Here is a 57671-nt window from a genome sequence, read left to right as displayed (position 1 = left end):
GGACTCGAAGCAGTCATTGACTATGCATTTACAGAATTACAGCTTCATCGCATCGAAGCGAATATTATGCCTCACAATGAGGCGTCCTTACAAGTCGTCAAGAAACTAGGCTTTTATGAGGAAGGCTTGGCAATCAAATATTTAAAAATTCATGGCGTTTGGGAGGACCATCTTCATATGGTGCTTCGAAATGTTGGGATGGAATGAGCAGCGTTGGATCGCTGCTCTTTTTTATTTTCTCTATGATGAGAAGAGTACATTTTCCAATTCGTGGCATAATAGAAGTAAATTTTTGCTAAAAAGGGGACGTAACATGAGAACATTGCTGTTCGTAATGGTCTTCGTTTGCAGCATCGCTCTTCAAATCGGTTTCAATATGATTTCATATAGAGAAACTTTAGGTCTCGCTATTCACGATTTTGTACCCGCGGCAAACAATAGGCCAGAACTTATATGCGTTATCCTCATTGGCTTCGCTGCAACATTGCGAGCTGATTGGAAATATAGGAAGCGATCGTAAATCAATTGAATCCTCCGGGCAAGGAGATGAACTTCGGAGTATGGAGAACATGACCTCAAGGCAGCTGTTTGCAGCTTTATTTATGTTCCTTCAAGGCAGCGCCATCTTGTTAAATCTAGCAACATCCTCAGGACGAGATGCTTGGATTTCCTTGCTGTTGTCTGGATGCTTGGGAGCTATCATCTTTACGATCTATCTATATATATTAAAACGATTTCCGAATGCAGGGTTGTTTGATTTGCTCATTCAAGGGTTTGGCAAGTGGATGGGGAGCATCTTTGTATTTTTGTATATTATTTACTTCGTTTACATTGCCTCACGCGATGTTAGGGACATTACGGAGTTGATTTCTAACGCAGTCATGCTCGAAACGCCGAAAGAGATCATAGCAGTTTTATTCATACTCCTAGTGCTGTATGTAGCTGTGACAGGAGTACTTAATATTTTTCGACTGAGTACGATTTATATTTGGGCATTTGCTTTTTTATATGTTTTGGTGATCACTTTAATCTTTGTTACCGGCCAGTACGAATGGGGGCACCTCAGACCCATCTTGGGAGAAGGCGTCAAGCCAGTGCTTCATACGGTGTTGTTTCAAACGATGGAGTTTCCCTTTGGGGAAACCATTGTGTTTATCGCAATAATCGGTACTTATCTCACGAGTATGAAATTCCCAAAAAAGGCTGGTATTTCTGCCACAATACTGAGTGGCGCCATCTTAGCGATCTCCTCCATCATCCAGCTTATTTCATTAGGTCTTGTAACCAAACAGCGCACGAATTTCCCAATGGTCAGTGCGGCCAGAAACGTTTCCATCAGTACGTTTCTCGAGCGTGTAGATATCTTAATCGTATTTATTATGCTGCTTGCCATTACAGTGAAAGTTAGTATTTTCTTATTTGCAGCGTTAAAAGGAGTTGAAACCATATTTAAATTTTCGATTCAACAAATGGTACTGCCATTCGCCGTCATCATCTACATGATGTCACTTCTGATGTCGAGAAATATAGCCGATCATTTGCAAATTGGCATCGTGGTCGTTCCTATCTTTATGCATATCCCGTTGCAGTTTGTGGTACCTGCAATTTTGTATGTGGCGCTGCTTGTAAGACAAAGGAGGTTGAAAACTTCATGATCGTTTCCCAGCCGAAGAACGTCGAGATTTCGTTGCCTCTTGAATGGCAGCAAACGGAGCAAATCATAAAAGCTTATATCGGGAAAACCGAAGATGCCGTAGTAAATACGATAAAACTCGGCTCCAAGCAAGGATTGATTGTCTATTTCAGCAGCCTTGCAGCAACAGATAAGATCACCTCCGAGTTGATTCAACCGATGATCGAAACGGATTTCGACTACGATCAAATTCAGATCTTGGAACCTTTTCGCTTAGTTGCTGTAGGCGGATTGCCCTATAAATACGTACAAAATGTAACGGAAATCGTGAATGAAGCTTTGCTTGGCCATGCCGTTATTTTGATAGAAGATGAACCGCAAGCGCTTGCCATTCAGATAGGCGGAATGGAAATCAGGCAAATCAGCGAACCGAAAACGCAGACGACCATATTTGGCCCAAAAGAGGGTTTTGTCGAGTCCTTAGACACGAATATCAGTCTCATCAGGAGAAGAATTAGAGATCCGCGCTTACAATTTCTTTCCGCTCGCTTGGACACAGAGATTCATCCAAGAGTTTCAATTGCTTATTTAGAAAGCGAGGCGAGCAAGGAAGCCTTAAATGAAATTTTGGACAGATTGCAACGAATGGCAATTGACTCCACATTCGATATTACTCAGCTCATGCTCCAGCTGCACCCCCAAAATAAACTGCAAATTTTTCCGTTGGCGTTGAATTCTGAACGTCCTGATACCGCTGCATCATTCTTATTAAGAGGCAGAATTGTTCTGTTAATGGACGGTTCACCTTATGCCGTAGTCGTTCCTGCGAAGCTGGTTGATTTTTTTCATTTTCCTGAAGACAGGTACATGATTTCGATCTATGCCAACTTCATTCTAGGGCTTCGTTATTTTGCTTTCCTATTATCTGTTTTTTTGCCGGGGGCATTTATCGGAGTAACCAGTTACAATGCAGAGATTATGCCGATTAGTCTCGCCTTGGCGTTATCGGGACAGCGAACGGATGCTCCGTTTCCCTCCGTGTTTGAACTCATTATGGTCGAAATTATTTTCGAACTTATTCGGGAGGCTGCTACTCGAATGCCTAGGGCTGTCGGCAGCGCGCTGACGATCGTTGGTGCCCTCGTGATTGGACAAGCGGCTGTCGAAGCTGGTGTGATTACGAACATTGTGATCATCGTCGTTGCGACTTCAGCTGTAACGAGCTACCTGGTTCCTTATGATGAAATGGTAGTTGTGGTTCGAGTACTAAGATACGGGTTCATCATACTTGCCTCTGCCTTTGGTATCTACGGACTCTTTATAGGAATCGCAGCTTTGGTTTGTTACGTGACCAGTCTGCGGTCGTTCCGTAGCCTATATGTGGGAAAAGGAGGGTGAGCATGATGGTACGGCTCGGCGGAAAATGCCTCTTGGTTATCCTAGCATGTGTTCTCCTATGCGGCTGTTGGGACTATATCGAGCTAGGGAATGAGTTAATCGTTACTGGTATGGGAATTTCTCCTGGAACCGGAGAGAATTACATCGTGGATATTGAAGCGGCGAATACCTCGGAGTTTGTTCAGAACAAGCGGATGAACATATCGAAATCTTTACTTTACGAGACGGATTTTAACACACTTGCAGATGTCAGCACGCGCATTAATCGGGGGCTGCCGAGACATGTGGACTTTAAGCATATGCAGCTTCTCGTCATTGACGAGGCATTGCTTCAAAAAGGTGATCTAGTGTTCTTAGATTTTTTGGAGCGGTATAAGGATATCCGGAATATTATTTACATTTACGCGGCGAAAACAGGCACGGTGAAGGACATCCTAACGACCGAGTTTTCAGATCTGACCATTCCCACCTATAAAATCAGGGACCAAATGAATCAATTTTCGGATGAGTGGGGAGGTATTCAACCGCTGCAAATGCAGGAATTAATCCGATTGCTCACGGAAACGGGCCATCAGCCTGTCATCCCTTTATTGGAGGTGAAAAATCCCTCCGAGGGAAGCAAGTCGATGGACTATGCTAAGAAACTTGATCTGAATACCTATATCCATCTCAAGGGAACTGCTGTGTTTAAGGGGCCCAAATTAGTTGGTCATTTGAGTGTAGAAGAAACTAGGGATTATTTATTAACGCAAAAGAAATTTCGCCGCAGCTCTTTTGATATCTCCTGTGGCAACAATCAATATTTTAATGTGTATGTGCAGCAACGCGTGAAAGAAATAAAGGTCAAATATATAAACAAACCGGAGATATCTGTTAATCTGGACTTGATTGGCAGACTGGACGAGAATCAATGTAAGGGTTTGTTTTCAGGCAATACAAGGGATTTTAATACAATTGAAAAGCTTACCGAACAAGAGATTGGGCGGAGAGTTCTCAAAACGATTAAGAAGGTGCAGCAACAATATAAAAGCGACATTTATGGGTTTGGTGAAATTCTGCGCCAAACGGATTACAAGAGCTTTAAACAAGTCAAAGATCAATGGGATGATGAGTTTGCGGAAGCGGATGTCAAGGTCAATGTAAATGTTGCACTCCAAGGCTCCGGCATCCGAATGGGCGGTTTTATTGATCAGATCAAAACGAAATAGCGTACTTACACAGCAGTGGCAGACGAAGACTTGTATTTTCAAGTCTTCTCTGCCGCTGTTTCATAGCTGAGTTCCGCTTTTTTCTGATGCCTCGTCGCAACCTGCGCCAAATATTTATGAATCCAAGCATCGACGGTTTCGGAATTCAAACCATGCTTGCGAAAATGACTCGGCGGCGTACCCATTTCCCGGGTAAACACCTGGGTAAAGTAGTGGATACTTTCAAATCCGGTATCCTCGGCGATTTGTTTGAGTGGGAGATCCGTGTAGCCTAGTAAATAGGCGGCTCTTTTGATTCGTTCCGTTTTAACGATGGAAGGGAAGGATTGCCCCAATTCGTCTGAAATCAGACGTGAAAGCTGCCGCTCCGATAAGTGGAGGCTTTGCGCCACGTCGCTTAGTGCCATTTTATGAGAAAGATGGTCCTGAATATAGGATTTGACCTTCTTAAGGGTACCTTGTAGTTCCAAATCCGTGGTAGATGAAGCGGTTACTCCTGAGCGGCAATGCTGCAGAAACAAGGCGATACAGCTCATGACCAGCGTGTAAGCTAGATGCTCAACCGTTTCCATATAGCGATCTCCCGACTCTGAAGCTTGGATGAGCAGCGCTTGCCAAATGAGCATGGGGGCTGTCCCCTCAGCATTTGGGATGAAGAGATGCGGATATACGCATAGCTGGCTAAAATCCTGCATGAAAGCATCGCTAGATTCGGCCGCGACCGGCTCAAGTGCAAAAAATAAGAGCAGCATGCCTTCATCGCTTTGAATGGAATGACGGCTCTCTGGCTTCGAGCAATACAGCGTCCCTGGCCGGAGTGGATACGTAACGCCATCGTGAAAGTAATGTCCTTCGCCTTCGACGACGTAGCAAATTTCAAAAAAGGAATGGGTATGTGGACGATTCCCCTTATGCTGCGGTTTTGCCCCCCAGTAATGAACAAAGATGGAAGCGGAGGCACCTTGCAGCTGAACCACATTTTGATTAAGGTACAGGTTACTGCGCGAATAAATAGATGGACTCAGCACGCATGGAGACTCCTCTCAAGTAGACTGAAAACTATTATAGCATGGATTTTTTGAAAAAAAGCGGCCTGTTTTTATAAAGACGGAAGCGCCTTCATTTTCTATAATTACTTTTATAGGCATGTAGAATCTGCAAAGGGGCTGTGAACAGTGGGGAAAGATTTGAATATTTCACTCGCAGGCATTATGGGCTTCCCGGTAACTCCGTATAATCAGCAAGAACAATTGGATGAGAAAGCTTTCCAAGCGAATGTCCGATTTTTATTAGAAAATGGGTTGGATTCAATCTTCGTTTGTGCGGGTTCAGGTGAATTTCAATCCTTGGATATGAACGAATATGGTCAATTAGTCACGATTGGTGTTGCAACTTCAGCTGGCCAAGTTCCTGTGTTTGCAGGTGCTGGCGGCAATATCAGGGAAGCTGTGCAACGGGCGGAGCTTGCTGAAAAGCTTGGCGCAGACGGCCTTCTGCTGCTCCCGCCGTATCTGATCATTCCCGAGCAGGAGGGATTGTTCAACTATTATCGAACGCTTGCGCAGAGCACAAGCTTACCTGTCATTATTTATCAGCGTGATAACGCGATTTTTAACTTAAACACCCTAGAAAAGCTGACGACCCTACCCAATGTCATTGGATTTAAGGATGGGGCAGGTAATTTCGAGCTGAACATTGAATTTGTTCAATCTCTTGGTTCAAGATTGCAATGGATGAATGGGATGCCACTTGCGGAATTAACGATGCCTGCCTACTCGGCACTTGGCTATTTATCGTACTCATCGGCGATATCTAACTATATTCCGCAGGTATCGAGAACGTTTTATACAAGCTTGCTTGCTGGAGATCAGGCGATGGTCAATAGCATTTATCAAGAAGTCATTTTACCGATTCACAGGATTCGTCAATTACGTAAAGGGTATGCGGTTTCACTGATAAAAGCGGGAATGAACATTGTAGGCTTGCCAGTAGGGCTTGAAGTGCGAACACCGCTAGTTCAAGTGGAACACGAGCACTATGTGAGGTTGGAGTCCATTATAAAACGAAGTTATGAGCTGGTCGCGGTTGCCAATAACGGTTAGGAGGAAAATGTCATGATGAAGGTATCCATACAAGTTCCTACGTGTGAACTATCCGATAGCGATTTGAGGCAAATGTGTCAGCTTGGGGTTGACTGTATCGATTTTACGCAGGGAGGCTCCTTTCCAGGTGTTCGTGAGCAAGGTTTTCCGGATCTGGATCAACTATTGAAGCTAAAACGCAGAGTTCGCTCCCATGGAATGGAAATTAATCGCGTGACACTACCAGATATGTCAGCTAGCTTCATGCTGGAAGAGGCGGGTTCTGAGATCCAGTTGGACAACGTCAGCAATGCAATCAAAACCTTCGGGGAAGCGGGAATCACGCTCGTTCGTCAGCGTTTTGCAGGCGATGTATTTCCCTATATGGCGGAGGAATATACGGCTATACACCGAGGAGGCGCGTTAGTTCGCGGCGAATCGTTGAAACGTAATTTGGACAAACAACCGCCAACGGTGGAGCAATTGAATGCATGGTGGAAGCGCTTCGATGTGGTATTTGGGAAGCTGGTTCCTCTAGCAGAAGAGTACGATATGAAATTAGCCGTTCATCCATCGGATACGCCGTATCATAACACCCCATTCGGCGGACTTGGTTTGAATCGGGTGCTAGACAGCTTTCCAAGCAGAAATGTTGGTCTCGTTTATTGTGTTGGCACACGTGGCGAAGCTGGCGGAACGCCGCTCGTGCTGGATGAGATCTATCACTATGGCCGGAAGGATAAGATTTTCCTAGTTCACTTCCGCAATGTGCGAGGCAGTCTGGCGACGGCGGGTGCATTTGAAGAAGCGATGCTAGACGACGGGCATATGAATATGGCTAAAATCCTGCTGGAGCTTCATAAAGTGGGTTATAACGGTTGTATTAATCCAGATCACATCACCTCGCTCGAAATGGATCGTGCACCGCATCGAAGTGCTGAAACCAAGATGAATTGGGTTGGCTGGGCCTATGCCATCGGTTATGTAAAGGCACTATTAGCTGCACTAACTGAGTTTAGAGGCGGGAGAGATTAATATGACGGAGATCAAAACGTATCTAAATTACATCAGTGGTGAGTGGCAAGCCGCATCTAGTGGTGAAGTAGAGGCGAGTATGAATCCTGCGAACCGGGATGAAATCGTTGGTTATGTACAGCGATCATCCATCAAGGATTTGAATGAGGCTGTTGCGGCGGCTAGTGCAGCAAAATTAGGCTGGCGGAAATTATCCGGTGCTGCACGCGGTGATCTCTTATACAAGGTAGCAGATAAGCTAGAGCGCCGCTTGGATGAAATTGCGGAGATGATGACGCGCGAAATGGGGAAAACAATCCCTGAGGCCAAAGGTGAAACAGCGCGGGGCATCGCTATTCTGCGCTACTATGCAGGCGAAGGCATGCGGAAGACGGGAGACGTCATCCCGTCAACGGACAGCGCAGCTTTAATGTTCACGACACGAGTACCGCTTGGTGTTGTTGGCGTGATTACACCGTGGAATTTTCCCGTTGCTATACCAATTTGGAAAATAGCGCCGGCTTTAATATTCGGAAATACCATTGTGTTTAAGCCTGCTCAGGAAACCGCAGTAACAGCTGCGCTGGTCATGGAATGCTTCCAAGAAGCAGGTATCCCCTCTGGTGTTGTTAACATGGTGACTGGGGATGGTGCTGTGATCGGTCAAGGAATCGCAGATCATCCAGATATTCATGGCATAACTTTTACAGGATCGGATCGTATTGGGAAGCTAGTTGGCCAAGCCGCTCTTGCGAAAGGAGCAAAGTATCAGCTGGAAATGGGAGGTAAAAATCCAATCATCGTGGTGAACGATGCGGACATTGACCTCGCTGTCGAAGCAACCGTAAGCGGCGGTTTACGCTCTACCGGGCAGAAATGTACAGCTACTAGCCGTGTTATCGTCCAGAGCGACGTGTACGAAGTGTTTAAATCGAAGCTGCTGGAGCGTGTTCAGCAGATCCGAGTAGGGGCAGGAATGGATCCATCCACTTGGATTGGGCCGTGCGCGAGCGAGAAGCAGTATGATACGGTGCTATCTTATATAGCCAAAGGCAAAGAAGAAGGTGGTACCTTACTTTGCGGCGGTGGTAAAGCGCAGGGGCCGGGCTTGGAGGCAGGCTTCTTCATAGAGCCAACGGTATTTGAACAGATAACGAGCTCGATGACGATTGCTCAGGAAGAGATTTTTGGACCTGTTCTTGCCTTAATCAAGGTGGATTCCTTCGAGGAAGCCATTCAAATCGCTAATGATGTGAAGTTCGGGCTTAGCGCATCGATATTTACGAAGGATTTTTCCCGAATGCTCACCTTCATACAGGATATCGACGCAGGCCTTGTGCGAATCAATGCTGAGAGCGCAGGAGTCGAGCTGCAAGCTCCATTCGGTGGCATGAAAATGTCCAGCTCTGGCTCGCGCGAGCAAGGGCAGGCAGCTATTGAGTTTTACACAGATATCAAAACAGTGTTTATTAAAGCTTAAAATAATGCCAGTTGCTGGAAACAGCTGGCTATTTCCTTTTGTGCTTCTTGACATGAAACCGCTTTGCAATACATAATGAAAGACACTATTAGGTGTCCCATTACAGTGTGATGAGTCGGGAGAGGTGAATATGAGCGAGAAGAATCCAATACGAGATGTGTACGATGCTGTAGCCGATCCTACTCGACGCAAGCTTCTTCATCTTTTATCCCAAGCGGAGGAATTACCTCTGTACGAGATCACACCGCATTTTGAGATGGGGCGAACGGCGGTTTCTAAGCATTTAACGATCTTGAGAGAGGCTGGACTTGTCGTTGATCGCAAGGTTGGTCGGGAAACGCGATATCGATTGCAGGCAGCACCGTTAAGAGAAATTCAAGACTGGGTGGCCTTCTACGGCAAATTCTGGACCGATTTTGAGGATGATGAGTGATATGGTGATTATCGGTTTACTAGTCATTCTGGTGTTCGGAGTGCTCTTTATCGTATATAGTACCCACTGGGTTCATTATTCCAATATTCAGGTAGGCGATCCAAGGAAGAAGCATTTCACCGTCGTTCAGATATCGGATCTGCATGGTCAAACGCATTTTATCAATGGCACGCTGAGTAAAATGGTGAATAACGCAAATCCCGATATGGTAATGATCACTGGTGATCTGGCTTCAACAAAGGAGCAATTGGATTATGTTTTAAAGGATATACGTAAAATCAAATGTTCTCAGTTATTTTTTGTTCCGGGTAACCATGAGCGTTATGCCTCAGATGATAAAGATTATGATGACATGATTCGGAGCATTGGCGAGTCTAACGTTACTGTCTTGTCCAACAGAGGAATCCCAATTGATCTAGATGACAAGAAGTGGTTGGTATACGGATTTGATAACTCGATTAATGGGAAGGAACGCCTTACCTTTCGCCCTGAAGAGTCCCACAATTATGATAGGGTCATCGTGCTTGCGCACTCCCCGAGTATTATACAATCTGAGCTACTGGACCAACTCCCGTATGACTTGCTGCTCGTCGGGCACACGCACGGGGGGCAAATTAGGCTGCTTGGACGCACGATTGGCGCTTATAAAGACTATCACATCGGACTAAAACGGTTGGATAAGCGTAGACACTTTTATATCCACCGAGGATTAGGCACTTCAAGGATACCGATCCGTGTGGCTTGTTCGCCAGAGATTGCGATTTTTAAAATTAGTGTGTAATTGATAAGGCTGTCGCATAGGTTGCGGGGGCCTTTTTTGTTGGGGCAACAACATCCCTCCTAACTGATGGTACTAGTCGTTTTATATGTAAATGGTGATTGAGAATTTGAATCTGAGAAAGCGTGGTGAACTTATGGAAGTTATACGTTTAGCTATGGTTGAGGATGTGGATACACTTGTTCAAATGCGCTGGGATTCCTCCGAAGAATATGGGGAGAGTGGGGCAAATGTTGAGGAATTTCAATTGATCTGCAAAGCGTTTTTAGTTTCAGCGATAGCAGGGAATGATTGGCACATTTGGATTGCAGAAGTGAATGGCGAAATCGTCTCCCATATGTATCTGCAATTGATTCATAAAGTGCCTAGACCTGGTAAATTACCGGATCCTACTTTTGGCTATGTGACCAATGTGTATACACGTCCTTCTTTTAGAAGCAAGGGGATAGGAACCCAAATTCAACATGCCATGGAACAATGGGCAAAAAACAATCAAGTAGAGTTTCTGATATTATGGCCAAGCAGCCAGAGTGGTGATTTTTATGCGAGAAATGGGTTTTCGCGTAGTGAGGAAGCGTTGGAAAAACATTGGTGAATTGCAGGAGGTGCACGAGTTGGTTAAACATGTTTACATCATTACGGGGGCCTCGAGCGGGTTAGGGGCAGAATTAGCACAGCAGCTGTTGGCGGAGGAGAACCTGGTATTTGGTCTATCGCGAACAGTGAACAAAGAAATTCAGCAACTCGCCTATGAATTAGGTTTCAGTTTCACATTTGTAGCAGCAGATCTTTCCCAGGTAGCGAGTATTGAGGTCATTTTACAAGACATTCTGGCAGCCTTAGATTCGGCAACGATTGCAACCATCACACTCATTAACAATGCGGCAACGGTAACTCCGATTAAAAATATTCAAGGCTGTACGCAAGACGAAATTGTCGCATCTATTCAGCTTAATTTGACAGCTCCGGTTATGCTTACTTCCTGTTTTATCAAAACTACGACGAGTTGGGCGGCTAAGCGAACGATTGTTAACATCTCATCTGGCTCAGGACTGTACCCTGCAAGTAGTATGAGCCTTTATTGCTCGACGAAAGCAGCGCTCAACATGTTCACGAAATGTGTGGAGCTTGAACAAGCTGTCGAAACGAATCCTGTTCGGATGCTTACCTTCGATCCCGGCATGATGAACACGGCTATGCAACAAACGGCACGAGAAACCGATTTCGAGTTATCGAACTATTTTACATTACAAAAAGATACGGGGAAGTTAGCCGAACCTGAAACTGTGGCGAGTGACATTATTATCAAAATCAGAGATCAAAAGTCTTGACGAAAGATTTACAGAAACAGCTTCCTATGCTACCATACTCCTAGTGATAATGATTCTCATTTAATGAGATTTGATACTAACAATTGGAGCTGATCGGCATGCAAGGAACGTTGGATACGCTGGCATACGAAAATCGCACAATCTATGTATATACACCGCCTTCCTATAAGCTGGATGACACTAAGCAATTTCCATCCCTCATCGTACAAGATGGGAGTTACTTATTTGTGGATTCCATGGCTGCGCTGGAAGCGGATTTTGAAAGTGGTGTGACGCAAGAGGTGATCTTCGTTGGGATCGAGCCTCTGGAACGCAATCGCGAATATACACCATGGAGAGCGGAAAATCTGCTCAATGACGGCGGATTTTTTGATGGTGAAGGTGACATGTATTTGAAAATGGTGACCGAAGAGATCTTGCCATTTGTAAGGGCGCGCTATCGGATCATAGAAGATCCATCGCAAACTGGGATAACTGGCGCTTCTTTCGGAGGATTGATTTCATTGTATGCGGCTTTTCAAAAGCCTGAATATTTTGGGCGATTTGCCCTGATCTCAGCCTCGCTATGGTATGCCAAAGTGATGGATTTCATTGAAAAGAATGAAATCTCACAATCCGATATGCGGATCTACATGTATGTGGGAGAGCAAGAAGGCGTAGGGCGGACTACGCTGCAGCAGTTCATGGTTGCGAATACGAGGCGAACCTATGAGTTGCTAACGGAGAAAATACTTGGCGGGAGGGACTGTGTTCATCTGGAGACAGATCCTGAAGGGTTGCATTTGCATAGTTATTTTAATGCTAATTTTCCTCATGCGATAAGATTTATATATCCCGGTACTAACATCTAAAAAATCGGCAACCAAAGACGGTTTAATCGTCTAAGGCTGCCGTTTTCCCCTTTTACAAAGGAATAGATTTCATAGCTTGCTTCATCACTCTTCCCACTGGCACATAGATTACATCCTCGATGGTCATCAACCGGGAAATTAGCTCATCGGATAAAACATTACGACCATCCAGTAGGATTGGCTGGCGCATCAACTGAACCATGAGAACCCAGTTCAATTCAGCGAATTGCGGCCATTCTGTCAGAATGATGATCGCGTCAGCGCCTGCCGATACCTCATAAGCCGAATCCGTAACCGTAACGCCATCTTCCTTCATTTGCTGAACGACAGGATCATAGGCATGAAGCTTAATCCCATAGAGGTGACAAAGCTGGACTAGTGTGAGAAATGGCGCATCGCGAACATCATTCGTGTTCGGTTTAAAGGAGATACCCAGCACGCCAAGCCGCTTACCACGAGGATTACCCCATAGGGAGATCAGCTTATCAACCACTTGAGGGATTCGCTCTTCATTAATTTGAGCGGTCGCTTCGAGCAAAGGAAGTGCACGTCCTATGGCTTTGCCGGAAGTTAGCAGAGCTTGTAAATCTTTCGAGAAGCAAGAACCACCGTACCCAATGCCAGCTTGCAAAAAGTGAGGACCAATGCGTCTATCCGCACCAACGCCATCCATTACCTGGCGAATATCCGCGCCATACCCTTCACATACATCGGCTATCATATTGGCGAATGAAATTTTCATCGCAAGGAATGCATTGGATGCATACTTCATAAGCTCCGCGCTGCGTCGATCACAGACTTGAATAGGGGCTGCGATCCCATGAAATAGTTGGCGAAGTAGAGTTTCTGCCTGATAGGACTTGCAACCAAAAACAATGCGATCAGGATGCATAAAGTCATGAATCGCACTGCCTTGGCGCAAAAATTCCGGGTTGAAAGCAACCTCCGTATGGAGTCCAGCTGCGAGTAGTTTGGCCTCTAGCTTATCGCAAGTGCCAACGGGAACCGTGCTTTTCATAATCACGAGTGGCGGACAGATGCCAGTTAGCTTCAATTGGTCAATCACATCGTGCACATGGCTGAGATCACTTTGGCCGTCTTCACGAGCCGGGGTGCCTACAGCAATCATAAGCGCATCAGCATCCGCTAATGCGCTTTCTAGATTTGTTTCGAAGAACAAATTCCCCTCACTTCTGGCGATAAGTAGCATGTCTAGCAAATTAGGTTCCCAAATGTTCAATTTATTCTCATTTAAGTTTTGGATCACATGTTCTCGGTCGACGGCTGTCACGATATGCCCCAGCTTTGCAAAGCAAACTGCTGCAACTAAACCCACGTACCCTGTACCAACTATTGTTAATCGCATGCCAAGTCCCCCTTAAGCTGAGTAGAAGCCGGATTTCTTACCGATACGGCGAAAATCGATAATTTGTTCATAATCATGGAGCAATTGATCAAAGATGGCGTCCCATGAACGACCTAGTGCGAACTGTCGGGCTGCTTCCCGGAAATCAGTCATGCGTGTAATGTCATCCACCAGTGAGCAGATTTCTTGGACAAAAGATTGCGGCTGACGCGGTTTACATAATACGCCAGTCTCTCCGGGGAGTACCACTTCTCGCACTCCGCCGCTATTGGCCGCAACAACAGGAAGTCCCGATGCCATGGCTTCTTGTACCACATTGCCGAACGTCTCCGTGCTGGAAGGGAAGACAAATAAGTCAGCAGAAGCATAGATTTGTGCAAGCTCTTCGCCGCTTTTATAGCCTGCGAAGGTCACGTTGGCGGGTGCTTGCTCACGCAGCTCTTGAAGCTGCGGCCCGTCTCCTACGATGAGCCAGTGAACGCGAGATTTCACAGAGTCTGGCAGTAGTCTCATGATGGCGGATAAGGTGTCAATATCTTTTTCAGGCGCAATGCGACCTACATAAAGGAAGAGGTAAGGGGCTGTAATGCCGTAACGTGCCCGAACGTCATGGCTATTCTTTTCAGGCGTATATAGCGTGCAATCAATCCCGCGGGACCATAGCAGCAAGCGATCAATCCCTTGTTCCTGGAGCGTGTCTATCGTATCGCGAGAGGGAGCGAAGGTCGCGTCGCAGGAGTGATGAAACCATTTGGTGTAGCTCCAATAGAGGGGGATTGCAGCTTTCATGCGGTAATAAGTCAAATACCGATCAAAGTGCGTATGGTAGGAGGCTACATGTGAAATGCGGTGCTTGCGCGCGTAGTGCAGGCCACATAAGCCGAGGTTAAAGGGAGTTGCGAGATGGAGTAAATCGGGACGGAATTGATCAAGCTCTGTACGAATCGCTGCAAGATTAGGTAGCGCGAGTCGGCATTCAGGATAAAGAAAAAAAGGGATACTCGTAATGGGGCGAATCGGATCAGCGTACACCGTATCTGCTGTGCTTTTTGGAGAAAAAACTAGATGATCGACCCCACGGCGATTCAAATAATCAGTTAGTCGCCCAAGCGTGAGTGCAACGCCGTTCATTTGAGGAACAAAAGTGTCGGTAAACAACGCGAGACGCATATGAATCCCTCCTGCAGTTCCAATTTAACTTTAGCGTAGCAAGAAAGTATTCGGGGAATATCATTGGAATATGAAGGGAATATAATATTTTCTAATTTGTACTTTCTAAACATAAATGTATACTAACTATAGTGGTAATATAGATAAGCCAGAGAGGATGTGGCAACGCATGATCACTCATTTCGCGGAACTGCAATTATCTACGGTATCCATACAAGGTGTGAAACAATTTTATCAAGAACAGTTAAAACTCCCTGTGATCTTGGAGACTGAGCATGAAATAAGCTTTCAGCTGGGGGCATTTTGCACATTAACATTTAAAGTGGCGGATGAAGCGCTGCGTCCAGCGCATATTGCGTTCGAAGTGCCCTATTCGGAATTTGAACATGTAGTTAGCGAACTTGGTGCCTCAGAAGTTACGCTGTTAAAATGGCCAGACGGCCGCAGCATTGATCATTTCGGGACCGGGAAAAATGTGTATTTCCGTGATGGCGATGGTAATTTACTAGAGATAATCGCACATCCTTATGTCATGGAAGGTGTTTTGCCAGCGCATGGAGATCTGAAAATTTTATATCTCCGAGAAGTTGGATTGCCTGTTGATGATGTTGCTGCGTTTAGGGAGTTGATGGTACAGCTCTTTGATTTTAAGTTGGATAAAGTGTATGACAATTTTAGCTTTGCAATAGGTGGAACCGCACATGCAGTAATTTCGTCGAAGAAGCGAAAATGGATTCCAATTGCGATGACGGCCTTGCCGCCGGCGATGGTTGTGACCTTTGGGGTGAGCAGCCTGGAGAAAATGCATGAAATACAAAAGAAACTCGATGCGCAAGGCATACTAAATGAATGGATGGCAGATGGGCAGCTCTATTTTCAATTAGACACGTATCATTTCAAGTTGAAGCTATCTAATTTACAAGAAGATGTGCCTGTTCGCTTGAATTTACCTTTTTCTATGGGGTAAGATTAGAGCTTCCAAGGAAAATAGATGATCTTGAGGAGCTCGTTATTTTGCTAAAAGGTGAAAAGAGGTTAAGCGCGTCCCAGAGCCCTTTCGTACTCATGCCCATTTTATTATTGATCTGGGGATCGGTTGCTGCGGTTAGTAAGTTGGTGCTGAATCAACTGGATAGTTATCAGGTTTTATTTTATATGTATGGGTTGGGTGTGGTCATATTCGCAGGTGTTATAGTCATCAAAGCGCGGGGGAAGAGCTTCCAGTCATGGCGTTTTTCGGAGTGGATGCTCGTGCTCGCCTGTGGTGTATTTACGTTTTTATATGATTTTCTCTATCTAAAATCACTAGAACTCATACCTGCCGTAGAAGCGTCAATGTTGAATTATTTATTTCCAATTTTTATCGTCATATTTGCCATTCCAATCCATAAAGAGAAGCTAAACCGGTACAAAATCCTCTCCATCCTTATGGGCTTTGCGGGAACAATCCTATTAATTACGAAGGGGGATTTCGCGAATTTTAGTTTTACTGACTTAGAGGGCGATCTGTTGGCGATTTTTGCGGCGGTGAGCTGGGGGCTGTTTACGAATCTAGTGAAGAAAAATAAGAAGGACATGCTGATCAGTACTTTTGTGATTACCGCTATAGCGTGGTTATTGGCCATCGTTGGCATGTTGGTCTACTCAGAAGGAAAGTTGCTTCAAATGGTGGACTTCTATGGCGTATTATGGCTATGTCTGAGCAATATCGTGTTCGGGTTTTTCCTCTATTTCAGAGCTTTGAAGTACTCGTCAGCATCACTCATCGCGAGCTTTACCTTCTTTGCACCGTTTGTGACACTAGTGTTTATCATGGTGTTGCTAGGGGAACGGCTGACTTGGATGGACGGTGTGGCGGCCGCGTTTATCTTGTTTAGTGTGCCGGTGCAGAAGTTGGGGGATGTGTGGAGTAAGGGAAGGAAGAGTGTTTCATGAAAATAGGAACGATTAATTGATGGACATAAGTTCGAATTCCACACGGGGACGCTTGCAGATAGACTAGCCTATTACAAAGAGGATAAGTCGCATATGGTGTTTTATGAATAGGATTAATGATGCCAGCTATAAACTAACCGGAGGTTCTAATGAAAAACTATTTCAATGCGTTGTCTATCGTTTTCTTAGGCGTTTGTATTTTAGTAGGATGTTGGTTGATTTCGAGTGCAAATCAAAATCAGACAAAGGAAACATCAATCGCTGCACCAATTTCTAAACCGCAAGACCAGCTTTTGACGCGATCTGAGCTAGCCCTATATTTAGGAATAAGCGAGGCAGAGGTAGAAAAATTGGGTCCACAACCAATGGTTAATGGATCTTCATCAAGTCAACTTCCATATGTGAAAGTTGGAAATAACGTCTATTATCCACTAAAGTCTATTGATAATTGGTTATTTAAAACTGAAGGCGTAAATGTTCAATAAATCATAAAATCCAATTGTTTTCCTGAAAATGATCAAAAAGAGGCATCCCACCAGCAGAACGATCTGCTAGTTTCTGGATAGCCTCTTTTGCCATATGCGTCAAGGCAGCAAAGCCATGAATGACTTCGAAGCCGCGGAGAGGGGAACACCTCGAAGTGTGGCTAGTCCTATTTTGCGTGAGGGGATAGGTAGGGTTAGCGGAATTTCGATTAAGTCGCCAGCAACGAGCTCGTCGGCTACATAAGTACCGATTACAAAAGCGAGCCCAAAGCCGCGTTTTGCAAACTGAACTAGCAGATCGATGCTGCCTAGCTCGAATTCGGGCACGAGTGTGACTCCGTTCGAGGTGGCGTAATCATCGAGATAGCGCCGCGTGCTTGCCCCTTTTTCCAACAATAGCAGGGGGTAATCTTGTAAATCAGATAGAGATAGAGGACTTTGTGCAAGGTGTGCAAAAGCTTTGCCGCCGACAAGACAGTCTTGAATGGATGAGCTCTCACGAAAATCGATCTGCTTATCCGAAGCGGGTAGGCTGACAATGCCGAAATCGATTTTGCCCTCCTTGAGCAATGCCAACGTTTCAGGTGTTGTACGGTTCGTTACGCGAATACGAACGCCAGGATGCTGCTCGTGAAAGGCCTCTAGATACGGCAAAAGATAATACTTGCACAACGTATCGCTAGCCCCAATGTTGATCTCCCCGCTATGTAAGCTGTGCATGTCAGCGATGGCTTTTTCTCCTATTTTCATAAAGCTAAAAGCCTGCTCCACATAACGAAATAACACTTCACCTTCAGCTGTTAATGTAACTCCTTTGGCCGTTCGAAAGAAGAGTTGCCCACCTAGCGCGGCTTCCAGCTGCTTAATTGTATGACTAACAGCGGGTTGCGTAATATGCAATTCCTCAGCTGCTTTTGATAAGCTGCCTGTTTTGGTAGTCCAGTAAAAGACACGATACCATTCCAAATTAATATCCAATAGTATTACCTCACTTTATATCTGATATTACTTATATCAATTTTTCTAATGTCGATAGAGCAATTATAATAAGCTTCGTAAGGCAAAACAAGTGTAGGAGGCGTAGTTTATGACAGTAACTGCGATTGTTGGTGCGAATTGGGGAGACGAGGGAAAGGGGAAGATGACGGATGTGCTAGCGGCACAATCATCTTTCGTTGTTCGATTCCAGGGTGGAAGTAATGCAGGACATACGATCATTAATGAGTACGGAAAATTCGCTTTGCGAATGCTGCATTCAGGCGTGTTTTATTCTCATATTACAAATGTCATTGGGCCAGGAACAGCTCTCGACATTGATATATTGCTGGGAGAGATGGATGAGTTAACAGCAAGAGGTGTACCGAATCCCAAGGTGTTCATTTCAGAGCGAGCGCAAGTGGTATTGTCGGTGCATCAGCTTTTCGATGAGCTCGAGGAGGAGCGGCTTGGTAACAATAGCTATGGCTCAACGAAGCGAGGGATCGCGCCATTTTATGCGGATAAGTATGCGAAGTTAGGCATTCAGGTGGCCGATTTATATAACCCATCGCGCTTACAAGAGCGACTTAAACGTTTGCTGACAGCGAAAAATGTACTGCTCACGCAACTATATGGACGACCAGCTATTCAGGCAGAAGAACTTATGGAGCAACTGCTGAGGCAGGCAAAACGAATAGCTCCCTACGTATGCGATACTACAACGCTGCTTCAGCAAGCAAATGCAAACGGCGATCCCATTTTGGTCGAGGGACAGCTTGGTGCATTGCGTGATCCGGATCATGGTATTTATCCGTTTTCAACGTCGTCATCGACGCTTGCAGGCTTTGCTCCAGTCGGAGCAGGACTTCCTGCCAGTTCGATTACAAATGTGTTCGCTATCGTCAAAGCGTACTCGAGCTGTGTAGGTGCAGGCCCTTTTGTCTCAGAGCTGGAAGGCATGGAGGCCGAGGAATTACGTCGTCGCGGCGGCGATGCGGGGGAATATGGCGTAAACACGAAGCGACCTAGGCGTATGGGGTGGTTTGATGCCGTTGCTACCAAGTATGGCTGTATGATACAAGGAGCGACGAGTGTTGTTTTAACCAATTTGGACGTATTAGGCTACTTGGATGAAATTCCGGTCTGTATTGGCTATGAATTGGCAGATGGGACGATCGTCGATCGGTTTCCAGTCACTGCTTTGCTGGAGTCGGCTAAACCTGTTTTAACACGACTGCCAGGCTGGAAAAGTGATATTTCTCAGGCTACACAGATGGATGAGCTTCCTGAAGCGGCAAAGGCATATATCGACTTTGTAGAATCCGCGATCGGCGTGAAGATTTCAACAGTTTCTGTGGGACCAAGACGTGAACAAGTGATTTCAAGATAGAGACTGGCCGTAATAGGAAACATAATATTGGGAAAAATAACCACAAAACATTTTGGAGGTAATGATGAAGAATGTGATTGTGGTTATGTTTCTTTTTGGTAGTGTCATGATACATCCCGCAGCAAGTAAAGCTGAAGTACCGATGCCTTGCAGTGCAGTCCTTGAACATGCTGATGCAGACAATGTCAATGCCAAAGGGGCGGCGCTCGTTTACAAGGTCAAACTCACACCAAGTTTTCCGCGCACCAGTATTAGCATGCTGGCCAATCATTTACCTGTACCAGCTAGAATTGGAGATTATGATGGGTATGAAGGATTTGCTTTTATCCAAAATGAAATTAGTTGGCGATTCAAGCTGTACCCGACACCTCAGGAAGGGGGCCCGACTTGGGCGGGAAGAATTGATGATATTACGGCTGATTTAACGAATAGCACGATGGAAATTCGACTTTCAAATGGGAGAACGGGCAGGCTGGGGCCAGTTGTGCTAACCAGTTCGATGAACTCTTGTAAATGATTGAGATTTTTTGAAACTTAATGGAGCTATGCCTCGTCTAATGAAATGAATTGTTAAATACTGGGATGTTTATTAGTCCAGTTCTGTTGTATTTAAACAACGATCCATTCCATTGACGAGGTGATGCTATGAAGTGGTTGAAAGCCCTTATTTTACTTGCAAGTATAAGTTGTGTATCAGGTTGTTCTGTCTCTGCCGTAAATCGTCCAAGCACGGAGATCAGTGCCCAACAACAAGATGAGTTGAAGCCAATCGTAAAAAAGCTATTCGCAGCAACATTAGACAAGGAAGAGAATACTTCGGTATCCGTGAGTAAAAGAATTTTAAACTATAAGATTCATGATGATATTCAGATTTTAAAAAATACGGAAGATACCTACTATATTGTCTCCTATGACATATTACCGGCTTCCCTTGAATTCATCCTTGCTGGCGGCGGCGAACGAACCGAGGATGGCTGGATCATAAACCGTGAAACGTATGTCACACTTCAGAAGTCTACTGGTGAATATCGGATTAAGAGCTTGAGTTCTGGGCCATGAATTGAAACATAACTTACCTTAGGAGGAATCCACATGTCTGAAAAAACCATTTCTCAAAGATTAGAAGAACTAGGAATCGTCCTACCAGTGGCAAGTGAACCAGCAGCGAGATATGCCAACTATGTGAAAGTGAACGGCCTATTGTACGTTTCAGGAAAGGGACCTTCAGGCAATCCCAAAGGGAAATTGGGTAAAGACTACACAACACAGGAAGGGTATCAATTTGCTAGACTAGCTGGCATTGAGATCCTAGCTGTTTTGCAGTCTGCTGTTGGTTCTCTGGATCGCATTAAACAAGTTGTGAAACTGCAAGGATTTGTGAACGCGGTTCCCGAATTCGAAGAGCATCACAAAGTGCTTAATGGATGTTCGGATCTGATGTTGGATGTTTTTGGCGAAAAGGGAATGCATGCCAGATCCGTCTTCGGGGCTGTATCGGTGAGAGATAATCTGCCGATCATTGTGGACTCTATTTTTGAGATGGAAGAATAAAATCCAAGGAGCAACCCATGAATCGATTCATGATTGGTCAATATGGAAGCTCTATATCCACAACTAGAGATGCTTTATTCTTAGCTAATAATCATGAAGTGAGAGATTCAGCCTTTGCTTGGATTCAAAACGAACTGGAATACCTTCGAGATGTAAGTCCTACTTACATCTTATTTCACTATCCTAAACCAGTTATTCTGGATTAAAGGGTGGATTGGCGTTCGTAGAGATTTGCAGATGAATCGGAATATGTGGTAGAAAGTGAGATTACTTTAGAAGCATTGATCGAACGGACGGAAGCACTCTTTCAGTGGCTTACTAAGCAGGCAGAGGAGTACGAGTTTATTCCTGTTTTGGAATTGGATGCACTGAATCGTTACATTTACGATACGAATTTCTTAGACGAGATGTTGATGAAATACCCTGTCATAAAGCTATGTCTAGATACCGCAAGACTCTACTCGCAGGAAAAGATTGATCCTTTTTTTGATGCTAAAAAAGTCATACATAAGTTCGCGCGTTTTACCTATTCCATCCACCTGAGTAATGTACAAGTAAATGATACAATTACTAATTCTCGTCATCCCGTACTGCCTGATCTCGATCCTCGCGACGGTTGGGCACCAATAGAAGAATATCTCGGAATAATTGCCGAGCAGAACGAACTAGTGAAGATCATGTTTGAGCACCGTTCTGATTTAATTAGTGAAGAGCAGCTGAATCAATGTTATGATTGGGTAGCGCGTTTATTGAACAATGGAAAATTAATGCGCCAAACATAAATTCCCAATCGGGTAGTACGCAAGTTTTGGAGGTCATTTTGTAGTGAAGCAATCAAGATGGAAGCTGTTTACATACGTGCCATTTCTAGCGGCGATCCTCGTCATCGGTTTGATTCAAACCTTCATGCTGGCGAATGAAAATGTGAAGCCGTATCCGGAGCCGTTCGGACGTGCAACGGAATTACCACAATTGGCTGTATATGGGGTAGCTGTGCAAATGGTTGACGAACGCAGCTTTACATACCTCGCCGGCTCGTCGCTTGCCTATGTCACGATAGATGATGAGGGGCTAAATAGCACGGAGTCGCGCAGCTTGCCTGATGCTGGTTCATTTCGTTTCCACAAGATGATGGATAAGGATCATGTGATCTGGATCAGTGAAGGCAATAAGCTGTATGCGAGTGAGTGGAAAAGCGGTTCGTGGTCGCCCAAGAGCAATCTGCTTGAAACGGAGCTGAATGCTGTGCAAGTGGTGACTGGCTCCAAAGGGGAAAGAATCCTGCTGGCTTACAATGATTCGGCGCTTTTTGTCAGTACATTTCATCCAAATGAAAAGCCAAATTGGTCACAGCTCGATGTCGCGAATATAAAGCATATTCAAGGTCATTTGGATGCTGCTGGCAGTCTTTCTCTGGTTTACGCAGTCAATAAAGAGGGAAATGAATCCTTCCATTACGCACAGCTTGCACCTGATTCATGGAAACCACTTGTCCAGAACAAGCTGAAGGATTTGGATTTTGCAGCGAGCAGCTTGGATGATATGGCGTTAGGTACTGATGACGGTTCTACATTTCTAACCGTATATACGACCAGTTCGCGTAAATCCGGTAAAAGCACCTTGCACATGCTCACATTTCCATCGAATCAACCAGATAAGGTGCAAGATGAAATCGTTACGATTCCAGTTTCAAAGAGGATGGATTCGGATACGATTTTACATCCTACATTCACGCGTTCAACCTCTGGCGAATTATCGCTCGTGGTTTCGTCTGTTTATGAGAAGAATAGACGTCAGACGAGTCAAGAGGTGTATAAGATTGGCTATAAAAATGGTCAAATGTTGGATGCTACGAGGATCTCTCAATTTGGCGGATTCGCGGTATATCCGAGTATGGCCTCGATTCAATATCGTTCATTATCGATTTGGCTGGATGCTGTGAACCCTGAATCTTTTCGCGTATATTACGCCACGGATCACCTTCCTTATCAGGCGAGTATGAACCAAATTCGTGGAGAAGACTTACAACAGGCTGCTGGGAATCTGCCACTCTTTTGGGGGATCGGCGTTCTTACAGCACTCATCAGCTTAAAATGGATCCTATTACCTGGCCTATATTTAGTCGTCCTTAGTGTATTTTGGCAATATCATTATGAGGAGTATGCCAAGCGACATTTTGGGATTTCTCTCGCGATGTATCTGGTGGTGAAGGCGTTATTTATTGGAGATTATCGGAAAACGATTGCTCTACAGGTGATGCCAGATTTTCTGCAACCGGTTTGGGTGAGTTTAATTATACTGCTTATTTTCGCGGTGATCTCTTACCTTTGCACAAATCTTTGGAGAAAAGGGTTGTCTGATCGAAATGTTGGACTGGAGATGCTCTACTTTGTAGCTCTTGATGTGTTCATGACGAATATGTGGTATTCGTTTTTTATGTCTCCGGCGACTTTGTAGTAAATCTTATGCAAAAATATTGAAAATTTTGGTATTCATTGTTATGATACTTTTATGAATAAGCGATGTGTAACTGGCGGAGCATGGGTAACCATGAGGGAGCACACCGATATTGGCCGTACGCCTGGGCAAGAGGTAAGGGGAAATCCCCTTACCTCTTTATGTTTGCTCCTAACTTGAGAGGGATGATGAGATGAACGAGAAAACCGTAATCTTGGATGGACATCGAGTGGCAACAGACATGAAAGAGGCACTGAAAGGAAGAGTTGATCACTTAGCCTTAAAAGGGATCACGCCTTGCTTGGCGACGATTTTAGTTGGCGATGATCCTTCATCAGCGACCTATGTTCGGATGAAAGGGAATGCGTGCAAGCGTCTGGGAATCCGTTCAATACGTATTGAACTTCCCGCTCATACAACGACGGAAGAATTGATTGCAGAAATTCACAAGCTCAATGCAGATCCTAGTGTACATGGTATTTTGCTCCAACATCCTGTACCTCATCACATTGATGAACGGGCTGCATTTGAAGCCATTCGTGTTGAGAAAGATGTTGATGGCGTTACTACGCTTGGTTTTGCTCAAAATGCCTTCGGCTTAGCTAAATTCCCTTCCTGCACCCCAGCAGCAATCATTGCCATTATGGACTATTACCACATCCCCATAGAGGGTAAACACGCTGTTGTGATCGGCAGAAGTCCCATCCTCGGTAAGCCAGTTTCAATGATGCTATTAAATCGGAACGCAACGGTAACCATTTGTCACTCGAAGACTACTGGTCTAGCAGACATCATTCGGTTAGGCGACATTGTTGTAGCGGCAGTGGGTAAACCAAATTTTGTTCAAGGAGCTTGGATTCAACCAGGTGCGATTGTTTTAGATGCGGGATACAATGAAGGGAACATAGGGGATGTTGACTATGAAGCTTGCAGGCATATCGCATCAGCGATTACACCTGTTCCTGCGGGAGTCGGGCCAGTCACAATTGCAACTTTGCTGAAACATACCGTAGACGCAGCTGAGAAGTTAAATTAGTTGAAGTTAAAAAGGAGGAGCAAAGTGAAGCTATTCCACGTCAGCGAGGAAAAGGATATTCCTATTTTCCACCCAAGACTTCCAACTAGAAAAGATTTGGATCCGAACAAAGGCTTAGTCTGGGCGATCAACGAGCAATGCTTGCCCAATTTCTTAACGCCGCGGAATTGTCCGCGAGTGACCTATCATTGTAATGAAGCGACTACGGAGCAAGATCGCAGAGATTATATCTCTTCGAGTACAATGAAGCATGTCGTTACTATTGAGCATAAATGGTTCGAAATCATGAAACAGACTACGTTATACCTGTACGAATTTGATTCGTCCGATTTTTATTCAATAGATCCTGGTGCGGGGTACTATGTGAGTGAGAAATCACAAGTTCCTATCGATTGTTTTGAAATTAGAGATCTCTTTGGGGAGCTTTTTAAACGAAATGTGGAAGTTCGAATTGTAGACAATTTGTGGGATTTAAGCGATACCATTCAGAAGGCGAGCTTCAATTATTCGATGTGCAGGATGGGGTTTGCGCAGCAGCGAGCAACGTAAAAGTGGAGAAAAAAATATTAGCCATCGAATTGGAGAATTTCATGATCCTTTTCGATGGTATTTTTTGTTATAGTAGAGAAGTAAGTAACGATAGGAGGACTGTTCATGTATACATTTGGTTGGTGCAAAGGCATTCAGGAGGCTGAAAGACTTCAACAACTGGGCTTTGACTACATAGAATGTGCACTCGTATCATTAAATTTAGAGGATGAAGCGGATTTCGCCGATAAGCTTCCTTTGTATCTGAACTCACCTTTGCCGGTGCAAGCTTTTAGTATATTTTTCCCGGGAGACTTGAAAGTGGTAGGTCCAGAGGCAGATGAAGAACGAATTCGGCGCTACGTCCATAAAGCTGCAAGCGCTTTAAATAGAATCGGAGCCAAGACGGCCGTACTAGGAAGTGGAAAAGCACGACATATTCCGGATGGCTGGGAGCGAAATCTCGCGGAGCAGCAACTGTTACAACTGCTTGCCATGATCGGTGAGGAGTTCCAAGGCACGGGCGTTTCTTTAGCTATTGAGCCATTGAATCGCAAGGAATCGAATATCATCAACACGGTTTCGGAGGCGGTGCGGTTTGCCAAACAGGTGAATCATCCGTCTATTCGGGTTTTGGCCGATTTTTACCATATGGATGAGGAGCAAGATCAGATGGATACCCTTATCGAAAATAAAGACTGGCTTCAGCACATTCATCTTGCTGATACTGGACGATTGTCGCCTGGGACAGGTCAGTATCCGTACGATCAATTCGTTAAAGCGTTGAAGGCGTCAGGCTATCATGGCATGATTTCTGCAGAGTGTACGGTGCATGATCCTGAGAAGGAGTTAGCGGCCAGTTTGGCTTTTATGAGAGAAAAGTTCAGGGAATGATCGTGTCGATTTGAAAAGGGTTTTGTAAATTCGAGTCGAAATAGTTAATACCGAGTAATTAACTATGATTTCTTCTTTTCGGAATTAGGAAGATAAGGTTGTGACGCATATGCTAAAAGACAAAATACTTAGAAGAGAAACAGGGATCATTACGTATGGAATGACACCGCCTAAAGAAACACATTCGCTAGAGAAAATAGCCGAGATCTCACTCAAACAAGTGGAGCGTCTTCAAAAACTTCAAATAGATGGCTTAATTCTCTATGATGTGCAGGAGGAAAGTGATCGTATTGATGAAGATCGGCCTTTTCCTTATATGCAAACTGTGGACCCAACGACATACAGCAAACAATATTTAATGGGGTTAAATGTCCCGAAAATCATTTATCGATGCGTTGGTAAATATACAGAAGAGCAACTTGCGGATTGGATCAAAGCGGACTTTGCTGAAGAGCGATTTTCGGTATTTGTCGGGGCTTCTTCCAGCAAACAAGAGGTTCAGTTGGGACTCCCCGAAGCCTATGAGTTAAGCCGAAAGCTGAATGACAATCTAACATTAGGCGCTGTGGTTATTCCAGAAAGACATATGAAAAAAGATGATGAACATCTTCGAATGGTTAGCAAAATAGCGAGCGGAAGCCGGTTTTTTATTTCTCAGGCAACCTATAATGTGGAAGCATCGAAAAACTTTTTATCCGATTATTACTATCACTGCCGTGAACATAAGTTAGATATGGTGCCGATCTTAATGAATATTGCCCCTTGTGGATCCACCAAAACGCTGGAATTTATGAAATGGCTTGGAATCAGCATCCCGAAATGGCTGGAAAATGATTTGAAATACTCCAATGATGTCCTGGATAAATCTGTGGCGGTTTCCAAGCAAATATTTGAAGAGATTTTTGAATTCGGCCTGGAAAAAGGGATACCAATCGGGTGCAGCGTTGAAAGTGTCTCTACACGCAAAGTCGAAATTGAAGCTTCCATTGAGCTGGTACATGAGATTAGAGCGATGATGGAGAAGAAACTGCGGTCAACGTTTGTTTTTTAATTGTATTCTTTAAGATGAAGAAGCTGCCGACTCTTATAGAGCGGCAGCTTTACATTTTTGCTATGATATAGGAAATCATTTTTCTGAGGAGTTATGAATGGCACTCCTGCATTAGGAGGGGCTATTTTTAATCACACGTTTTACATCCGCGTATTTGAAAATCATGCGCAACAGCGGTGGCACAGCGAAGAAAATGAAAAATGTACGAAATAACTGATACCCGACTACGACAGATAAATTTGCATTAATTTCGTGCGCGATGATCCCCATCTGATCCATGCCGCCAGGAGCTAGGCTAAGCAGGGCTGTCGATTTGGAAACGGCGTGCAGTTTCATAAAAACATAACTCAGTCCAAACGATCCGAGCAAAAGAATCACACTGCTGCCAATAGCCAGCGTTATGATTTGAAGCTTATGGGTTAGTTGAGATGGCTTTAACATTAACCCAACATGAATGCCAATCATGATTTGAGCTGCATTGATCATACTGGTTGGCAGTGCGGGTCCATGAAGACCAATTAGCTGTATAATCGCTGTGCTGAAAGCAGGGCCTAGCAGGAACGCGGTTGGGAAATTAATTTTATTTCCTAGAAGTGCACAGATGACACTGACCGCGCCGAAAATAAAGATGTTCGGCATCAGGGCACCCCAACTTGCAGAAGAAGCCGAGAAACTGCTGATCGCGGTTTCAACGATTTTGTGATTGCCCATGATCGGACTAAACACCAGCAAAGGGACACATATCACAATCATCATGAGACGAATGACTTGTACCACAGTCACAATCGTTAAATTGATGCCCTCCGTCTCCTCAGCTAAGATGACCATCTGGGTAAGCCCGCCAGGTATGCTTCCAAGAAGTGCCGTTTTGAAGTTGATGTTGGACAGCTTAGTTACGAGGTAGGCAAGCAATGTGCAGAGCAGCATTAAGAGCAGTGTCATGAGCAGCATGGATGGTAGCTGGATTGCCATTTCATGCAAAGCCGTTGCGGTCATGGATAGACCGATTGTGTACCCCACGATGATGAGTCCAGCGTTTCGAATCGGGGTAGGCCACGCATAGCGATTTTTGAGCACATTCGAACCTATTAATACCGCAATCATGGGTCCGAGCAGCCAAGGAATGGGGATATGCAAGAGTTTGAACACGTATCCGCCAAGAAGTGCAGTTAGTAGGGCAACGATCAGTTTTAGAGAGGTATGGAAGGTAACCAGGTTTGTATCGATACGTGCATTCACCACCTTGTTATAACTGTATTCATGTTAGCACAGTTATTTTTATCGTTCAAATCTAAGATGAGGTGAACTATTGATGATAATAAGAAGGATGTATCGGGCCGAATGGCAACAAGGACAAGAAGAAGTGGGCTTAAAAGCATTAGCGTTAAATCTACAAGCGCGAAAGCTGGTTGAACAAGGAGAACTGATGACTGCCGCAGCATACAGCTGGCGAAATCAGGTATTTCTTTATTATGAGTGTTTGGAAAGAGAAGTGCTGCCTGAAGAAATCGCAGGAGCCGCCATTCCTTTTTTAAAGGATTGGCCAGGACATGCCGTGCCCCGGAAGTGGATCCCGATGATCGACGTGTTCCACTTTAATGAACCTGCCAGTTATGAGCATTGGCTGAGGAAGAAGCCTGTGGAGTCTCGGGTAGGGAGAATCGCGCATCTGAAGCCTGAGATGATGAGCAGCTACATCTATTATCATTATCAGCTCCAAGAAGAACGTGCTTTCAACGGGGACAAATATGAAATAATTGCGATGCATGAAAATCTGTTATTCGGTTATCAGGAATTTCCCAAGGTCATAGAGGAGCCCATTGTGAAAGGGAGATTGAACACAAAAGGGACCCCAGAAAATTGGAACGATTCTCGCATGGATCTGCATTTTCAGCCGTGGGAAGAGGATGGGCATTTGTATTTTAAACCGATAGAGCAAGTGTTTGCTTATTATATTGGTGACCTTTAGTTCGGCTCTATTCCTCTAATTCCAAATTCCCGATGCTGTCAATGACGACGGTCACGTGATAATTGACCTTCAAATTTGGATAATAGTCGCTGCGCCACTGATCTAGCTTATCGTTGGGAATCTTTCCTCTAAAATAATTGCCAAAGCCAATGGGGTCACTACTATTCTTTTGCAGCTTTTGTGTTAACTGGTTAAGGTGATCAGTGAGATGCGATTGAAGTTTTGAGATTAACTCGTATTTTGTAGTCTTTCCCTTGGATTCTGACAGTGATGATTGAATGTATAGCCTGCCTTCAAGGACAGGACCGTCCTTTGTAACTTTGGCATCCCAATGCATTCTAGCTGATTCCAGGATCATATTCGCATTATCTAGCACCTCAACGGCTGCGCCGTGGTAATTATTTGACTCAAGATTAAGTAACAACGTATCTTCTTTGCTTAATCGAGCTATCATCTTTCCTTTGCTTAGCAAGGCAGATCCATGAAAGGAAAGCACTGTTTCTTCTCCAGGACGAATGATGGGTAGGATGACGTCTTTTGTATATGACTTTGTTGATGCAAAGGTTTCCCATAAGGCTGTCATCGCTGTTTTGGGATTATAACCAGCTCTTTGATCCGAATATTTAAAAAACGTTGTCACATCACTGATGACAGCGTTTTTGGTGTTGCCCAAAAGCTGTTGCATATCGGAGTCAGTAATCGCTATTAAAGCTTTTGGCGACAAGTCTCTGGAACGAATCGCGTAATTCAGTTCCTCCTCCAAACCTCCTTCAGCTAGTGATTGCTGGAATACGAGCATTTCAACGTTCAACAAATCAACGAAGTTCTCGATGTTTATTTTTAAGTTGTCAACAGCTTCACTAATGGTATTCGCTTCTTGGGTGATAATTTTCATTGATACATTTTTCTCAACAGGTATGGGGATTTGAAGGGTAACTTCATATCGATGTGATTGGCCTTTGGCAACTCCCATAATAACGGGCATTGCTCTAAGATTGATGTCATGGCTGTCCCAACAACCACTTAGGAGCAATCCACAGCCTATCCAAACTACGACTAAACGTACCCTACAACGCAATTTATCCATCCATTCATCTCCCAAGCTTCATTCGACGACCACGCATTAATGCTCCTACCAGAGCAACAGCAAATATCAAGCTAAGACGGTACATACCTCCCCAATCTAGTAGCTTCTCCAACATTCCCCAATCCGTAATGAAAAGAGCGATACTTATCGCAATTAATCCTACCATTAATGGATTCGTTACTACTTTGGAGATCCTCGAAGAACCAGTAGTAAGCTGTCTTGAGAGCCAGAGAAGCCCGCTTATGTTCAGCAGTGTGCTAAACATGGTAGCCATGATATATAACAGTGAGATCCGATCGAAGAAAAACCAATTCACTCTGACGGAATCCATCACCGTAATTAATGGGAATCGTAGATGCACCGCTACCTCACGACCGAAGACGCCAAGGGGGAGGTACACGTAAAGCAGCAAAAAAAGCAAGGAAAACGCCCATGCTCGCCAGATCCATTTTCTTCCGTCCAATGAAAGCGGCCCGAAAAAACCAATTAACCCAATGACATGTGAAAATACGAACAGTAACGGTAATATGCCAGGATCAGACAGAAATGAAAAATTCGGCTGAAGCGGAAAAATGAAGTGATACGTAACATTCGAGAAGGTAGCAGAAAGTGATAAGAGAAGCAGCGGCAATCCGAAAAGCCCAAGAAGTAAGGCGAGTCGCAAAAGCGAATCACGTCCTGCATAAGAAACACACACAGCTGATACTAGTAATAAGGCCATTAAAACCCAACGCGGGGTTTCAGGTAAAAATAAGGTGCTAACGATCTGGGATTGCCCGCGAATAATGATCGTAATGGCGAAAATATTTCCGGCGATCAAAGGCCAAACAATCAAGATGCGGAACCATTTTCCCGCTTTGTTAAAGGAGTGCAGCAGATTGTCATTCCCCTTATGGAAACCGCCAATTAGTAAGCGTAATAAGCCGCCTTGAACCAACCAACCGATCAGGATGATGACCCAGTGACCGGATACCTGTGATTGAATGATGCTTTGGGGATATATAAACATTAGAAGCCCGTATTGAAGAACGATATACAGAACGGCGAAGCTGATCCCTTGATTCATTTCGTACTCTTCCTACCTTCCGTTTGCGGCATAGACACGAGCGGCTTGCTCAACACGGTCGAGGAGCCTACCAAAGAGAGAAGCAAAAATAGCCCACATACAATCCCCATAGGACCAAATAAAGTAGCGAAGAACAGCATGAGATAGCGCCATATTCGAACTGCTAAGGCGAAATGATAGCCGACAATGGTGAAATTAGCGATTGTAGACGCGGCTAATACAATGATCAACAGATTACTTACCAGATTCGCTTCGACGACTGCTTGTCCGAGAATGATACCGCCGACCATCGTCATGGCAGGCCCGATACTTTTGGGCAATCGGATGATCGCTTCGAGCAGCATATCAATAATGAACAGTAGAATCAGTGCTTCCGTAATAGTTGGATAAGGCACACCTACACGGCTCTTAGCGAGTGAATAAATCAATTCCAGCTTCATCACATCTGGATTCACAGACAGCAATGCAACGTAAGCAGCAGGGGCGATGATCGCAATGATCGAACCAAGAATTCGAAAAAAAACGAGCATGGTCGTGAGCGCTATGGGGTAATCTCGATCTGTGTCCGACATAAATAAGTCGGGAAGATGCACGGGAATAACGATAGCTTCAGCATAGCCTTCAATGAGAAGCACGATTCTACCTTGCTTCATGAAGTAAACCGTTTCATGCGGCGATTCCGTTTTGATAAAAGAGGGGATCGGGCTCCAAATCGGTTTTTCACAAAGCCACTTCGTAATTTGTCTCAGAGAAGTAAATTCCTCATGGCTATGAGCACGAAGAGCTGATTCAGCTTTCAAGAAAGAAGCGGTATCTGCCGCCCCTTCTAGGGAAAGTACAATCATTCTTTTCTTGTGAATGGAACCCACGGTCACATGAGCCTGTTTCAGGAAAGAAGTTCGAAGTTCATTGCGAATTAATCCAAGATTAGTCATAAAATCTTCGATGAACCCTGTTTGAGAAGATCCAAGCAGATTCTGATTTTGAGGTGTCGTAACCGAGCGTGAGAGCTTCTGTGGCACAGATTGAATCCAAGCCGCTCCTGACCCATCTAGCATAATTAGAGTGCGTCCTTCTAAAATACCTTGGACCAAGTCCTCATGTAGGGGAGCATTCTCTGCACCAAGCTTCAACTGCAGCATTTCCCATGTACACGGGCCTTCTTGGTCAACTTGAATCAGACGCCGAAGAGTTCCTGCAACGTCAACCAAACTAGACAGAGCGAACAGCTCGAGCTGCAATCCGCCTAGGACAATATGCTGATGATGAAGGTCCTGACAGCCCCCCAACTTTTCCATGACTTGATTTCGTGGATTCAAATTCGCATTAACCAACATTAACCATCACCTACGCGGTAGTATGAGCAATTTGAGCTAGACCTATGCTCTAGGGGAGAAAGGATTTGGAATAAAAATGAAGAAATACAACACAAGATTCGATGTGAAAGGTGTGGGCTAGGTGGAAGGTAATGAGAAGTGGCATCGACATTTAGGCGTTTATGCAATTTGTGAGTTAGAAGGAAAACTTCTCGTGATTCATAAAAACGGAGGCCCCTACACAGGGCGGTTCGACCTGCCAGGAGGTACAATTGAGCCCGCTGAAACTGTACTTGAGGCATTAAGACGGGAGATCAAAGAGGAAGTTGGCTTAGAGCTGCTTGTTAAAAAGAATATTGGCATCGGCGACTATGTAGTTCCATATGTGCTCCCAAAAATGGGAACCACACATATTCATCATGTTGCGCTATTATTTTCTGTTGAATTTGTAGGTGGGCATATATCGACGAAACCGGAAGTATTTGAAGGACAAGATTCATTAGGGGCGTGTTGGGTAGCACTTAGTGATGTTACATTGGATAATGCATCACCACTCGTAATGCAAGCGGTGCAGTGGGTTAAGACGGGAGAGATGCCGGTTTCCGGGCAGCGGTTGGATGATTGGGTTGTGAATACTCATAGCTAGTTGATCAGCAGATCTAAGAATGGAGTGTTGTTTATTGGATTACACGAATTATTTTGAAATTGCTGATTTACAGGAGTACGTGACAAATATCTTTGGCTCTAGTTATTTGATTTCAAAGATCACTACCATGCAAGGTGGTGCGCAAAAAGTTGTCTTTAAGTTGGATTGTACGAATGGATTTTCATGCGTGATCTATGTTTGGGATCTTACTAATAATTTTTTTCGCGAAGAAATTGAAAAATCGGAAATTCATGAGCAATCCTATGGGGCGGATTTGTTCGAAATGAATAACAAGTTTTTAATCCAAAAAGGAATTCAAACTCCCAAAATATACATGCAAAACAAGGAAAGAAATCGCTATCCTTTTGACTTTGCTTTTGTGGAGTACGTAGACGGACAAAAAGCAGAAGTTTATTTTCATAGTCCCGATAAAATGGCTAGAGAAAAAGTGTTTCATCGAATAGGCGATATGATAAGTACAATGAATGGAAACGTGAGGGATATATATGGAAAAGTATATCAAATGGAGAGCTGGGGCCGGATCATGTAATAGTAAACGAGAGACTAGAGCCATACTTGATTGATATCGAAGGGGCTGAATTCTATGACATCGAGCATGAGCATAGTTTTTTAGAGTTTCGATTTGGAGATTATTATCGTTATTTTCCAAATGAAACTTTGGATCATAATCGCATGCACTTTTATCGATTTCATCATCATATTTCTTTGACTTGTGGTGGGCTGAAGCTGTTGCATCGCGGATTTCCTAATCAGCAATTAGCGAGGGACATTTTTGAGTATCATAGTCGTGCTGTGTTGCGGTTTGTTGAAACATAAATGAATGACGTGGCGATAGGTAGCTTTATAGAACGTCAATCACCTAAAGTGCTAGATTATGAGCAAATATCCCTTGACATTCCCTTCATTCCCCTGTAAAATATTCAAAAATTCATATCGAAATATTGATGAATGGGACAGTAATTCCTAACAGACAGTCACAGCGAGCCGGGTCAGTGTAAGCCGGTACGGATGTTATGAATGAAACGGACCCAGGAAATGGTTTGCTGAACTTTAGTAGGCGAATCCGGTCAGTCGACCGTTACGAAACAGAGGGGTTAAACCACAGGTTTAACACTTAGAGTGGTACCGCGGGAATTTTCAGCTCTCGTCTCTTTTTAGAGACGGGGGCTTTTTATATTTTCAGAAAAAGGGAGTGAATGGCCATGTTACATGTGAAAAATCATTTTGCCGAAAAAATCTCATCGTTGTTCAATGGCTTTGACGCACAGCAGATTGCTGCTTGGATGGAATATCCAACAAATCCGGATAAAGGAGACGTATCTTTACCTTGTTTTCGTCTGAGTAAAGCATTAAGTAATTCACCGCAAGCAATCGCGGAGGAGTTGAAAGCTTCGCTGCAAGACGAAGAAATCGACTACATGGAATCTGTTTCAGGCTACCTGAACATTTATCTTAAGAAAGCTAATTTCGCGGAATCTCTGATTAAGCATATTTTTCAAGCTGGCGTACACTATGGATCGCAAAATCTGGGCCAAGGTAAACCGGTGGTCATTGATTACTCGTCTCCGAACATTGCGAAGCCTTTTCATGTTGGCCATCTTAGATCCACGGTGATCGGAAATGCTTTGTATCAAATCCATTCTTTCTTAGGATACAACTGTGTGGGGATTAATCATTTAGGCGATTGGGGGACACAGTTCGGGAAACTGATTGTCGCCTATCAGCAATGGGGAAGTAAGGAAGCTGTAATGAGCGGTGCCATCGAGGAGCTTCTCCATCTTTACGTCAAGTTCCATGAGGAAGCAGAGAAGGATCCAACCTTAGAGGATCAAGCACGTGCTTGGTTTACAAAAATGGAGCATGGCGATACAGAAGCACTTGCTTTGTGGCAGTGGTTCGTAGACATTAGTCTCTCAGAATTTCAAAAGATTTATAAGCTGTTGGGCGTTCAATTCGATGCTTATCAAGGTGAAAGCTTCTACAACGACAAGATGCAGCCCGTCATTCAAAAGTTGAAAGAGAAGCAGCTGTTGGAGGAGGATGAAGGAGCCTGGCTAGTACGTTTAGATCAATACGACATGGCGCCGGCTTTAATGTTGAAAAAGGATGGCAGCTCGCTTTACCACACGCGTGATCTAACTGCAGCTATCTACAGAGCGGAAAAGTATGATTTCGCGAAGCTGATTTACGTGACGGATTATGCACAGAATTTGCATTTTCAACAATGCTTCAAGGTTGTGGAATTAATGGGCTATGCCTGGGCGTCCAAGCTTGAACATGTCGCATTTGGCCGTGTGAGTATTGAAGGGGGAACTTTGTCGACACGTAAAGGTAATGTGGTCAAGCTGGAAAGCTTACTGGAGCAATCCATTCAAAAGATTAAGGATGTCATCGAGGCTAGAAACCCAAGTCTGACGAATAAAGAACTAGTTGCCCAGCAAGTTGGGGTAGGGGCGGTCATTTTCAATGATTTGAGTGCCAATCGAATTAAAGATATTGATTTTAATTGGGAGGAAGCTCTTAACTTTGATGGGGAAACGGGACCTTACGTTCAGTACACGTACGCCAGAACTTGCAGTGTGCTGCGCAAAGCTCATAAGGCAGAAGGGTATGACGCCCAACAATCAGTATTAGACGGTACTTTGCTCGAAAATAAAGAAGCTACCACAGTAATCAAAATGCTCTATCTCTTCACAGAAAGAGTCGAACAGGCAATGGTGAAGCTGGAGCCTTCAATTATTTCGCGTTATCTTATCGATCTCGCGCAATCGTTCAACCGCTTTTATCATGCATGTCACATCCTTGTGGAGGACACACATTTGCGCGAAGCGCGACTTGCTCTGGTGACATGTGTTCAAATTACATTGCGCAACGGACTAAAGCTGATTGGATTACAAGCTCCGGAAGAAATTTAACGACATTAAATATTGCGGCGGTGTAATTACGAATTTGCGGTGAACTGGTAATAATGCTCATTCATGAGAGATTTTCTTAGCGGGAATACTACTGGACAACACTAGGATTGACGCATAAGGAGCTGGTTTTCGTGATGAAGCGAACTGCTGCGATTGTTTCTACTTTGTTATTGGCGAGCGGATGTTTAGGCACTTCTGTGACGCCCAAAAAAGAGTATCAAGTCGAAACGAAACAAATTTTACCCATTGTCGAGTTACCCACAACGCCAGTTACGCCAGCTCCGCAAATTCATGCTAATACAACGAAACCAACAGAACCGCGAGTCTCCAAGGTGACACTTGGCGCAATCGGAGATGTTCTCATTCATGATAAAGTTTACCTAGACGCAAAGCAGAAGGATGGCACCTATAACTTTAAGCCCATATTTCAAGGGGTGAAGAGCTATTTAGAAGCACCTGACATACTTGTTGCCAATCAAGAAACGATGATCGGCGGGAAGGAACTGAGACTATCCAGTTACCCCTCGTTTAACAGCCCTCACGAAATCGGCGATGCGCTTAAATTTGCAGGGGTAGACATTGTTACGATAGCCAACAACCATACGTTGGACAGAGGAGAAAAAGTAATTCAAAGTGCGCTTACCTACTGGGATACCCTCGGAATACCATACACAGGGGCATTTAAGTCGCAGCAAGACCGCGACAACATTAGGACAATCACAAAGAATGAGATTACATTTGCCTTCTTGAGTTACACGTACGGGACGAATGGGATTTTAACGCCGAAAGGAAAACCGTTTCTGATCAACAGGATCGATGATGAGCAAATTCGACGGGATGTGGAACAGGCAAAGCTTCTGTCAGATGTCATCGTGGTAGCCCTGCATTGGGGGAAGGAATACCAACGATGGCCTGACAGCGAACAAACGATTTTAGCTCAAAAGCTTGCAGATCTTGGGGTGCATATTATCATTGGGAACCACCCGCATGTGTTACAACCGCCTGCTTGGGTAGTTGGGAAGGATGGACATCGCATGTTCGTCGTCTATTCGCTAGGGAACTTTATTTCGGCTCAAATCAACCTGTATAAGCAAATCGGCGGAATGGCAACCATTGAGGTCAATAAAACTACGAGACATGGAACCAAGAAGATTGAACTCACCCAACCTAGCTTTCTTCCCACCTATACGTATAGCCAGAAAAGTCGTCACTTTCAAATTATTTCAATGGATAGGCTAACCAATGAGCAGCTTACGCATGCCAAATCGCAGTTTGAGATGGTGAAAAAACATATGCGAACTTATATGCCTGAGCTACGTATTATTTCAACATAAGAAGCCGTAAACAAAGAACAAACCGCTCCTGCAAACAGGGCGGTTTGATTTGTTCTCTTTGATGTTTACTCTTGCTTCGACACCTTGACTAAATTAAGCTTCAACGAAGCTTTCTTCGCGATTAATTCTTTAGCAAATTCTCGCTGTAGACGATCACTTGTTTTAATCTCTTCATGCAGCTTATTCACTCGCGTCATTTTACTGCTCAAATCGCTATGGGATTGACTTAATTTCATATCTCTTTGGATTTGTTTCATTTTAGCTTGAGCTCGTTCTTTTTTCTTCTTCTCGTTCATACTTTTGCTCTCTAGGTCAGCGATTTCTTTTTTTAACTGACTGACAATTGAACTAGTAAAGCTAATAGCCATGCCTGCACCCCGTATCCATTTCATGCTACTGAAATTCCATTTTACAATAAAAGTCGCCAATACGCGAGAAATGCCCATCCTATCAACATACGAGTGAGAGGAGAGGGCATTTGTTGTTTGCCAATTATTCTTATTTCCAACCTTTAGCGGTCATTGTTTGCTTTTTGCGATTAAAAAGCTTTTTGAATAAGCTGACTTGCTTTTTACGTCGGAGAGTCAGTCGAACACCTTCGATTAGCAGCAAAGACCTTAATGAATCGCGGCGATTAAGTGTGTGTAATCTTTTAATAAACTGCTCGTCCATGTTGATCATCCTCCCAAGTGTTTGCACAAATGTTTATGATCCAAATCAGCATCCCTACTGTTATTATAAAGGGACATGCTATAAATTTTTGTCAAACGGTAGATGGGAATTGCGCTAGTTTTGTCGAAAATATAAGGAAAACTGAATTTATTCCTGAAAGGTGCATCGAAATGAAATCGTTAGAACAATATTGGAATGAATCATATCAACGGCTGGACGCTAAGCCTACCTATGATAACTGGTTGGATAAATATTGGGACGAGTACCTAGCGACATATAGCAATGCCGATCTTATCGTTGATTTAGGCTGTGGTGTCGGCAATAACACACAATACTTACGCGATCGAGGGCTGACTCCGATTGCTTGCGATATTTCCGAAGAGGCAATTAAGAAATTACATGCATTCATGCCTGATATTCAAACGCACTGTTTGGATATGACGGAGGGGCTTCCTTTTGAAAGTGAGTCAGTACAAGTCCTGATTGCAGATCTGAGCATTCATTATTTCGATGAAGTCACTACCCATGGGATTATTCGGGACCTGCATCGGGTGTTGAAGAAAGAGGGCTTACTTCTGTGTCGATTAAACTCAACCAACGAAATTAGCAATGTAGGAGATACCGCGCCTAGTGCAGAGAAGAACGTCTTTCAAAGCGAAGGGATTTACCGAAGATTTTTTGATCGTGGTGAGATTGAGCGGTTTTTCAACGAAACAATGTGGACGTACCTGTATGTAGAGGAATATGAAATGGATCGATATACGAACAAGAAGATGCTATGGGAAAGTGCTTTCATGCCAAGGTAAAATAGTCACAATAAAGCATGAAGTAGTCAATATCCGCATGCACATTCTTAAAGGATTTGATGCTGTATGGGCGAACCTAGTATATACCTACGAAATATGTTCAAATTGAACAATACCATTTCCAAGCAGAAAAGGGGTATCCCATGAAACAGATTGGCGTTGCACTTATTGGTTGCGGAGCGATTTCCAGCGTACATTTGAATGCCATTTCACAAATCCCGACAGCGAAAATCATCGCAGTTGTCGATACGAATCCCGAGTTGGCAGCTAAAACGGCGGAAACCTACCAATGCATGTATTACACAGACTACCTTGAAATGCTGCAAAATCCTGATATTGATGTCGTTCATATATGTACAGCTCACTATTTACATGCTCCCATGACGGTTGATGCTCTGAACGCTGGTAAACATGTTCTAACGGAAAAGCCGATGGCCGAAACGAAAGAAGCGGCGCAAACGATGCTCCGTGCAGCGGAAGCGAATCCGAATGTGCAGTTAGGCGTCATTTTCCAAAATAGATACAATCCTGCCTCCCAGCTTATGAAACAAACTGTCGAGTCTGGTGAATTAGGAAGATTACTCTGTCTTAAAGGGATTGTAACTTGGAGCAGAACGGCTGCCTATTACGAAACGGAATGGAAAGGGAAATGGGAAACGGAAGGTGGGGGAGTCCTCATCAACCAGGCGATTCATACGCTAGATTTAATCCAATGGCTAGGCGGCGAGGTAACGAGCATTAAAGGGACGATGTCCACGGATTCCCTCGAAGGAATCATTGAAGTGGAAGATACCGTTCATGCACACCTTACATATCGTAATGGGGCAACGGCTGTCTTTTACGCGACGAATGCTTACGGGGAAAATTCACCGCCAGAAGTGGAACTTGTCTTCGAGAAAGGGAAGCTGCTCCTAACGGGAGATACCTTGTATCGTGTGATTGATGGTGAGCAAACGATGTTGACATCACCAGAAGCGAATAATTTAGGTGTAAAATCATATTGGGGAATCAGTCATGGGGTGCAAATCGCTGATTTCTATGATCATATCCTGAATGACCGCAGTTACTTCTTGAATGGACCTGAAGGAATCAAAGCATTCAATTTGGTCATGGATGTTTATGCATCTTCCAGATCAGGCAAAAGAATCAGTTACGTGTAAGGAAAGTGATTGTGATAGATATGGCTTTACGTTTCTACACGAAACAAGGTGCCATCATCTCGAAAATAAAAGGCAATCTCATCGGAAATTGTACTCATTCTTATCGTGGTTGGGTTGAATTGTTCAATAATGCCCCGATCGACTTCACAGTAAACACCATTGGCATCCGTTTGCCAGACAGATACCGTCGTTTGAGATAGCGCGGCAGTAAATAGATCGCCATCCGATGTCAACGTTAGTAACATGATGATCGCCCTCTCCTTTTATAATCGTCAGCTGTTGTTCAATTTGGTTCTGTTGTTAATTGAGTATATTCGCAGATATGGTAGACATGCGCACGAAAGATTAGCTTGTACGTATACAATTATGTAATTCCAGTCGTTACCTATTGGTAACGGCTTTTTTCTGCCTCCAACAAGAATAGGCGTATTAACTCTCCACGGTTTATCTACCTTTGCAAATGGTCATAATGTGGAAGGGATGACATCCAGGAGGAGGGACCAACATCATGCCTGATGATGCAACGATTCCTATAGACCCCAATGTTGAAGTAAACATTGAACGTATTCTTATGGACTTAGGCGGAAGTGACGATGTCGTCATACGCGAGATACAGGATGAGGGAACACTGGAGATCGCAGCTGCTGTCGTGTACATCGAGGGACTTACGGATACGAATGCGATCAATACGTATATTTTCGATGTCGTCAAAGCGATGTTAACGACAGATGCTGTGGGAACAATGCGATGCAGTATGACCACAGAAGCGCTTGCGAAAGAGCTGCTAACAGGCATTGGCTCGATTCAAACCGTTGAGCATATGGTTGCTTTGTACGATAATTTGCTTTCTGGTGAAGCAATTATCATGTTTAATCATCAACATCACGCTTACCGTGCAGACATTCGTCAGTGGAAAGGGCGCGAGGTTACGGAGTCCACGAACCAGACATCCGTACGCGGGCCCAGGGAAAGCTTTACAGAGACACTTCGCACCAATACAGCGTTAATTAGACGAAAAATAAAGGATCCAAGACTTTGGTTGGAATCGATGTCCATCGGACGGCTGACCAAAACAAGCGTGACCATCATGTACATCAATGGCATTGCTAAGCCATCCATCATCGAAATGGTTCGAGCGAAGTTAAACGCGATTGAGATTGATAGCATTTTAGATAGCGGATATATTGAGGAATTAATCGAGGATAACAAATTCTCGCTATTTCCAACCATTTACAATTCGGAGCTGCCAGATACGACAGCCGCTCAGCTGCTAGAAGGGAAAGTGGCGATCCTTGTTGATGGCACACCTAACATCCTCCTCGTACCTACGCAGCTGGTCACTTTTTTTCAATCTGCTGAGGATTATTATCAACGTGCGTTCTATGCGACACTGCTGCGTCTGCTTCGGTTTAGTACGGTGCTGATCTCATTGCTGCTTCCTTCTATTTACATCGCTATTACAACGTTTCACCGCGATATGCTGCCAGCTTCCTTGTTAATCGGTCTAGCTGCACAACGAGAAGGCGTTCCTTTGCCGGCTTTCGTGGAGGCAGTTGTCATGGAAGTCACCTTTGAAATCTTACGTGAAGCGGGTCTACGCATGCCTCGTGCGATCGGACAAGCTGTATCGGTAGTTGGCACGCTAGTCATAGGACAAGCTGCGGTAGAAGCAGGTATCGTATCTGCTGCAATGGTCATCGTCGTTTCCGTGACAGCGATCTCCACCTTCACATTGCCTGCTTACAGCATGTCGATTCCAGTGCGCATACTTCGTTTTGTGTTTATGGGAGCAGCAGCCAGCTTTGGATTGTTTGGCATTGCGATGGGCATGTTTGTCTTATTGTTGCATTTATGTGCTCTTCGTTCTTTCGGAGAGCCTTTTATGTCTCCATTTTCACCGTACCGCAAAGCGGATTTGGAAGATACGCTTGTGCGTCTACCTCGATGGCTCACGTTCAAAAAACCTGAAACCTCAATTGGAGAGGGTGGCAATAGACTGCATAAGCGTTAGTGAGGAGGCCATTTCATGATGAGATCTAAATGTATGATCCTTGTGCTTACCTTACTTCTGCTAACAGGCTGCTGGAGCAGACGCGAACTGAATGAGCTTCTCATTGTACTTGGCATTGGTCTTGATTGGCAGGATGGCGAGTATCTCGTATCGTTTCAAGTCGTTAACCCCAGTGAAGTTTCCGCTCAAAAAAAAGGTGGGGATCGTCCGCCTAGCACAGTGTATCAAGCGCGAGGTAAAACGTTAATGGAGGCAGCAAGATCTCTCACTGCGGAAGCACCGCGTAAAGTGTATTTGGGCCATCTTCAGCTTTATGTGATTGGTGAATCTTTAGCCAGAAAGGGCATCAAGGATTTTATTGATAATTCGTTTCGAGATAATGAATTGCGCATGGATTATAACATCATTGTGGCTAGAGGTACTAACGCGGAAAATGTGTTAAAGCTGTATACGCCCGTGGAGAAGCTGCCTAGCTACAGTATGCAGCAATCCTTGCATACTTCTCAGAAATCATGGGCGCCGACTACAGCCATTCAAATGGATGAAGTCCTCAATAAGCTTTCTGGTCCTGGTCATGAGTTAACGCTGACGGGGATTACCATTATTGGAGATCAGTCTTTTGGAGAAGCGAAGAAAAATGTTGAATTATTTCAGCCGCCTACTCGGTTTCGATATACGGGAATTGCCGTATTTAAGGATGATAAGTTGATCGGATGGCTGAATGAACAACAAAGTAAAGGGTATACAGACATTACCGATCATCTGGACAGCACGTCGGTCGAAATTCCTTGCGACCAAAAGAAATTTATGGGCGTTGAAATCACTTCCTCCGATGCCAAAATCAAGACCAAAGTGAAAGAGGGAATACCCGAAGTCACCGTGTCGATTCGAACGGAAGCGAATGTTGTCGATCGTACTTGTCGTGATGTGGATCTGACTGATCCCGCGTCGATAAAAATGCTGGAAAATGAAACCCGGAAAATCATTCAGTCCAACGTTGTTGCGGCTGTAGCTGAAGCCAAAGAAATGAAATCCGACATTCTCGGGTTCGGAAGCCAACTGGGGAAAGAACATCCGGCCTATTGGAACGAAGTGAAAGAGTCATGGAATGACGACATGTTCCTCAAAACGAATGTTCACTATGATATTCATTTATTTATTCGAAAAACGGGCACAATTGGCAATACCACGATGAAATAGGAAGGTAGAGAGGACGTGGCCAGGGGATGTCGTCATTTCTTGCTGTCATGGCGATTGCGGTGGGGACATTTTGGCTTGAAGCGCCTAGACTCATTCGCAGAAAACAACATCGCGAGTTGGTCTTCTTTCTCATACTCCTCGTTAGTGCAAGTATACTCTACGGGGTATTGATGCTGGAGATCGTCCTTCCTAATCCTTTTAAGCTTTTACAATTCATGTTTGCGTGGATGGATTAGACAATCGAATGGGATAGGCAAGGGGATCGACATGAACAGATTTGATAATGGAACGATATCTGTACGTCAGTTTACGATCTTGATCATTCTTGGCGTTATTGGAGATTCCATTCTCATTCTGCCAACGATGATTTCAGCGTCAGCGAGGCAGGATTCTTGGCTATCGATGCTTATGGCTATGCTCATAGGCTTAGCATTTGGAGGAATTCTAGCACTCATAGCCAAAAAACTTCGCAAAAGCAGCCTATTTGAAGTCATGAGACAGAAGTTTGGATTTTGGCTAGGAGGAGTTATTTGTGCCGTCTTTTTGCTCCATTTTTACATGTGCTGTTTGACGCTATTAAGTGAAATGAGTCAGTTTATGACGACCCAAATGATGCCTGAAACGCCGATGAATGCGATCATTTTGGTTTTTACGATGGTTATCATCATTGCCTACCGATACGGAGTTGAAGCCTTTGCACGTATGGGAGAGCTGCTATTTCCGCTCTTTATGCTATTATTCCTCTTCCTTATCATCTTCTTACTGCCTCAAGTGGACATGTCCAACCTGCGTCCGATTGCTGCTGAGGGGATAGCGCCGATCTATAATGGCTTTTTGCCAGCCTTTGCTTCTGGATTTGCGGAGATGCTTCTCCTGCTTATGCTCGTTCCCCATGTATCAGGTAGTAAGCCACTAACGAAGCCGATTCTCACAGGGTTTGCTATTGGAGGCGTCATCCTGTTCATTATTGTGCTATTTTGTGTGCTTGTACTCGGCCCTAATTTAATGGAGACGAAATATTATCCAACCTTTGTTCTAGCGCAGAAAATAACGATTGGTCACTTTTTGGAACGGGTAGAGGCTGTTATGGCTTTCCTTTGGTTTATCTCCGTGTTCTATAAAACATTGCTCCTGTACTTCTCACTCACTTCAGGCATTGCGGAATTGTTCCGGTTTAAAGAAAGTCATATGCTGACCATTCCGATTGGCATGTTCCTTTTGGTAGGTACGATTGCAGGAATGCCGAATATTGTCGTTTATAATGACATTCTCACGAAGTACTTCGTTAGGTTCGATATCGTAGCTTGTGTATTTTTCCCCATGTTATTGCTGGTTTGGCAGTATATCCGAGATAAACCCAATAAAGGTAAAACCATTGATACCGATAGCTAGACTACAATGAATTAACAGGAGGATTTCCATGGAGCAGCTGTTTAAAATGAAAGAGCGAGGCACATCCCTATCCACGGAACTAATGGCGGGTGTGACAACATTTCTAACGATGGTGTATATCGTGATTGTCAATCCAGGGATTCTGAGCACGACGGGTATGGATTTTCACGGTGTATTCATGGCGACTGTACTTGCCAGTATTGTTGCGACGCTCATCATGGGACTGTTTGCGAATTATCCAATTGTGATTGCACCTGGCATGGGATTGAATGCCTATTTTGCATTTACAGTGGTAGGAGGGAGTGGTGTTGCTTGGCAGGTTGCGCTAGGCGCTGTGTTTATCGCAGGTATTTTATTCGTCATCCTGTCGCTGACCTCATTCCGTTACGTCTTGTTGGATGCGATTCCCACTAGCCTCAAACATGCGATCACCGCCGGTATCGGTCTTTTTATCACATTCATTGGTCTGCAAAATGCGAAAATCATCGTCGGTTCACCGTCAACCTTACTCACATTAGGCAATTTAAGAGAGCCTATGACGGCACTTACATTGATTGGGCTTATCATCTCACTGATCTTACTGGCGTATAATGTACGCGGGTATTTGTTTTTCGGAATGCTGATAACAGCCGTACTGGCGTGGATGTTTGGTCTATTAGCACTACCAGATACGTTCGTAGCAGCCCCAAGTGGACTAACAGCAACTGCTTTTCAGCTAGACATCCAAGGTGTATTTTCGGGAGGATTATATGCCGTTATTTTCACCTTCCTTCTAATCACCTTATTTGATACAACAGGAACCATGCTCGGTGTAGCTGAGCAAGCGGGACTTCTCAAGGACAATAAATTCCCGCGCTCACGAGGGGCTTTACTAGCAGATGCGGTTGGTACAACGACTGGCGCATTGCTTGGTACGAGTCCGACCTCTGCGTATATTGAATCCAGTTCTGGCGTCGCAGTCGGCGGAAGAACGGGGCTTACGGCTATCACGGTATGTCTGCTTCTAGCGCTAACATTATTGTTTTCGCCTATCATAGCTGTTCTAGCGAGTATCCCAGCGATTACGGCTCCAACCTTAATTATTGTGGGCTTTCTGATGATGAATGTGCTGCGTAAAATCGAATGGCACGACCTGGAGGAAGCGTTCCCGGCTTTCCTGATTGTTGTCCTGATGCCGCTAACCTATAGTATTGCGACAGGTATTGGAATTGGTTTTATTGTGTATCCGATTCTGAAATTTGTGCGAGGAAAAAGGAAGGATGTTCATCCTATTTTCTATCTGTTTGCTGTGTTGTTTTTTATCCAAATTGTCTTCTTCACCCATTAGGCATGAAGAGGAAGTGGTAGAGCAGGCGCCGCGGCGACCTGCTTTTTCTTTTCAAAAATAGCAGAATTGTGTAGGAAGTTAGCCATTGTCTGCATTAATTCTTACAATTTTTCACGATATAATGAGGAACGAAACGAAATGTAAGCGCAATCATATCAGTGGTAATCATACTGCAGGGAGGTGGAGCGGGAGGGTCAATTATGTAATGAGGCTGAGTCATATTCAATTACCATTCACTTCCAGGAGGTTGTAGAAATGTTAAAAAACGCTAAGCATCTCATAAAAACAGCTTGCTTCCTTACATTAGGCTCATTGCTCATTAGTTCATTCGGGTTTCAAGCACCTTCCGCTCACGCAGCCGTAGCTAGGCAGATGGAGAAATTAGACCGCGGGATCGTCGCCGTCAAAGTAAGTACTGGTGTTCTCGTCAGCTGGAGACTGCTGGGTACAGAATCAGCAAGTACTTCTTTTAACGTGTATCGTGACGGTGTTAAACTCAATGCTTCGCCAATTACAACGAGCACGAACTATCAAGACAATGCTGGAACAACAAGCTCCAGTTATACCGTCAAAGCTGTCGTAGGTGGAGTTGAGCAGGCAGCTTCCGCTGCAGCTACACCATGGGCGAATGGCTATTTGGATGTGCCTTTGCAGAAGCCAGCAGGCGGTACGACACCGGACGGTGTAAGCTATACCTACAACGCCAATGACGCTAGTGTTGGGGATGTGGATGGCGATGGCCAATATGAAATTATTTTGAAATGGGATCCTACGAATGCCAAAGACAATTCACAGGATGGCTATACAGGTGAAGTGTTTATCGATGCTTATAAACTCAATGGGACACGGCTGTGGCGGATCAGCATGGGTAAAAACATTCGTGCCGGCGCTCACTACACGCAATTCATGGTTTATGATTTAGATGGGGATGGCAAATCCGAAATCGCGATGAAAACTGCCGATGGAACTAAGGACGGCACTGGTGTTGTCATTGGAAGTTCAACGGTGGATTATCGTAACAGCGTCGGCAGGGTACTTACTGGACCTGAGTTTCTAACGATATTCGAAGGGGCGACTGGCAAAGCTTTAACCTCGACAAGTTACGATCCTCCGCGTGGCACAGTGGGAGATTGGGGCGATACGTATGGCAATCGGGTAGATCGATTCTTAGCGACAGTTGCTTATCTTGACGGGCAAAAGCCAAGCATCGTGATGGCGCGCGGATATTACACGCGAACTGTACTTGTAGCCTATAATTGGCGGGGCGGTACTTTATCCAAGTTATGGACCTTTGACAGTAACGGCTCAGGCAACTCCGCTTATGCAGGTCAAGGGAACCATAACTTAACAGCCGCCGATGTCGACAATGATGGCAAGGATGAAATCGTATATGGAGCGATGACGATTGATGATAACGGTGCTAAGAAATACAACACAGCACTAGGCCATGGCGATGCGCTTCATGTCGGCGATTTGGATCCGAACACGGCTGGACTCGAAGTGTTCAAAGTTATGGAGAGCACAAGCGCTACTTATGGCGCAGCCGTATGGAATGCGGGTACCGGTGCCATTAAGTGGGGCGTCAATACCGGCGCTGATACGGGAAGAGGTATGGCAGCCGATATTGACCCGCGTTATGCAGGAGAGGAAGTATGGGCAAGCAACGGAGTAGGACTCTATCAAATCAATGGGACTAAAATCAGCTCCACCGTGCCATCCTCCATCAACTTCGGCATCTGGTGGGATGGCGATGTCTCCCGTGAGCTCCTTGATCACAACTGGGATGGCACCAACGGTGTCGGCCGAATTGATAAATGGAACTATACTTCGCTCAATACAACGACCTTATTGACGGCAACAGGCACCAATTCTGTTAACGGCACCAAAGGAAATCCGAGCTTGCAAGCCGATATCCTTGGCGACTGGCGTGAAGAAGTCATTTGGCGGAAGTCGGACAGTACGGCGCTGCGTATTTACGCAACACCTTATGTAACATCGACGCGACTCTGGACGCTCATGCATGATCCGCTTTACCGTCTAGACATTGCATGGCAAAACGTAGCGTACAATCAACCACCTCACACTAGCTTCTTCCTAGGAACAGGCATGGCAACGCCAACACAGCCGAATATTTATACCACGCCGTAACAGCGGGGAATAGGGACAGAGAAACGTTCGGTTGAACCGGCGTTTCTTTTCTACTTTATAGGATTACTCCATTCGCATCTGTTGAATGCGCTTTCTACATGCCGCAGGGGATGTCCCATAAAAGGCAGCAAACTGACGCGAAAAATAAAACGGATGGTTATAACCGACTTCCTCAGCGATTTCGGCAATGGTGAATGAGGTCGTCTCGATGAGCTTTCTTGCTTGTCGAAGCCTTATTTTATTTAACATGTCCATGACGGATTCACCTGTCTGCGTTTTAAATAGATGAGCGAACCTGGAAGGGGAAAGGTTGACCAAAGCAGCTAATTCAGCAACCGAATAGGGTCGATTATAGTGCTGTGAAATGAGCTGTATTGTACAATCTACACGCGGATCAAGATGATATTGAGTCTGAAAGACACTTTTGGAAATGAGAAGGAGAATTTCTTCTAATGCGTTGATAGTCAATTTTTCTGAAAAGTGATCTGTTTCTTCGTTATATTGGATCAAATTGTGAAAAGCACCCGATAAATGAACGAATTCTTTCTCGGCTTCTAAGCGGGCAAATCGTATTCCTCTTATCGCTTCTGGCCATTGAATCAGCTGCAGCCATTCTTCCTTGGGAACAAAATGGCACCAATAAAACTCCCATAAGGTATGCTCTGGCGTGCCGTAAAAATGGGGAGTGCCTGGTGTGATTAACGTGATCTCACCTTGCTTGCTTTCGCAGGTTTCCTTCCCGTTGTTAAATAAACCTCTGCCTTTTAACGTCAATGTTAGATAATAATCTTTTGTGCCGTTGGAGCGCTTGACCTGGTAACCAAATGACTGCCGATAATGTCCGGAGATGAGCTTTCCGGGGATAGTAATCAAATTCTCATTAGCAGAAAAGGACATGAAATCACTCATGATTACGTCGCCTCCAATTACCAGATAATCACAAGTATATAGGATTTTATGCCAAAATGAATGATAAATTTTATTGATTAGGTCAACTTCGATTTACATATAAAGGAAGGCGTAAAGGGTTATCGAATACAATAAGGATGAAACCCAACCAAATCAAGGAGTTGATTTCTGTTGCCAGTGTATAATGCTGCTTGCGATGTACAAAATCCTCAAAAGGGTCACCGACTAGCCGATATTCCTGCGCACGATCCGTTCGTTTTAGCTGATAGCCGTACCGGCGTTTATTACTTATATACGGGAGGCTCACCACGGCTGCATGGGATGGAAGGCTATGGGGTCATCACCTACAAAAGCACGAATTTGTCCGAGTGGGAAGGACCCTATATCGTCTTTACGGTACCCGAAGGTGCCTGGGCCCATCCGCAGCATGGCGCTTGGGCACCTGAAGTTCATGCGTATCAGGGACGTTTTTATCTTTTTGTCACGTTACATAACAATGAAAGACGACTGGAAGGCGATCCTGTGAATGGGTACGCCAAGCATTGGAGAGGGACCGTCATCGCTGTCAGCGACTCGCCGGAAGGACCGTTCACGTTGTTGAACAATGATTCACACGTGTTACCGGAAAAGATGATGACTTTGGACGGAACACTATATGTAGAAGACGGCGTTCCTTGGATGGTTTATTGTCATGAATGGATTCAGACCATTGACGGTACAATAGAAGCCGTTCGCTTAAAGGATGACTTATCCGGTGCAGTTGGAGAGCCCATTCATCTGTTCAGCGCCTCCGAAGCGCCTTGGCATAACGAGGAGGAACTGCCGGAGGGGAACAAACGCGTCTTTGTCTCGGATGGATGTCAATTGTACCGAACGAAGAACGGACGATTGATCATGCTGTGGTCAAGCTATGAGTCGGGCAGCTATGTGCAGACCATGGCGCGATCTCACACTGATAATCTGGAAGGCCCTTGGGAGCAGCTGCCTCCTTTGGTGAAAGGGGATAGCGGCCATGGTATGCTGTTCCAAACGTTAGCAGGGTCATGGATGTTGATTCTTCATCAACCTTTCAAGATGCCGGATTCGCGCTGCAAGCTGTACGCGATGGAGGATACGGGCGAGAGCTTTGAGGTTGTGGGGGAGCAGCTCTAAATCACTTCCGAAACAACCCATGCATAGCATGGGTTGTAGGAGGCGATATGAATGCCAAAATATCGGATTATCGTCGATTTGTCTGACCGGGATCTGTATTTGCTCGACGGGGATATCGTTGTCAGAGGTTTTCCTGTAGGCATAGGCAAGATGATAACGAAGACGCCAAAAGGCGAATTTACGATTATTAATAAACAAGCCAACCCTGGGGGTCCGTATGGAGCTTTCTGGATGGGCTTATCCAAACCCCACTATGGCATTCACGGAACGAACGATCCTTCTACGATCGGAAGAGAAATCAGTCATGGGTGTATACGCATGTACAATGAAGATGTCCTGCGGCTGGCGGATCTAGTTCCCATTGGTACACGGGTTACGATTCGGCCGTAACAACAAAAAATGTCCCATAGCCTACTGGCTATGGGACATTTTAATATTAATAAGCTAATGCAAAAAGGCCATGAATATGTGATAAGTAGCGAACGTTACTCGCTTCTTTCATTAGTGTCGCTGGTAATCCTTTAAGCTGCGTATTTTTTCCACCGATCGTACCGATGCCGTCTTTACGACCAAGACTGCCAAGTGTTCCGGAGAATACAGGGATGAATTTGTCCATGACGCCGCCTTTTAATTGTACAGACAAGTTGTACCCAACCGTTTCACCCATTTGCCAAGCAAGCTGAGCTGTAGGAGGGTAAGGACGTTCGCTGCCTTCTGGGAAGACAACAGCGCAATCGCCTGCAAGGAAGATATCGTCATGCGAGGTGGATTGCAAAGTGGATGTTACCGTTGCACGACCGCGATCTTCTGCAATGCCACAGCTGCCAACAACCTGGTTGCCTTTAACGCCGCCTGTCCAGATAATCGTGCTCGCTTCAATCGTTTGTCCACTTTTCAGCGACACGGTGTTTTTCGTAGCTTCTGTAATCGCAACACCAGTTAAGAAAGTAACGCCACGTTTCTCAAGGCTTGTTACTGCACGCTCAATCAGTACGGGTGGGAATACTGGCAGAATAGCAGGTCCAGCTTCAACACAGTAGATCGAAACATCGTTGAAATCGATGCCTTTGCTGCGGCAAACTTCTGGAAGTTTGTCAGCAAATTCACCTACAAGCTCAACGCCTGTTAGGCCGCCGCCGCCAACAACAATCGTTGCATCAGCTTTATTGCCAAATGCTTTATAAGCATCCAAACGAGCTTCAACTTGCGCACGAATGCGGTTAGCATCCTCAGCTGATTTCAGAATCATGCTGTTCGCTTCCAAACCTGGAATACCAAAGTAGTTTGTTTCGCTACCCATCGCAACAACAAGTGCATCATATGTATGTACAGCACCGCTGCTAGTAAGAACTTGTTTCTCATTCGGCTTAATTTCTTTAATGGTGTCGACAATCACATTAACATCTTTGTCGCCTAGTAGTTTTTGAAGTGGAAGTGCGACAGCTTGCTCTTTAATCGTGCCGCCAGCTAGTCGGTGCAATTCCGTAATAATTTGGTGCGTGGAAAATTTGTTGATGATCGTAATTTTAGCTTCTGCAGATGTCAAATGTTTACGGGCTGTTAGTGCAGTCAAGAGACCGCCATAACCTCCGCCAAGAATAAGTATTTGTTTAGCCATCGTTATCATCCCTTGTCCGGATTAATTTTTTCTTTCAGCAAGTACGTTTAAGAATGCTTGAGCAAAACGAAGCGTTTTTTGCACTTCAGGGTCTTTTAACATTTTCAGCATACCAAAAAGTCCAATCGTCGTATTAACGTCAGCTTGTGAACGTTCGCCAGCTTCAATAGCCGCTGATGCGATGTTTTTAGCTTTCTCTTGAACCGGTTTAACGAACTCGCCAATACCTTGAGCAAAATCGTTGATAAGCACTTTGTCAGTCGCTACATTTTGAGCGAAATCGTAAGCTTTGGTTAGCATAGTAACCATCTCAGCTAATTTCGGGAGATTATCTACCAGAAGCGTCAGCGATTGTTGCACCTCAGGCTTCAGTAATTGGTCAAGTACGTCTAATGATTTGGGTTCAGCAGCAAGTGTAGCTGGTACTTCTTGAACGATTGTTGACTGTGACATTTGACAAATCCTCCTTATGCATAAAAAAATACGTGTTTCCTTATTCTACACCTTTTAGGAATACTTTTTTAATTGTAAATATTTCAAATTCATGAACATCTTCTGAATAAAACACAACAAGACCTAGAATAATCCCTGTCTAACAAGCTTGGAATGATTTTATAATTAAATTGTTAACTGCAATGGTAATTGTTGGATGAAGTTGATTCACATTAAACTTAAGGGAGCAACCAAACATGATAATCGTAAAGTCGAAAAAAATGATTCCATTTGCATTAAGTTGTATGCTTTCATTTTCGTTGCTTCCACTTGCGACACCAGCGTTTGCAGCGACATTGTTAAGTGATAATTTTGAATCGTACAGCAGTTTCCCATCAGGGGGATGGACGAATGCTTCGGGGAACGGATCTTGGAGTATTGCATCGGATGGAAGTAAGGTTGCGACCCAGACTTCATCAACATCAAATACGTATATTATGACCAATGGGACGTCATCTTGGACGAATTATACGTATTCTGCAAAAGTAAAAGTGGGTTCTACAAGTGTGCGAAATGGGATTGTAGCCCGCTATACAAATGGTAATAACTATTATTCCCTAATTTTATATAATGGAAATTTACTTTTGAACAAAAAAGTAAGCGGTTCCACGTCGACGATACAGCAAGTTCCTTTCACGGTGAATACTTCGACTTTTTATAATTTGCAGCTGGATGTGAATGGGACGTCGGTTAAGGGCTATGTGAACGGCGTATTATTGGTACAAGGAACAGATAGCTCTCTAACGAATGGTGTACCTGGGTTTTATGCGAATGGGATTGCAGAGTATGACGACGTGTCGGTAACGGACAGTGCGGTAAGTGATACGCAAGCTCCAACTGTGCCAACGGGTCTATCTGCAACGGCAGCGTCCAGCTCCCAAATTAACTTAAGTTGGACAGCCTCTACGGATAACGTAGGTGTGACAGGCTACGATATTTATCGCGCCGGTTCACTTGTAGGATCATCCGCTACGACTTCTTACAGTGATTCAGGTTTAAGTGCATCAACCGCATATTCGTATACGATTATAGCGAAGGACGCAGCTGGGAATACTTCTGCAGCCAGCAGTTCAGCTTCTGCAACAACGCAAGCTAGCGGAGGCGGAACTGTGGTGAATGTCTCTACATCAGCCCAGTTGACATCGGCTATTAGCAGCGCGACTGCAGGTACGACCATTGTTCTTGCTAACGGTACGTATACGAATGGCGGGAATTTTAGCATCAACGGGAAAAATGGAACGGCCTCAAATCCGATTACGATTAAAGCTGCGAATACGGGACAAGCGATTATTTCGGGTGGGGCTTATTTTGTCGTCACAAGCTCCTCGTATGTCACGATTGAAGGCTTGAAATTTACGAACACAGGCAATACGGCAGTAAAATTAGATCAAAGCAATAACGTCCGTGTAACTCGAAATACGTTTGCACTAACGGAAAATGGGAATTCCCTCAAGTGGGTGTACATCGGCGGAGCGAATAGTCATCACAATCGCATCGATCATAATGAATTTGGTCCTAAGCATGATTTAGGTAACTTTATTACCGTTGATGGTTCTTCGACTCAAATATCGCAATATGATACCATCGAGTACAACTACTTCCACGATATCGGTCCTCGTGCAACGAATGAGATGGAAGCGATTCGATTAGGTGTAAGCACATTATCCATGTCCAATGCGTATGCGACGATTCAGTACAACCTTTTTGAAAACTGTGATGGCGATCCTGAATATATTTCTGTAAAAAGCGGTAATAACACCGTTCGCTACAATACGTTCCGCAATTCGCAAGGTGTGCTTTCATCTCGACACGGGCATGCGCAGAGCTTCTACGGGAACTTCTTCCTAGGGGATGGCGTGAAATCGGGCATCGGTGGCATCCGGTTATATGCTAATGATCATAAAGTAATTAATAATTATTTTGAAAACTTGACCGGCAGTGGTTATTCGGATGCGATTAACGTGGATGGCGGGGATTTCGATGGTGGCACGAACGGAACTACCTACACGAGCTCAGATTTAAGCAAACACTGGAGAGTGTATCGTGCCCAAATTGTGAATAACACGATCGTAAATAGTACAACAGGTATCGTCATTGGCGGCAACTACACGCAAGCTCCAGTGGACAGCACCATTGCTAACAATATCGTGAAAAATACGGCTGGCACCCTTTATAATCAGGTAAAAACAAGTAATACCTCGTTCCAAGGAAACATAGGCTATGGGTCAACGTTAAGCAATGTAGCTCGAACAACGGCTGAAATCAATAATGTGGATCCACTGTTAACGACATCAGGCGGATTACAAAAGCTGTCTAGTTCAAGTCCAGCAATTAACGCTTCGACAGGTTCCTTTACGTTTGTAACAACGGACATGGACGGCCAAAGCCGCTCAGGAACGAACGATGTTGGCGCAGATGAATATGCAACAAGCTCTGTCGTCAATGTACCGCTGATAACTGCCAATGTTGGACCGCTTGCGCCATAAGTAAAAAATTAGGGGACACAATACGTGATGAGCGTAGGGTGTCTCTTTTTTTGTGGTAAAGGACTTAACTAACTTACAGCGAATACAATATTTGTAAAACAATACGTGTAATGAGGATGGATAAAATGATATTTTTTGTGATGTTTTTTGTATTGGCCGTAGTTGGCGTAATTGTATCACTCGCTACAGGTGGAGGATCCCGTGGTGGGCAGAGCGGCTCGGATTCGAATTTCAACCACAACACGCATAACTTCACTCATGTACCGATGGATCATCATAATTCGAATGGCACATCATCAGACTACGTAAGTGATAATAGCGGCGACAATAGTAATAGCGGGAATACGGACAGTGGAAGCAGCTGGAGTTCGGATAGTAGCAGCAGCGGTGGATTTGATAGTGGCGGCAGTGGCAGTGGCAGTGATAGCGGAACAAGTAGTAGTAGTTAGAGAATAGGTCACCACCAAAGGCTCCACATCCTATCGGATCGTGGAGCCTTTTTTCGCGTCCCATCAAGCTTTCCATGTGATGTTGCTCATAAGATTTTCCATCTTTCTAAAGATAATCAATCTGCCTTTTCCTAATAAAATCCATGTTTATGTGAAGTGATGGTTTTTTTGTCACAGGAGATTAAGTAGGCTAAAGTTACCAGTCAAATGGAAAGAAGGAATGATCACCTCATGAAACCGAGTATACCAATGGGAATTAACGAAAATGGTAAAATTAAGAAAATCGCGTACAAATTGAGCAGAAGCAAACAGCTCTATCTGATGCTGCTGCTTCCGATCATCTATTTTATTATTTTCAAGTATATTCCGATGTTTGGGATCCAAATTGCCTTCAAGAAATTTATGGCGGTAAAAGGGATCTGGGATAGTCCATGGGTGGGCTTCAGAAACTTTGAGAAACTGTTCGATTCGTATCAATTTAAACGCATTGTCTTGAATACGATCGGTCTTAGCTTCTATCAGCTTATTGTTGCATTCCCATTCCCAATCCTTCTGGCACTGGGTATTCATAGCACGAATAACAAGACATATAAGAAAATCGTGCAAATGACGACGTATGCGCCGCATTTTATTTCTACGGTAGTCATTGTAGGAATTGCTCTCCAGTTTCTGAGCTTGAGACTAGGGATTATCAATCAAATCATCGCTTTCTTCGGGGGGCCGCAGGTTGACTTTCTGGGAGAAGCTGCCTACTTCAAATCGATCTATGTAGGGACCGAGATTTGGCAAAACGCTGGATGGGGAACCATCATCTACTTAGCCGTTCTCGCTGGCGTTCATCCAGAAAGATATGAAGCAGCACTCATGGATGGCGCGACAAAATTCCAAAGATTGATCTATATCGATATCCCTGCGATTATGCCAACTGCGGTTATACTACTCATTCTGCAGACAGGGCATATCATGCAGGTTGGCTTTGAAAGAGTGCTGCTGCTGCAAAATCCACTAAATTTACGCACAGCCGAGGTCCTGCAAACTTACGTGTATAAAGTGGGATTAGCGTCTGCGATGACGGATTATTCGTTTGCAACAGCCATTGGACTGTTTACCGGAGTGGTCAATTTTATTTTTATCATTACGGTGAATCAAATCGCCAAAAAAGCAGGCCAAGTCAGTCTATGGTAATCGACAATCCCATGAGGGAAGGAGATGTGCGGGATCATGTACGCTTTTCAAGAAAGTAGAAAAGATCAAATATTTAATATTATTAATTACCTATGCATTACTTTGTTTTTCTTAGCTGTTTTGTATCCGATACTGTATGTCGTAAGTTCATCTTTCAGTTCTCCGGAAGCTGTACTCACAGGCAGAGTACGACTATGGCCAGTTGAGCCTAGTATTGCAGGCTACAAAGCGCTATTTGAATATAAACCAATCTGGCGAGGCTACACGAATTCCATCCTCTATACAGTCGTAGGGACTTTCATCAATGTTGTCTTAACGATTTTAGCGGCGTATCCGCTCTCTCGTAAAGACTGCTATGGGCGCGGGGGCATCATGTTGTTCATGGCGTTTACGATGATTTTTAGCGGTGGTCTGATTCCAACCTATCTAGTCGTGAACGGATTGGGGCTAGTTAATACGATGTGGGCTTTAATTATCCCGAGTGCGATCACCGTACTGAACGTCGTCTTAGCTCGAACTTATTTCCAAAGCACGATTTCTGATGAGGTGCTAGAAGCTGCTCAGATGGATGGCTGTAGCGATTTTCAATTTCTCGGGTATGTTGTTCTGCCATTGTCTAAAGCCATCATTGCTGTGATTTCCTTATTTTACGCTGAGGATCATTGGAACTCATTTTTCGATGCGCTGATCTATTTGCGAGACAAGGATAAGTTCCCCTTGCAGATGTTTTTACGCGATATTCTGATCCTCAATTCCGTCGATACATCGATGATTGGCGTGGATTTAGATGAAATGAGCGCCAGGGAAGGAGTGAGAGAACTACTCAAGTATTCCGTCATTATCGTGTCAAGCATTCCCGTTTTGCTGATGTATCCATTTGTTCAGAAATACTTTGTTAAGGGTGTCATGATCGGTTCGATTAAAGGTTAACATGATTAACTATTCGCTCAGGAGGAAAAAACAATGAACAAGACAAAGAAATTGACGTCCATACTAGGTTTGACCCTATCAACAACTTTAGTGATAGCGGGTTGCACAGAGAAGGCAGCTGTCGAACAGCCGACCCAAACACCAGTGAAAGAAGAAAAGGTGACGGCAGCAGGCACTTTCCCTATAACGAAAGAGAAAACGACACTCAAAGTGTTTACACTTAATGATCCGGTCATTGAGAATATCGAAACGAATGAACTGACCAAAGAGTATGAGCAAAAAACGAATATCCATATTGATTGGTCACTGGTCAGCAGCAAGGATATGGAGCA

59 protein-coding genes, 2 pseudogenes, 1 riboswitch and 1 other annotated feature (2 of these 63 cut by a window edge) are annotated in these 57671 nt (G+C 44.5%); of the genes and pseudogenes, 47 read left to right on the top strand and 14 right to left on the bottom strand.

Annotated features, from left to right (window positions below; all coding sequences use genetic code 11):
* The 4 genes from AC58UX_RS15845 to AC58UX_RS15830 form a co-directional block, all read left to right on the top strand.
* A protein-coding gene (locus AC58UX_RS15845) for a GNAT family N-acetyltransferase (protein WP_497254299.1) crosses the window boundary here: on the top strand, positions 1-207 show its end. The gene continues 339 nt to the left of window position 1, outside the view; the window shows 207 of its 546 coding nt (coding positions 340-546); its start codon lies beyond the left edge, outside the window; it ends in the stop codon at positions 205-207.
* A 353-nt stretch (positions 208-560) separates the two neighbouring features.
* Positions 561-1655: a GerAB/ArcD/ProY family transporter gene (locus AC58UX_RS15840; protein ID WP_497254297.1), complete on the top strand. Its 1095-nt coding sequence runs from the start codon at positions 561-563 to the stop codon at positions 1653-1655.
* Positions 1652-3031 carry a spore germination protein gene (locus AC58UX_RS15835; RefSeq protein ID WP_497254295.1) on the top strand — a complete coding sequence of 460 codons (1380 nt, stop codon included), beginning with the start codon at positions 1652-1654 and terminating at the stop codon, positions 3029-3031. Before AC58UX_RS15840 ends, AC58UX_RS15835 begins: the two co-directional genes overlap by 4 nt.
* A 2-nt stretch (positions 3032-3033) precedes the next feature.
* Positions 3034-4239, top strand: a complete 1206-nt coding sequence (locus tag AC58UX_RS15830) for a Ger(x)C family spore germination protein (protein ID WP_497254293.1) — start codon at positions 3034-3036, stop codon at positions 4237-4239.
* Positions 4240-4277: 38 nt separating this feature from the next.
* On the opposite strand, the gene AC58UX_RS15825 is transcribed toward AC58UX_RS15830, so the two are convergent.
* On the bottom strand, positions 4278-5267 hold the full coding sequence (locus AC58UX_RS15825; RefSeq protein ID WP_497254291.1) for a helix-turn-helix domain-containing protein: 990 nt from the start codon (positions 5265-5267) through the stop codon (positions 4278-4280).
* Between the two features lie 147 nt (positions 5268-5414).
* On the opposite strand from AC58UX_RS15825, the gene kdgD reads away from it, so the two are divergent.
* From kdgD to AC58UX_RS15785, 8 genes are all read left to right on the top strand, one after another.
* The gene (gene kdgD / locus AC58UX_RS15820) at positions 5415-6341 is read left to right on the top strand and encodes a 5-dehydro-4-deoxyglucarate dehydratase (RefSeq protein WP_497254289.1); all 927 of its coding nucleotides are present in this window, start codon (positions 5415-5417) and stop codon (positions 6339-6341) included.
* A 12-nt stretch (positions 6342-6353) separates the two neighbouring features.
* Positions 6354-7355 carry a mannonate dehydratase gene (locus tag AC58UX_RS15815; protein ID WP_497254287.1) on the top strand — a complete coding sequence of 334 codons (1002 nt, stop codon included), beginning with the start codon at positions 6354-6356 and terminating at the stop codon, positions 7353-7355.
* A 1-nt stretch (position 7356) separates the two neighbouring features.
* Complete coding sequence (gucD, locus tag AC58UX_RS15810; RefSeq protein WP_497254285.1) at positions 7357-8814, top strand: alpha-ketoglutaric semialdehyde dehydrogenase GucD; 1458 nt, start codon at positions 7357-7359, stop codon at positions 8812-8814.
* A gap of 130 nt (positions 8815-8944) precedes the next feature.
* Positions 8945-9247 carry an ArsR/SmtB family transcription factor gene (locus tag AC58UX_RS15805; RefSeq protein WP_497254283.1) on the top strand — a complete coding sequence of 101 codons (303 nt, stop codon included), beginning with the start codon at positions 8945-8947 and terminating at the stop codon, positions 9245-9247.
* 1 nt (position 9248) lies between these two features.
* Positions 9249-10028: a metallophosphoesterase gene (locus tag AC58UX_RS15800; RefSeq protein ID WP_497254281.1), complete on the top strand. Its 780-nt coding sequence runs from the start codon at positions 9249-9251 to the stop codon at positions 10026-10028.
* A 133-nt stretch (positions 10029-10161) separates the two neighbouring features.
* Positions 10162-10620: a GNAT family N-acetyltransferase gene (locus AC58UX_RS15795; RefSeq protein ID WP_497254279.1), complete on the top strand. Its 459-nt coding sequence runs from the start codon at positions 10162-10164 to the stop codon at positions 10618-10620.
* A 19-nt stretch (positions 10621-10639) separates the two neighbouring features.
* A complete protein-coding gene (locus AC58UX_RS15790) occupies positions 10640-11356 on the top strand; it encodes an SDR family NAD(P)-dependent oxidoreductase (protein WP_497254277.1) in 717 nt (238 codons plus the stop codon).
* Between the two features lie 98 nt (positions 11357-11454).
* Entirely contained in the window at positions 11455-12207 is a 753-nt protein-coding gene (locus AC58UX_RS15785) for an alpha/beta hydrolase (protein ID WP_497254275.1), read from the top strand.
* A gap of 52 nt (positions 12208-12259) precedes the next feature.
* Here AC58UX_RS15785 and AC58UX_RS15780 read toward each other — a convergent pair whose 3' ends face one another.
* Positions 12260-13573, bottom strand: coding sequence for a UDP-glucose dehydrogenase family protein (locus tag AC58UX_RS15780; protein WP_497254273.1), 1314 nt, complete (start codon positions 13571-13573; stop codon positions 12260-12262).
* A 12-nt stretch (positions 13574-13585) separates the two neighbouring features.
* Entirely contained in the window at positions 13586-14743 is a 1158-nt protein-coding gene (locus tag AC58UX_RS15775; protein WP_497254271.1) for a glycosyltransferase family 4 protein, read from the bottom strand.
* Between the two features lie 169 nt (positions 14744-14912).
* On the opposite strand from AC58UX_RS15775, the gene AC58UX_RS15770 reads away from it, so the two are divergent.
* The 4 genes and pseudogenes from AC58UX_RS15770 (at position 14913) to AC58UX_RS15755 (ending at position 17163) form a co-directional block, all read left to right on the top strand.
* Complete coding sequence (locus AC58UX_RS15770; RefSeq protein ID WP_497254269.1) at positions 14913-15710, top strand: VOC family protein; 798 nt, start codon at positions 14913-14915, stop codon at positions 15708-15710.
* 98 nt (positions 15711-15808) lie between these two features.
* The gene (locus tag AC58UX_RS15765; protein WP_497254267.1) at positions 15809-16678 is read left to right on the top strand and encodes a DMT family transporter; all 870 of its coding nucleotides are present in this window, start codon (positions 15809-15811) and stop codon (positions 16676-16678) included.
* Between the two features lie 18 nt (positions 16679-16696).
* Positions 16697-16789 (top strand): annotated as a pseudogene (locus AC58UX_RS15760) (metallothiol transferase FosB); the annotation flags it as partial.
* Positions 16790-16827: 38 nt separating this feature from the next.
* Entirely contained in the window at positions 16828-17163 is a 336-nt protein-coding gene (locus AC58UX_RS15755) for a helix-turn-helix domain-containing protein (protein ID WP_497254265.1), read from the top strand.
* Between the two features lie 99 nt (positions 17164-17262).
* Here the strand turns inward: AC58UX_RS15755 and AC58UX_RS15750 are convergent, their stop codons facing one another.
* Complete coding sequence (locus tag AC58UX_RS15750) at positions 17263-18141, bottom strand: LysR family transcriptional regulator (protein ID WP_497254263.1); 879 nt, start codon at positions 18139-18141, stop codon at positions 17263-17265.
* Between the two features lie 109 nt (positions 18142-18250).
* Between AC58UX_RS15750 and AC58UX_RS15745 the strand changes: the two genes are divergently transcribed.
* The 11 genes from AC58UX_RS15745 (at position 18251) to AC58UX_RS15695 (ending at position 27048) form a co-directional block, all read left to right on the top strand.
* Positions 18251-19531 (top strand): adenylosuccinate synthase, encoded by a 1281-nt coding sequence (locus AC58UX_RS15745; RefSeq protein ID WP_497254261.1) that lies wholly within the window; start codon positions 18251-18253, stop codon positions 19529-19531.
* 64 nt (positions 19532-19595) lie between these two features.
* On the top strand, positions 19596-20048 hold the full coding sequence (locus AC58UX_RS15740) for a YoqH family protein (RefSeq protein ID WP_497254259.1): 453 nt from the start codon (positions 19596-19598) through the stop codon (positions 20046-20048).
* Between the two features lie 128 nt (positions 20049-20176).
* Complete coding sequence (locus tag AC58UX_RS15735; protein ID WP_497254257.1) at positions 20177-20590, top strand: hypothetical protein; 414 nt, start codon at positions 20177-20179, stop codon at positions 20588-20590.
* A gap of 33 nt (positions 20591-20623) precedes the next feature.
* On the top strand, positions 20624-21082 hold the full coding sequence (locus tag AC58UX_RS15730) for a RidA family protein (RefSeq protein WP_497254255.1): 459 nt from the start codon (positions 20624-20626) through the stop codon (positions 21080-21082).
* Between the two features lie 17 nt (positions 21083-21099).
* Positions 21100-21288, top strand: a complete 189-nt coding sequence (locus AC58UX_RS15725; RefSeq protein WP_497254253.1) for a hypothetical protein — start codon at positions 21100-21102, stop codon at positions 21286-21288.
* A 45-nt stretch (positions 21289-21333) separates the two neighbouring features.
* Positions 21334-21864 (top strand): hypothetical protein, encoded by a 531-nt coding sequence (locus AC58UX_RS15720; protein WP_497254251.1) that lies wholly within the window; start codon positions 21334-21336, stop codon positions 21862-21864.
* 43 nt (positions 21865-21907) lie between these two features.
* Positions 21908-23539: a hypothetical protein gene (locus AC58UX_RS15715; protein WP_497254249.1), complete on the top strand. Its 1632-nt coding sequence runs from the start codon at positions 21908-21910 to the stop codon at positions 23537-23539.
* A gap of 59 nt (positions 23540-23598) precedes the next feature.
* Positions 23599-23676: riboswitch (ZMP/ZTP riboswitch) on the top strand.
* Between the two features lie 56 nt (positions 23677-23732).
* Positions 23733-24575 carry a bifunctional 5,10-methylenetetrahydrofolate dehydrogenase/5,10-methenyltetrahydrofolate cyclohydrolase gene (locus AC58UX_RS15710; RefSeq protein WP_497254247.1) on the top strand — a complete coding sequence of 281 codons (843 nt, stop codon included), beginning with the start codon at positions 23733-23735 and terminating at the stop codon, positions 24573-24575.
* A 24-nt stretch (positions 24576-24599) separates the two neighbouring features.
* Positions 24600-25124 carry a DUF6886 family protein gene (locus AC58UX_RS15705; protein WP_497254245.1) on the top strand — a complete coding sequence of 175 codons (525 nt, stop codon included), beginning with the start codon at positions 24600-24602 and terminating at the stop codon, positions 25122-25124.
* Positions 25125-25229: 105 nt separating this feature from the next.
* Positions 25230-25997, top strand: coding sequence for a sugar phosphate isomerase/epimerase family protein (locus tag AC58UX_RS15700; RefSeq protein ID WP_497254243.1), 768 nt, complete (start codon positions 25230-25232; stop codon positions 25995-25997).
* Between the two features lie 109 nt (positions 25998-26106).
* Positions 26107-27048: a methylenetetrahydrofolate reductase gene (locus tag AC58UX_RS15695; protein WP_497254878.1), complete on the top strand. Its 942-nt coding sequence runs from the start codon at positions 26107-26109 to the stop codon at positions 27046-27048.
* Between the two features lie 111 nt (positions 27049-27159).
* On the opposite strand, the gene AC58UX_RS15690 is transcribed toward AC58UX_RS15695, so the two are convergent.
* Positions 27160-28290, bottom strand: a complete 1131-nt coding sequence (locus AC58UX_RS15690; RefSeq protein WP_497254241.1) for an AbrB family transcriptional regulator — start codon at positions 28288-28290, stop codon at positions 27160-27162.
* A gap of 70 nt (positions 28291-28360) precedes the next feature.
* On the opposite strand from AC58UX_RS15690, the gene AC58UX_RS15685 reads away from it, so the two are divergent.
* Positions 28361-29017, top strand: coding sequence for a hypothetical protein (locus AC58UX_RS15685; RefSeq protein ID WP_497254239.1), 657 nt, complete (start codon positions 28361-28363; stop codon positions 29015-29017).
* A gap of 7 nt (positions 29018-29024) precedes the next feature.
* Here AC58UX_RS15685 and AC58UX_RS15680 read toward each other — a convergent pair whose 3' ends face one another.
* The 3 genes from AC58UX_RS15680 to AC58UX_RS15670 are packed head-to-tail and all read right to left on the bottom strand — an operon-like array spanning position 29025 to position 32507.
* Positions 29025-30104 carry a Ger(x)C family spore germination protein gene (locus tag AC58UX_RS15680; protein ID WP_497254237.1) on the bottom strand — a complete coding sequence of 360 codons (1080 nt, stop codon included), beginning with the start codon at positions 30102-30104 and terminating at the stop codon, positions 29025-29027.
* Positions 30105-30108: 4 nt separating this feature from the next.
* Positions 30109-31170 (bottom strand): GerAB/ArcD/ProY family transporter, encoded by a 1062-nt coding sequence (locus AC58UX_RS15675; RefSeq protein WP_497254235.1) that lies wholly within the window; start codon positions 31168-31170, stop codon positions 30109-30111.
* Entirely contained in the window at positions 31167-32507 is a 1341-nt protein-coding gene (locus AC58UX_RS15670) for a spore germination protein (protein ID WP_497254233.1), read from the bottom strand. The genes AC58UX_RS15675 and AC58UX_RS15670 overlap by 4 nt, the downstream gene beginning before the upstream one ends.
* Before the next feature lie 121 nt (positions 32508-32628).
* Between AC58UX_RS15670 and AC58UX_RS15665 the strand changes: the two genes are divergently transcribed.
* From AC58UX_RS15665 to AC58UX_RS15650, 4 genes and pseudogenes are all read left to right on the top strand, one after another.
* A complete protein-coding gene (locus AC58UX_RS15665) occupies positions 32629-33132 on the top strand; it encodes an NUDIX hydrolase (protein WP_497254231.1) in 504 nt (167 codons plus the stop codon).
* Between the two features lie 79 nt (positions 33133-33211).
* Positions 33212-33969: pseudogene (locus AC58UX_RS15660) on the top strand (aminoglycoside phosphotransferase family protein).
* Between the two features lie 119 nt (positions 33970-34088).
* Positions 34089-34308, top strand: a binding site (T-box leader).
* A gap of 47 nt (positions 34309-34355) precedes the next feature.
* Positions 34356-36068 carry an arginine--tRNA ligase gene (gene argS, locus AC58UX_RS15655; protein WP_497254229.1) on the top strand — a complete coding sequence of 571 codons (1713 nt, stop codon included), beginning with the start codon at positions 34356-34358 and terminating at the stop codon, positions 36066-36068.
* A 134-nt stretch (positions 36069-36202) separates the two neighbouring features.
* Positions 36203-37402: a CapA family protein gene (locus AC58UX_RS15650; protein ID WP_497254876.1), complete on the top strand. Its 1200-nt coding sequence runs from the start codon at positions 36203-36205 to the stop codon at positions 37400-37402.
* 65 nt (positions 37403-37467) lie between these two features.
* On the opposite strand, the gene AC58UX_RS15645 is transcribed toward AC58UX_RS15650, so the two are convergent.
* Positions 37468-37794: a hypothetical protein gene (locus tag AC58UX_RS15645; RefSeq protein WP_497254227.1), complete on the bottom strand. Its 327-nt coding sequence runs from the start codon at positions 37792-37794 to the stop codon at positions 37468-37470.
* Positions 37795-37900: 106 nt separating this feature from the next.
* Positions 37901-38074 carry a hypothetical protein gene (locus AC58UX_RS15640; RefSeq protein WP_497254225.1) on the bottom strand — a complete coding sequence of 58 codons (174 nt, stop codon included), beginning with the start codon at positions 38072-38074 and terminating at the stop codon, positions 37901-37903.
* Positions 38075-38244: 170 nt separating this feature from the next.
* Between AC58UX_RS15640 and AC58UX_RS15635 the strand changes: the two genes are divergently transcribed.
* Together AC58UX_RS15635 and AC58UX_RS15630 are read left to right on the top strand one after the other, a co-directional pair.
* Positions 38245-38880 (top strand): class I SAM-dependent methyltransferase, encoded by a 636-nt coding sequence (locus AC58UX_RS15635; RefSeq protein WP_497254223.1) that lies wholly within the window; start codon positions 38245-38247, stop codon positions 38878-38880.
* Between the two features lie 143 nt (positions 38881-39023).
* Positions 39024-40040 carry a Gfo/Idh/MocA family protein gene (locus AC58UX_RS15630; protein ID WP_497254221.1) on the top strand — a complete coding sequence of 339 codons (1017 nt, stop codon included), beginning with the start codon at positions 39024-39026 and terminating at the stop codon, positions 40038-40040.
* A gap of 26 nt (positions 40041-40066) precedes the next feature.
* Here AC58UX_RS15630 and AC58UX_RS15625 read toward each other — a convergent pair whose 3' ends face one another.
* Positions 40067-40285, bottom strand: a complete 219-nt coding sequence (locus AC58UX_RS15625) for a hypothetical protein (RefSeq protein WP_497254219.1) — start codon at positions 40283-40285, stop codon at positions 40067-40069.
* A 263-nt stretch (positions 40286-40548) separates the two neighbouring features.
* Between AC58UX_RS15625 and AC58UX_RS15620 the strand changes: the two genes are divergently transcribed.
* The 6 genes from AC58UX_RS15620 (at position 40549) to AC58UX_RS15595 (ending at position 48118) form a co-directional block, all read left to right on the top strand.
* Positions 40549-42051, top strand: coding sequence for a spore germination protein (locus AC58UX_RS15620; protein WP_497254217.1), 1503 nt, complete (start codon positions 40549-40551; stop codon positions 42049-42051).
* Positions 42052-42066: 15 nt separating this feature from the next.
* On the top strand, positions 42067-43251 hold the full coding sequence (locus AC58UX_RS15615) for a Ger(x)C family spore germination protein (RefSeq protein WP_497254215.1): 1185 nt from the start codon (positions 42067-42069) through the stop codon (positions 43249-43251).
* A gap of 26 nt (positions 43252-43277) precedes the next feature.
* On the top strand, positions 43278-43487 hold the full coding sequence (locus tag AC58UX_RS15610) for a hypothetical protein (protein WP_497254213.1): 210 nt from the start codon (positions 43278-43280) through the stop codon (positions 43485-43487).
* Between the two features lie 31 nt (positions 43488-43518).
* A complete protein-coding gene (locus AC58UX_RS15605) occupies positions 43519-44643 on the top strand; it encodes a GerAB/ArcD/ProY family transporter (RefSeq protein WP_497254211.1) in 1125 nt (374 codons plus the stop codon).
* Between the two features lie 28 nt (positions 44644-44671).
* A complete protein-coding gene (locus AC58UX_RS15600; protein ID WP_497254209.1) occupies positions 44672-45970 on the top strand; it encodes an NCS2 family permease in 1299 nt (432 codons plus the stop codon).
* Positions 45971-46225: 255 nt separating this feature from the next.
* Positions 46226-48118, top strand: a complete 1893-nt coding sequence (locus AC58UX_RS15595) for a rhamnogalacturonan lyase (RefSeq protein ID WP_497254207.1) — start codon at positions 46226-46228, stop codon at positions 48116-48118.
* Positions 48119-48181: 63 nt separating this feature from the next.
* Here the strand turns inward: AC58UX_RS15595 and AC58UX_RS15590 are convergent, their stop codons facing one another.
* Positions 48182-49027, bottom strand: coding sequence for a helix-turn-helix domain-containing protein (locus tag AC58UX_RS15590; RefSeq protein WP_497254205.1), 846 nt, complete (start codon positions 49025-49027; stop codon positions 48182-48184).
* Positions 49028-49204: 177 nt separating this feature from the next.
* Between AC58UX_RS15590 and AC58UX_RS15585 the strand changes: the two genes are divergently transcribed.
* Both AC58UX_RS15585 and AC58UX_RS15580 read left to right on the top strand, forming a co-directional pair.
* The gene (locus AC58UX_RS15585; protein WP_497254874.1) at positions 49205-50179 is read left to right on the top strand and encodes a glycoside hydrolase family 43 protein; all 975 of its coding nucleotides are present in this window, start codon (positions 49205-49207) and stop codon (positions 50177-50179) included.
* A gap of 51 nt (positions 50180-50230) precedes the next feature.
* Entirely contained in the window at positions 50231-50569 is a 339-nt protein-coding gene (locus tag AC58UX_RS15580; RefSeq protein WP_497254203.1) for a L,D-transpeptidase, read from the top strand.
* A 46-nt stretch (positions 50570-50615) separates the two neighbouring features.
* Here AC58UX_RS15580 and AC58UX_RS15575 read toward each other — a convergent pair whose 3' ends face one another.
* A complete protein-coding gene (locus AC58UX_RS15575; protein ID WP_497254201.1) occupies positions 50616-51797 on the bottom strand; it encodes an NAD(P)/FAD-dependent oxidoreductase in 1182 nt (393 codons plus the stop codon).
* A gap of 21 nt (positions 51798-51818) precedes the next feature.
* A complete protein-coding gene (locus tag AC58UX_RS15570) occupies positions 51819-52250 on the bottom strand; it encodes a DUF1641 domain-containing protein (protein ID WP_497254199.1) in 432 nt (143 codons plus the stop codon).
* 236 nt (positions 52251-52486) lie between these two features.
* Here AC58UX_RS15570 and AC58UX_RS15565 point away from each other — a divergent pair, with 236 nt between their 5' ends.
* The 5 genes from AC58UX_RS15565 to AC58UX_RS15545 all read left to right on the top strand — a co-directional run.
* Positions 52487-54775 carry a chondroitinase-B domain-containing protein gene (locus AC58UX_RS15565; protein ID WP_497254197.1) on the top strand — a complete coding sequence of 763 codons (2289 nt, stop codon included), beginning with the start codon at positions 52487-52489 and terminating at the stop codon, positions 54773-54775.
* A 125-nt stretch (positions 54776-54900) separates the two neighbouring features.
* Positions 54901-55224 carry a hypothetical protein gene (locus AC58UX_RS15560; RefSeq protein WP_497254195.1) on the top strand — a complete coding sequence of 108 codons (324 nt, stop codon included), beginning with the start codon at positions 54901-54903 and terminating at the stop codon, positions 55222-55224.
* Positions 55225-55455: 231 nt separating this feature from the next.
* Entirely contained in the window at positions 55456-56409 is a 954-nt protein-coding gene (locus tag AC58UX_RS15555) for an ABC transporter permease (protein ID WP_497254193.1), read from the top strand.
* A 36-nt stretch (positions 56410-56445) separates the two neighbouring features.
* Positions 56446-57339: a carbohydrate ABC transporter permease gene (locus AC58UX_RS15550; RefSeq protein ID WP_497254191.1), complete on the top strand. Its 894-nt coding sequence runs from the start codon at positions 56446-56448 to the stop codon at positions 57337-57339.
* 33 nt (positions 57340-57372) lie between these two features.
* Positions 57373-57671, top strand: partial view of an extracellular solute-binding protein gene (locus tag AC58UX_RS15545; protein ID WP_497254189.1) — the 5' portion only. The gene runs 1354 nt beyond the window's last position; the window shows 299 of its 1653 coding nt (coding positions 1-299); its start codon is at positions 57373-57375; its stop codon lies off the right edge, out of view.

It is taken from the genome of Paenibacillus sp. J22P90, assembly GCF_059692195.1.
Note: the sequence above shows the minus strand (reverse complement) of the source record. Positions and strands in the feature narration are given on the sequence as shown.

What these genes read in the sequence shown, in the direction of transcription:
- AC58UX_RS15840 (WP_497254297.1), top strand. Translation starts at nt 561, where the DNA reads ATGGAGAACATGACCTCAAGGCAGCTGTTTGCAGCTTTATTTATGTTC.
- AC58UX_RS15835 (WP_497254295.1), top strand. Translation starts at nt 1,652, where the DNA reads ATGATCGTTTCCCAGCCGAAGAACGTCGAGATTTCGTTGCCTCTTGAA.
- AC58UX_RS15830 (WP_497254293.1), top strand. Translation starts at nt 3,034, where the DNA reads ATGATGGTACGGCTCGGCGGAAAATGCCTCTTGGTTATCCTAGCATGT.
- AC58UX_RS15815 (WP_497254287.1), top strand. Translation starts at nt 6,354, where the DNA reads ATGATGAAGGTATCCATACAAGTTCCTACGTGTGAACTATCCGATAGC.
- gucD (WP_497254285.1), top strand. Translation starts at nt 7,357, where the DNA reads ATGACGGAGATCAAAACGTATCTAAATTACATCAGTGGTGAGTGGCAA.
- AC58UX_RS15805 (WP_497254283.1), top strand. Translation starts at nt 8,945, where the DNA reads ATGAGCGAGAAGAATCCAATACGAGATGTGTACGATGCTGTAGCCGAT.
- AC58UX_RS15800 (WP_497254281.1), top strand. Translation starts at nt 9,249, where the DNA reads ATGGTGATTATCGGTTTACTAGTCATTCTGGTGTTCGGAGTGCTCTTT.
- AC58UX_RS15795 (WP_497254279.1), top strand. Translation starts at nt 10,162, where the DNA reads ATGGAAGTTATACGTTTAGCTATGGTTGAGGATGTGGATACACTTGTT.
- AC58UX_RS15785 (WP_497254275.1), top strand. Translation starts at nt 11,455, where the DNA reads ATGCAAGGAACGTTGGATACGCTGGCATACGAAAATCGCACAATCTAT.
- AC58UX_RS15780 (WP_497254273.1), bottom strand. Translation starts at nt 13,573, where the DNA reads ATGCGATTAACAATAGTTGGTACAGGGTACGTGGGTTTAGTTGCAGCA.
- AC58UX_RS15775 (WP_497254271.1), bottom strand. Translation starts at nt 14,743, where the DNA reads ATGCGTCTCGCGTTGTTTACCGACACTTTTGTTCCTCAAATGAACGGC.
- AC58UX_RS15770 (WP_497254269.1), top strand. Translation starts at nt 14,913, where the DNA reads ATGATCACTCATTTCGCGGAACTGCAATTATCTACGGTATCCATACAA.
- AC58UX_RS15765 (WP_497254267.1), top strand. Translation starts at nt 15,809, where the DNA reads ATGCCCATTTTATTATTGATCTGGGGATCGGTTGCTGCGGTTAGTAAG.
- AC58UX_RS15755 (WP_497254265.1), top strand. Translation starts at nt 16,828, where the DNA reads ATGAAAAACTATTTCAATGCGTTGTCTATCGTTTTCTTAGGCGTTTGT.
- AC58UX_RS15745 (WP_497254261.1), top strand. Translation starts at nt 18,251, where the DNA reads ATGACAGTAACTGCGATTGTTGGTGCGAATTGGGGAGACGAGGGAAAG.
- AC58UX_RS15740 (WP_497254259.1), top strand. Translation starts at nt 19,596, where the DNA reads ATGAAGAATGTGATTGTGGTTATGTTTCTTTTTGGTAGTGTCATGATA.
- AC58UX_RS15735 (WP_497254257.1), top strand. Translation starts at nt 20,177, where the DNA reads ATGAAGTGGTTGAAAGCCCTTATTTTACTTGCAAGTATAAGTTGTGTA.
- AC58UX_RS15730 (WP_497254255.1), top strand. Translation starts at nt 20,624, where the DNA reads ATGTCTGAAAAAACCATTTCTCAAAGATTAGAAGAACTAGGAATCGTC.
- AC58UX_RS15725 (WP_497254253.1), top strand. Translation starts at nt 21,100, where the DNA reads ATGAATCGATTCATGATTGGTCAATATGGAAGCTCTATATCCACAACT.
- AC58UX_RS15710 (WP_497254247.1), top strand. Translation starts at nt 23,733, where the DNA reads ATGAACGAGAAAACCGTAATCTTGGATGGACATCGAGTGGCAACAGAC.
- AC58UX_RS15700 (WP_497254243.1), top strand. Translation starts at nt 25,230, where the DNA reads ATGTATACATTTGGTTGGTGCAAAGGCATTCAGGAGGCTGAAAGACTT.
- AC58UX_RS15695 (WP_497254878.1), top strand. Translation starts at nt 26,107, where the DNA reads ATGCTAAAAGACAAAATACTTAGAAGAGAAACAGGGATCATTACGTAT.
- AC58UX_RS15685 (WP_497254239.1), top strand. Translation starts at nt 28,361, where the DNA reads ATGATAATAAGAAGGATGTATCGGGCCGAATGGCAACAAGGACAAGAA.
- AC58UX_RS15680 (WP_497254237.1), bottom strand. Translation starts at nt 30,104, where the DNA reads ATGGATAAATTGCGTTGTAGGGTACGTTTAGTCGTAGTTTGGATAGGC.
- AC58UX_RS15675 (WP_497254235.1), bottom strand. Translation starts at nt 31,170, where the DNA reads ATGAATCAAGGGATCAGCTTCGCCGTTCTGTATATCGTTCTTCAATAC.
- AC58UX_RS15670 (WP_497254233.1), bottom strand. Translation starts at nt 32,507, where the DNA reads ATGTTGGTTAATGCGAATTTGAATCCACGAAATCAAGTCATGGAAAAG.
- argS (WP_497254229.1), top strand. Translation starts at nt 34,356, where the DNA reads ATGTTACATGTGAAAAATCATTTTGCCGAAAAAATCTCATCGTTGTTC.
- AC58UX_RS15650 (WP_497254876.1), top strand. Translation starts at nt 36,203, where the DNA reads ATGAAGCGAACTGCTGCGATTGTTTCTACTTTGTTATTGGCGAGCGGA.
- AC58UX_RS15645 (WP_497254227.1), bottom strand. Translation starts at nt 37,794, where the DNA reads ATGAAATGGATACGGGGTGCAGGCATGGCTATTAGCTTTACTAGTTCA.
- AC58UX_RS15640 (WP_497254225.1), bottom strand. Translation starts at nt 38,074, where the DNA reads ATGGACGAGCAGTTTATTAAAAGATTACACACACTTAATCGCCGCGAT.
- AC58UX_RS15635 (WP_497254223.1), top strand. Translation starts at nt 38,245, where the DNA reads ATGAAATCGTTAGAACAATATTGGAATGAATCATATCAACGGCTGGAC.
- AC58UX_RS15630 (WP_497254221.1), top strand. Translation starts at nt 39,024, where the DNA reads ATGAAACAGATTGGCGTTGCACTTATTGGTTGCGGAGCGATTTCCAGC.
- AC58UX_RS15625 (WP_497254219.1), bottom strand. Translation starts at nt 40,285, where the DNA reads ATGTTACTAACGTTGACATCGGATGGCGATCTATTTACTGCCGCGCTA.
- AC58UX_RS15620 (WP_497254217.1), top strand. Translation starts at nt 40,549, where the DNA reads ATGCCTGATGATGCAACGATTCCTATAGACCCCAATGTTGAAGTAAAC.
- AC58UX_RS15615 (WP_497254215.1), top strand. Translation starts at nt 42,067, where the DNA reads ATGATGAGATCTAAATGTATGATCCTTGTGCTTACCTTACTTCTGCTA.
- AC58UX_RS15610 (WP_497254213.1), top strand. Translation starts at nt 43,278, where the DNA reads ATGTCGTCATTTCTTGCTGTCATGGCGATTGCGGTGGGGACATTTTGG.
- AC58UX_RS15605 (WP_497254211.1), top strand. Translation starts at nt 43,519, where the DNA reads ATGAACAGATTTGATAATGGAACGATATCTGTACGTCAGTTTACGATC.
- AC58UX_RS15600 (WP_497254209.1), top strand. Translation starts at nt 44,672, where the DNA reads ATGGAGCAGCTGTTTAAAATGAAAGAGCGAGGCACATCCCTATCCACG.
- AC58UX_RS15595 (WP_497254207.1), top strand. Translation starts at nt 46,226, where the DNA reads ATGTTAAAAAACGCTAAGCATCTCATAAAAACAGCTTGCTTCCTTACA.
- AC58UX_RS15590 (WP_497254205.1), bottom strand. Translation starts at nt 49,027, where the DNA reads ATGAGTGATTTCATGTCCTTTTCTGCTAATGAGAATTTGATTACTATC.
- AC58UX_RS15580 (WP_497254203.1), top strand. Translation starts at nt 50,231, where the DNA reads ATGCCAAAATATCGGATTATCGTCGATTTGTCTGACCGGGATCTGTAT.
- AC58UX_RS15575 (WP_497254201.1), bottom strand. Translation starts at nt 51,797, where the DNA reads ATGGCTAAACAAATACTTATTCTTGGCGGAGGTTATGGCGGTCTCTTG.
- AC58UX_RS15570 (WP_497254199.1), bottom strand. Translation starts at nt 52,250, where the DNA reads ATGTCACAGTCAACAATCGTTCAAGAAGTACCAGCTACACTTGCTGCT.
- AC58UX_RS15565 (WP_497254197.1), top strand. Translation starts at nt 52,487, where the DNA reads ATGATAATCGTAAAGTCGAAAAAAATGATTCCATTTGCATTAAGTTGT.
- AC58UX_RS15560 (WP_497254195.1), top strand. Translation starts at nt 54,901, where the DNA reads ATGATATTTTTTGTGATGTTTTTTGTATTGGCCGTAGTTGGCGTAATT.
- AC58UX_RS15555 (WP_497254193.1), top strand. Translation starts at nt 55,456, where the DNA reads ATGAAACCGAGTATACCAATGGGAATTAACGAAAATGGTAAAATTAAG.
- AC58UX_RS15550 (WP_497254191.1), top strand. Translation starts at nt 56,446, where the DNA reads ATGTACGCTTTTCAAGAAAGTAGAAAAGATCAAATATTTAATATTATT.